The organism is Streptomyces sp. NPDC049627 (assembly GCF_044465645.1).
Taxonomy (GTDB): domain Bacteria; phylum Actinomycetota; class Actinomycetes; order Streptomycetales; family Streptomycetaceae; genus Streptomyces.
This window is the reverse complement of record NZ_JBITLW010000015.1, coordinates 115,343-170,430: the sequence shown is the minus strand read 5'-3', so window position 1 is coordinate 170,430 and position 55,088 is coordinate 115,343. Positions and strand designations below refer to the sequence as shown.

At 71.1% G+C, this 55,088-nt stretch carries 52 protein-coding genes and 1 pseudogene (2 of these 53 running past the window's edge); 25 read left to right on the top strand and 28 right to left on the bottom strand.

Annotated features, from left to right (window positions below):
- Window positions 1-471: the 5' portion of a DUF899 domain-containing protein gene (locus tag ACIBU0_RS35435; protein ID WP_398826931.1), read on the bottom strand. It extends 312 nt beyond the left edge of the window; only the first 471 of its 783 coding nucleotides appear in the window; it begins with the start codon at window positions 469-471; its stop codon lies beyond the left edge, outside the window.
- A gap of 225 nt (window positions 472-696) precedes the next feature.
- On the opposite strand from ACIBU0_RS35435, the gene pstS reads away from it, so the two are divergent.
- Window positions 697-1,839, top strand: a complete 1,143-nt coding sequence (gene pstS, locus ACIBU0_RS35430) for a phosphate ABC transporter substrate-binding protein PstS (protein ID WP_398826929.1) — start codon at window positions 697-699, stop codon at window positions 1,837-1,839.
- 451 nt (window positions 1,840-2,290) lie between these two features.
- The gene (locus ACIBU0_RS35425) at window positions 2,291-3,340 is read left to right on the top strand and encodes an LLM class flavin-dependent oxidoreductase (protein WP_398826927.1); all 1,050 of its coding nucleotides are present in this window, start codon (window positions 2,291-2,293) and stop codon (window positions 3,338-3,340) included.
- A gap of 37 nt (window positions 3,341-3,377) precedes the next feature.
- On the opposite strand, the gene ACIBU0_RS35420 is transcribed toward ACIBU0_RS35425, so the two are convergent.
- Together ACIBU0_RS35420 and ACIBU0_RS35415 are read right to left on the bottom strand one after the other, a co-directional pair.
- On the bottom strand, window positions 3,378-3,593 hold the full coding sequence (locus ACIBU0_RS35420) for a hypothetical protein (RefSeq protein ID WP_398826925.1): 216 nt from the start codon (window positions 3,591-3,593) through the stop codon (window positions 3,378-3,380).
- Between the two features lie 25 nt (window positions 3,594-3,618).
- On the bottom strand, window positions 3,619-4,203 hold the full coding sequence (locus tag ACIBU0_RS35415; RefSeq protein WP_398826923.1) for a TetR/AcrR family transcriptional regulator: 585 nt from the start codon (window positions 4,201-4,203) through the stop codon (window positions 3,619-3,621).
- A gap of 105 nt (window positions 4,204-4,308) precedes the next feature.
- Here ACIBU0_RS35415 and ACIBU0_RS35410 point away from each other — a divergent pair.
- The 7 genes and pseudogenes from ACIBU0_RS35410 (at window position 4,309) to ACIBU0_RS35380 (ending at window position 11,445) form a co-directional block, all read left to right on the top strand.
- A pseudogene (locus tag ACIBU0_RS35410) lies at window positions 4,309-5,467 on the top strand (FAD-dependent monooxygenase).
- Between the two features lie 133 nt (window positions 5,468-5,600).
- Complete coding sequence (locus tag ACIBU0_RS35405) at window positions 5,601-6,947, top strand: MFS transporter (protein WP_398826921.1); 1,347 nt, start codon at window positions 5,601-5,603, stop codon at window positions 6,945-6,947.
- Between the two features lie 17 nt (window positions 6,948-6,964).
- Window positions 6,965-7,624, top strand: coding sequence for a response regulator transcription factor (locus ACIBU0_RS35400; protein ID WP_398826919.1), 660 nt, complete (start codon window positions 6,965-6,967; stop codon window positions 7,622-7,624).
- Between the two features lie 7 nt (window positions 7,625-7,631).
- The gene (locus tag ACIBU0_RS35395) at window positions 7,632-9,050 is read left to right on the top strand and encodes an ATP-binding protein (protein ID WP_398826917.1); all 1,419 of its coding nucleotides are present in this window, start codon (window positions 7,632-7,634) and stop codon (window positions 9,048-9,050) included.
- Window positions 9,047-10,039, top strand: a complete 993-nt coding sequence (locus ACIBU0_RS35390) for a TAXI family TRAP transporter solute-binding subunit (protein ID WP_398826915.1) — start codon at window positions 9,047-9,049, stop codon at window positions 10,037-10,039. Before ACIBU0_RS35395 ends, ACIBU0_RS35390 begins: the two co-directional genes overlap by 4 nt.
- Before the next feature lie 112 nt (window positions 10,040-10,151).
- Window positions 10,152-11,141, top strand: a complete 990-nt coding sequence (locus ACIBU0_RS35385; protein WP_398826913.1) for an aldo/keto reductase — start codon at window positions 10,152-10,154, stop codon at window positions 11,139-11,141.
- On the top strand, window positions 11,128-11,445 hold the full coding sequence (locus tag ACIBU0_RS35380; protein WP_398826911.1) for a RacP protein: 318 nt from the start codon (window positions 11,128-11,130) through the stop codon (window positions 11,443-11,445). The genes ACIBU0_RS35385 and ACIBU0_RS35380 overlap by 14 nt, the downstream gene beginning before the upstream one ends.
- Before the next feature lie 111 nt (window positions 11,446-11,556).
- Here ACIBU0_RS35380 and ACIBU0_RS35375 read toward each other — a convergent pair whose 3' ends face one another.
- On the bottom strand, window positions 11,557-12,564 hold the full coding sequence (locus ACIBU0_RS35375) for a helix-turn-helix transcriptional regulator (RefSeq protein ID WP_398826910.1): 1,008 nt from the start codon (window positions 12,562-12,564) through the stop codon (window positions 11,557-11,559).
- A 92-nt stretch (window positions 12,565-12,656) separates the two neighbouring features.
- Here ACIBU0_RS35375 and ACIBU0_RS35370 point away from each other — a divergent pair, with 92 nt between their 5' ends.
- Window positions 12,657-13,055 carry a VOC family protein gene (locus tag ACIBU0_RS35370; RefSeq protein WP_398826908.1) on the top strand — a complete coding sequence of 133 codons (399 nt, stop codon included), beginning with the start codon at window positions 12,657-12,659 and terminating at the stop codon, window positions 13,053-13,055.
- 286 nt (window positions 13,056-13,341) lie between these two features.
- Here ACIBU0_RS35370 and ACIBU0_RS35365 read toward each other — a convergent pair whose 3' ends face one another.
- Window positions 13,342-13,950 carry a TetR/AcrR family transcriptional regulator gene (locus ACIBU0_RS35365; RefSeq protein ID WP_398826906.1) on the bottom strand — a complete coding sequence of 203 codons (609 nt, stop codon included), beginning with the start codon at window positions 13,948-13,950 and terminating at the stop codon, window positions 13,342-13,344.
- A 140-nt stretch (window positions 13,951-14,090) separates the two neighbouring features.
- Between ACIBU0_RS35365 and ACIBU0_RS35360 the strand changes: the two genes are divergently transcribed.
- Window positions 14,091-14,912, top strand: coding sequence for an SDR family NAD(P)-dependent oxidoreductase (locus ACIBU0_RS35360; protein ID WP_398826904.1), 822 nt, complete (start codon window positions 14,091-14,093; stop codon window positions 14,910-14,912).
- 229 nt (window positions 14,913-15,141) lie between these two features.
- On the opposite strand, the gene ACIBU0_RS35355 is transcribed toward ACIBU0_RS35360, so the two are convergent.
- The 3 genes from ACIBU0_RS35355 to ACIBU0_RS35345 form a co-directional block, all read right to left on the bottom strand.
- Complete coding sequence (locus ACIBU0_RS35355) at window positions 15,142-15,438, bottom strand: hypothetical protein (RefSeq protein WP_398826902.1); 297 nt, start codon at window positions 15,436-15,438, stop codon at window positions 15,142-15,144.
- 634 nt (window positions 15,439-16,072) lie between these two features.
- A complete protein-coding gene (locus ACIBU0_RS35350; RefSeq protein ID WP_398826900.1) occupies window positions 16,073-17,617 on the bottom strand; it encodes a GMC family oxidoreductase in 1,545 nt (514 codons plus the stop codon).
- A 177-nt stretch (window positions 17,618-17,794) separates the two neighbouring features.
- Window positions 17,795-18,739: an alpha/beta fold hydrolase gene (locus tag ACIBU0_RS35345; protein WP_398826898.1), complete on the bottom strand. Its 945-nt coding sequence runs from the start codon at window positions 18,737-18,739 to the stop codon at window positions 17,795-17,797.
- Between the two features lie 547 nt (window positions 18,740-19,286).
- On the opposite strand from ACIBU0_RS35345, the gene ACIBU0_RS35340 reads away from it, so the two are divergent.
- Complete coding sequence (locus ACIBU0_RS35340) at window positions 19,287-20,294, top strand: NADP-dependent oxidoreductase (protein WP_398826896.1); 1,008 nt, start codon at window positions 19,287-19,289, stop codon at window positions 20,292-20,294.
- A 26-nt stretch (window positions 20,295-20,320) separates the two neighbouring features.
- Window positions 20,321-21,373 (top strand): alcohol dehydrogenase catalytic domain-containing protein, encoded by a 1,053-nt coding sequence (locus tag ACIBU0_RS35335; RefSeq protein ID WP_398826894.1) that lies wholly within the window; start codon window positions 20,321-20,323, stop codon window positions 21,371-21,373.
- A 45-nt stretch (window positions 21,374-21,418) separates the two neighbouring features.
- On the opposite strand, the gene ACIBU0_RS35330 is transcribed toward ACIBU0_RS35335, so the two are convergent.
- The 13 genes from ACIBU0_RS35330 to ACIBU0_RS35270 all read right to left on the bottom strand — a co-directional run bounded on the left by ACIBU0_RS35330 (window position 21,419) and on the right by ACIBU0_RS35270 (window position 36,596).
- A complete protein-coding gene (locus tag ACIBU0_RS35330; protein ID WP_398826892.1) occupies window positions 21,419-22,684 on the bottom strand; it encodes a PucR family transcriptional regulator in 1,266 nt (421 codons plus the stop codon).
- Between the two features lie 8 nt (window positions 22,685-22,692).
- A complete protein-coding gene (locus tag ACIBU0_RS35325) occupies window positions 22,693-24,108 on the bottom strand; it encodes a phytoene desaturase family protein (protein WP_398826890.1) in 1,416 nt (471 codons plus the stop codon).
- Window positions 24,101-25,843: a DUF3556 domain-containing protein gene (locus tag ACIBU0_RS35320; protein WP_398826888.1), complete on the bottom strand. Its 1,743-nt coding sequence runs from the start codon at window positions 25,841-25,843 to the stop codon at window positions 24,101-24,103. Before ACIBU0_RS35320 ends, ACIBU0_RS35325 begins: the two co-directional genes overlap by 8 nt.
- Before the next feature lie 19 nt (window positions 25,844-25,862).
- On the bottom strand, window positions 25,863-27,344 hold the full coding sequence (locus tag ACIBU0_RS35315; RefSeq protein ID WP_398826886.1) for a class I adenylate-forming enzyme family protein: 1,482 nt from the start codon (window positions 27,342-27,344) through the stop codon (window positions 25,863-25,865).
- Between the two features lie 307 nt (window positions 27,345-27,651).
- Entirely contained in the window at window positions 27,652-28,887 is a 1,236-nt protein-coding gene (locus tag ACIBU0_RS35310) for an acyl-CoA dehydrogenase family protein (protein WP_398826884.1), read from the bottom strand.
- On the bottom strand, window positions 28,884-29,882 hold the full coding sequence (locus ACIBU0_RS35305) for a 3-hydroxyacyl-CoA dehydrogenase NAD-binding domain-containing protein (protein ID WP_398826882.1): 999 nt from the start codon (window positions 29,880-29,882) through the stop codon (window positions 28,884-28,886). Before ACIBU0_RS35305 ends, ACIBU0_RS35310 begins: the two co-directional genes overlap by 4 nt.
- Window positions 29,879-30,652, bottom strand: coding sequence for an acetoacetate decarboxylase (locus tag ACIBU0_RS35300; protein WP_398826880.1), 774 nt, complete (start codon window positions 30,650-30,652; stop codon window positions 29,879-29,881). The genes ACIBU0_RS35305 and ACIBU0_RS35300 overlap by 4 nt, the downstream gene beginning before the upstream one ends.
- A gap of 26 nt (window positions 30,653-30,678) precedes the next feature.
- A complete protein-coding gene (locus ACIBU0_RS35295) occupies window positions 30,679-31,449 on the bottom strand; it encodes a crotonase/enoyl-CoA hydratase family protein (protein ID WP_398826878.1) in 771 nt (256 codons plus the stop codon).
- Between the two features lie 24 nt (window positions 31,450-31,473).
- Window positions 31,474-32,643, bottom strand: a complete 1,170-nt coding sequence (locus tag ACIBU0_RS35290) for a CaiB/BaiF CoA transferase family protein (protein WP_398826876.1) — start codon at window positions 32,641-32,643, stop codon at window positions 31,474-31,476.
- Window positions 32,644-32,753: 110 nt separating this feature from the next.
- Window positions 32,754-33,659 carry a LysR family transcriptional regulator gene (locus tag ACIBU0_RS35285; RefSeq protein ID WP_398826874.1) on the bottom strand — a complete coding sequence of 302 codons (906 nt, stop codon included), beginning with the start codon at window positions 33,657-33,659 and terminating at the stop codon, window positions 32,754-32,756.
- Window positions 33,660-33,741: 82 nt separating this feature from the next.
- Window positions 33,742-34,854 (bottom strand): catalase family protein, encoded by a 1,113-nt coding sequence (locus ACIBU0_RS35280; protein ID WP_398826873.1) that lies wholly within the window; start codon window positions 34,852-34,854, stop codon window positions 33,742-33,744.
- Window positions 34,855-34,983: 129 nt separating this feature from the next.
- Entirely contained in the window at window positions 34,984-35,913 is a 930-nt protein-coding gene (locus tag ACIBU0_RS35275) for a carbohydrate kinase family protein (protein ID WP_398826871.1), read from the bottom strand.
- Window positions 35,910-36,596 (bottom strand): class II aldolase/adducin family protein, encoded by a 687-nt coding sequence (locus ACIBU0_RS35270; protein ID WP_398826869.1) that lies wholly within the window; start codon window positions 36,594-36,596, stop codon window positions 35,910-35,912. The genes ACIBU0_RS35275 and ACIBU0_RS35270 overlap by 4 nt, the downstream gene beginning before the upstream one ends.
- A gap of 58 nt (window positions 36,597-36,654) precedes the next feature.
- Between ACIBU0_RS35270 and ACIBU0_RS35265 the strand changes: the two genes are divergently transcribed.
- The 3 genes from ACIBU0_RS35265 to ACIBU0_RS35255 all read left to right on the top strand — a co-directional run bounded on the left by ACIBU0_RS35265 (window position 36,655) and on the right by ACIBU0_RS35255 (window position 38,855).
- Entirely contained in the window at window positions 36,655-37,323 is a 669-nt protein-coding gene (locus tag ACIBU0_RS35265) for a TetR/AcrR family transcriptional regulator (protein ID WP_398826867.1), read from the top strand.
- Between the two features lie 37 nt (window positions 37,324-37,360).
- Window positions 37,361-38,122, top strand: a complete 762-nt coding sequence (locus ACIBU0_RS35260) for a YqjF family protein (RefSeq protein ID WP_398826865.1) — start codon at window positions 37,361-37,363, stop codon at window positions 38,120-38,122.
- A 394-nt stretch (window positions 38,123-38,516) separates the two neighbouring features.
- Window positions 38,517-38,855, top strand: coding sequence for an SDR family oxidoreductase (locus ACIBU0_RS35255; protein WP_398826863.1), 339 nt, complete (start codon window positions 38,517-38,519; stop codon window positions 38,853-38,855).
- Window positions 38,856-39,018: 163 nt separating this feature from the next.
- Here the strand turns inward: ACIBU0_RS35255 and ACIBU0_RS35250 are convergent, their stop codons facing one another.
- From ACIBU0_RS35250 to ACIBU0_RS35240, 3 genes are all read right to left on the bottom strand, one after another.
- A complete protein-coding gene (locus tag ACIBU0_RS35250; RefSeq protein WP_398827113.1) occupies window positions 39,019-41,034 on the bottom strand; it encodes a DUF1996 domain-containing protein in 2,016 nt (671 codons plus the stop codon).
- A 185-nt stretch (window positions 41,035-41,219) separates the two neighbouring features.
- Window positions 41,220-41,672, bottom strand: a complete 453-nt coding sequence (locus tag ACIBU0_RS35245) for a flavodoxin family protein (RefSeq protein WP_398826861.1) — start codon at window positions 41,670-41,672, stop codon at window positions 41,220-41,222.
- Window positions 41,673-41,718: 46 nt separating this feature from the next.
- Window positions 41,719-42,417 (bottom strand): ANTAR domain-containing protein, encoded by a 699-nt coding sequence (locus ACIBU0_RS35240; protein ID WP_398826859.1) that lies wholly within the window; start codon window positions 42,415-42,417, stop codon window positions 41,719-41,721.
- 209 nt (window positions 42,418-42,626) lie between these two features.
- Here ACIBU0_RS35240 and ACIBU0_RS35235 point away from each other — a divergent pair, with 209 nt between their 5' ends.
- Window positions 42,627-42,992, top strand: coding sequence for a helix-turn-helix transcriptional regulator (locus ACIBU0_RS35235; protein WP_398826857.1), 366 nt, complete (start codon window positions 42,627-42,629; stop codon window positions 42,990-42,992).
- Window positions 42,993-43,038: 46 nt separating this feature from the next.
- Here ACIBU0_RS35235 and ACIBU0_RS35230 read toward each other — a convergent pair whose 3' ends face one another.
- A complete protein-coding gene (locus ACIBU0_RS35230) occupies window positions 43,039-43,920 on the bottom strand; it encodes a YegS/Rv2252/BmrU family lipid kinase (protein ID WP_398826855.1) in 882 nt (293 codons plus the stop codon).
- Window positions 43,921-44,021: 101 nt separating this feature from the next.
- A complete protein-coding gene (locus tag ACIBU0_RS35225; RefSeq protein WP_398826853.1) occupies window positions 44,022-45,620 on the bottom strand; it encodes an FAD-binding oxidoreductase in 1,599 nt (532 codons plus the stop codon).
- A 73-nt stretch (window positions 45,621-45,693) separates the two neighbouring features.
- On the opposite strand from ACIBU0_RS35225, the gene ACIBU0_RS35220 reads away from it, so the two are divergent.
- Together ACIBU0_RS35220 and ACIBU0_RS35215 are read left to right on the top strand one after the other, a co-directional pair.
- Entirely contained in the window at window positions 45,694-46,293 is a 600-nt protein-coding gene (locus ACIBU0_RS35220) for a TetR/AcrR family transcriptional regulator (RefSeq protein ID WP_398826851.1), read from the top strand.
- A complete protein-coding gene (locus ACIBU0_RS35215; protein ID WP_398826849.1) occupies window positions 46,290-47,873 on the top strand; it encodes a glycerol-3-phosphate dehydrogenase/oxidase in 1,584 nt (527 codons plus the stop codon). Before ACIBU0_RS35220 ends, ACIBU0_RS35215 begins: the two co-directional genes overlap by 4 nt.
- Window positions 47,874-47,879: 6 nt before the next feature.
- On the opposite strand, the gene ACIBU0_RS35210 is transcribed toward ACIBU0_RS35215, so the two are convergent.
- A complete protein-coding gene (locus ACIBU0_RS35210) occupies window positions 47,880-48,518 on the bottom strand; it encodes a class I SAM-dependent methyltransferase (RefSeq protein ID WP_398826847.1) in 639 nt (212 codons plus the stop codon).
- A gap of 473 nt (window positions 48,519-48,991) precedes the next feature.
- On the opposite strand from ACIBU0_RS35210, the gene ACIBU0_RS35205 reads away from it, so the two are divergent.
- From ACIBU0_RS35205 to ACIBU0_RS35190, 4 genes are all read left to right on the top strand, one after another.
- Window positions 48,992-49,822: an SDR family oxidoreductase gene (locus ACIBU0_RS35205; protein ID WP_398827111.1), complete on the top strand. Its 831-nt coding sequence runs from the start codon at window positions 48,992-48,994 to the stop codon at window positions 49,820-49,822.
- Between the two features lie 6 nt (window positions 49,823-49,828).
- Window positions 49,829-51,169 carry an NAD(P)/FAD-dependent oxidoreductase gene (locus ACIBU0_RS35200; protein WP_398826845.1) on the top strand — a complete coding sequence of 447 codons (1,341 nt, stop codon included), beginning with the start codon at window positions 49,829-49,831 and terminating at the stop codon, window positions 51,167-51,169.
- Window positions 51,170-51,252: 83 nt separating this feature from the next.
- Complete coding sequence (locus ACIBU0_RS35195) at window positions 51,253-52,737, top strand: cytochrome ubiquinol oxidase subunit I (RefSeq protein ID WP_398826843.1); 1,485 nt, start codon at window positions 51,253-51,255, stop codon at window positions 52,735-52,737.
- Window positions 52,737-53,777: a cytochrome d ubiquinol oxidase subunit II gene (locus tag ACIBU0_RS35190; protein WP_398826841.1), complete on the top strand. Its 1,041-nt coding sequence runs from the start codon at window positions 52,737-52,739 to the stop codon at window positions 53,775-53,777. The genes ACIBU0_RS35195 and ACIBU0_RS35190 overlap by 1 nt, the downstream gene beginning before the upstream one ends.
- Before the next feature lie 17 nt (window positions 53,778-53,794).
- On the opposite strand, the gene ACIBU0_RS35185 is transcribed toward ACIBU0_RS35190, so the two are convergent.
- Window positions 53,795-54,082 (bottom strand): SHOCT domain-containing protein, encoded by a 288-nt coding sequence (locus ACIBU0_RS35185; protein ID WP_398826839.1) that lies wholly within the window; start codon window positions 54,080-54,082, stop codon window positions 53,795-53,797.
- A gap of 235 nt (window positions 54,083-54,317) precedes the next feature.
- Here ACIBU0_RS35185 and ACIBU0_RS35180 point away from each other — a divergent pair, with 235 nt between their 5' ends.
- Both ACIBU0_RS35180 and ACIBU0_RS35175 read left to right on the top strand, forming a co-directional pair.
- A complete protein-coding gene (locus ACIBU0_RS35180) occupies window positions 54,318-54,743 on the top strand; it encodes a hypothetical protein (RefSeq protein WP_398826837.1) in 426 nt (141 codons plus the stop codon).
- 87 nt (window positions 54,744-54,830) lie between these two features.
- Window positions 54,831-55,088 carry the beginning of a gluconokinase gene (locus ACIBU0_RS35175; RefSeq protein ID WP_398826835.1) on the top strand. The gene runs 276 nt beyond the window's last position, so 258 of the gene's 534 nt are visible here — the first part of the coding sequence; it begins with the start codon at window positions 54,831-54,833; its stop codon lies off the right edge, out of view.

The window sequence follows — 55,088 nt, the reverse complement described above, 5'->3', positions numbered from 1 at the left end:
GCCGGCCGGCCCGTCCACGCCGCGCACCGAGTACCAGGGCTGGGTGTAGCCCATGAACGCGACGTAGGAGGCCACCTCGTCCCAGGGGCCCGTGGTCAGGACGGCGAACGAAACACCGCGGGCGTTGAGATAAGCGGCGTCCTTCAGGTGCCAGGCCGTGGTGGTGCAGCCCTCGCACTGCCCCTGGTGCGGCGCGCCGTCGTACCACATGTGCTTGTAGACCACGAGCTCGTCGCGGCCCTGGAACAGACCGAGGAACGGGACCGGGCCGTCGGGTCCGACGACCTCGACCGTCCCGTCGAACTCCACCATCGGCAGCCGGCGGCGGGCCGCGGCGATGGCGTCGCCCTCGCGGGTGTGCGCCTTCTCGCGGACCAGCAGTTCGTCACGGGCGGTCTGCCAGGTGGCCAGGTCCACGATCGGCGGGCGGCCGGGCAGCGCGGTGGCGGAGTCGTCCGGCGTGATCGTCATGGTGTCCTCCGTGGTGGCTCGTGCCGGGCTGCGTCGTAGACGTCCTACGACGGTTACCAGAGCAGACTCCTGACCCGGCCGGAACTCATCGCGGCGCAGGGCGGCGGCGCGTTCCCGGGCACCGACTCGAGACCGAAGGCATCATTACTCGGAGACATACATCCATTACCTACCGTAGTAACGGGTGGGTGGTCGTGTCCGCTGCCCCGGAAGGAGCACCGAAGAGTGAAGCGCCAGCGTACGAGCCGGCCGCGTGACCTGGCGATCGGCTCGGCGGTCGTCTCCTGCGCCCTGCTCCTGGCGGCGTGCGGCTCGAACGGCAGCGAAGAACCCTCCGGCGGATCGCCCACGTCCGCCTCGCCCGCAACCACAGGCGCCGCAGACGTGAAGTGCGGCAAGGCCGCCACGCTGTCGGCCTCGGGGTCGACTGCGCAGGAGTTCGCGATGAAGTTCTGGATCAAGAACTACATGCGGGCCTGCCCCGGTACCCGGATCACCTACGACGGCAACGGCTCCGGTGCCGGCCAGACCGATTTCCTCCAGGGCAGAACGGCATTCGCCGGTTCCGACTCCGCGCTGAGCGCCGCCCGGATCACCCAGTCCAAGACTGCCTGCTCCAACAGCGGCCGGGCCGTCCACCTGCCGATGCTCGGCGGCCCGATCGCCCTCGCCTACAACCTGCCGGGGGTGAGGAGGCTGGTCCTGGACGCCCCCACCCTGGCCAAGATCTTCGACGCGCGGATCACCAAGTGGAACGATCCGGCGATCGCGAAGCTCAACTCCGGCAGCAAGCTGCCGTCGACGCCGATCCAGGCGGCGCACCGCTCCGATTCCTCCGGAACGACGGACAACTTCACCGCCTATCTGAGCGCGGCCGCACCGAGCGCCTGGCCGTACGGGCACGACAAGGAGTGGAAGGCCAAGGGCGGCCGTTCCGCCAAGGGTTCCTCCGGTCTCGTCGAACAGGTGAAGAAGACGGAGGGTGCGATCGGCTACGTGGAGCTGTCGTATGCGCTCGCCCGCGCCATTCCCACGGCGTCCGTCGCCACCGGCGCCCCCGCTCCGGTCGACGCCAGCGTCCTCACGGCCTCGAAGGCCATCGCCGATGCCGAAATCGCCGGCGACGACGACCTCGTGCTGGAACTCGACTACGCGACCAAGGCCCCGGGCGCCTACCCGATCGACATGGTCACGTACGAGATCGTCTGCGACAAGGGCAACAAGCCGTCGACGTGGTCGGCGACCCAGGCGTTCCTGACGTACGTCGCCGGCACGAAGGGCCAGGAGGACTTGAGCTTTCAGGGCTACGCGACGCTTCCGGCCACCATCGTGAACAAGGTCCGGAGCAAGATCGACAGTCTGTCCTGACTCCAACTGGCGTCCGATGGCGGACCGTTGCTCCGGCACCCCGTCGTACGCACGCTGGATGCCGCGACCCGGACGAGTGGGACCTCATCGGCGGCCCCCGCAAGGTCAAGCGCAACTCGGCCGTCCGGCTGCATCCTGACGCGGGGCGGTCGATCCGGGCCGCCGCTGCATCGCCTTCGCCGGTCGCGGCACGCCCCGGCCGCCGGCGGCACGCAGGTGTTCATGGACCCGGGGCTGCTGGAGACGAATAGACCTGCGGCTGCCGAGGTCGGCGTACATGGCCCGGTGCCGCTTCGGCCACGCCGGCCGTGCTCCCAACTCCGGCCGCAGCAGGGGCCGTACGGCATTCCGACGCACCCTGGACAGATGTGGGGCCCTTGCCCACCCTCGGAGGGGGAGGAGCACGACCCGTCCGCAGAACGGCCCAGTCCCGCTACGAAAGGTGGCCCCGGTGAGGTTCAGCTACGCCATGCTCCCCGACTACCCGCTCCAGGAGTCCCTGGCCTCGATCAGGCTCGCCGACGAACTCGGCTTCCATGCCTGCTACGCGGCCGACGAGACCTGGCACAAGGATCTGTGGCTCCTCTTCGCGGCGGCAGCCGGTCAGACCCGGCAGATCCGCCTGGGCCCGAGCGTCTCCCCGGTCACGCTGCGCGAGCCCACCCTGATCGCCCAGGCTCTGGCCACCCTCGACGAACTGTCCGGCGGGCGGGCGGAGGGCGTGCTGTCCAGCGGGAACTTCGGGCTTCTGGCGCAGTACGGCATCGACTGGGCGCGCACGCGCCCGCTCTCGCGGGTCAAGGAGGCGCTTCACGTCGTGCGGACGCTGCTGGACGAGGGCGCGATCTCGTACCGCGGTGAGTTCTTCTCGTACGAGGGACTGTTCACCTTCGCCCGGCCGGTTCAGGATCGGCTTCCGCTGAAGCTGGGGGCGATGCGCGGGCCCAGGTCGTTCGAGGCCGCGGGTGAACTGTCGGACGGCTGTCACCACGCGCTGAGCTACACGCGTGAGGCGTACGACTATGCGGTGCAGCACATCAGGGCCGGTGCGGAACGCGCGGGCAAGGACTGGCGGTCACTCGACATCGGCGCCTGGGTCGTCTTCGCCACCGGCCCCGACTCCGCTGCCGCGAAGGACGCGGCCCGCAGCATGGTCGGCATCTACGCCTCCTCGATGCCCGAGGAACAGCTGCGCCGCAACGGAGTGGACCCCGGCGAGCTCAAGCCGGTCATCGACGCCATCGCCGCCGGCGACCTCGCCCGCGGCATCGAGCTGACCAGCCCGGAACTCGCCGAACGCCTCTCCGTCTCCGGTACTCCCCAGGAGTGCCTGGACAAGATCCAGCGGGAGATCGCCCCGAGCGGTGTCAACCACATGATCTGCGCCCTCACCGACCGCACCCTTGTCAAAGCCTTCACGGGCCGCGACCTGGCGAACGTGGCGGACGTGAACACACAGCTGCGCCTCATCCACGACAGGATCATGCCGGCCTTCGGCTGACCGCAGCGCCCTGGCGGCCCACTTCGCATGCGCCGGTTCAGCGCCCCCACACCTCCGGGCCGCCGCCGCGCCACTCGATCAACCCGGACTCACGCACGTACGCGGGATCCGCGTCCTCGATCCCCGCCCGGCGCAGGAACTCGGCAACGTCCAAGAGCCCGTACGCCATGCCCAGGAACTGATCGTCCGCACGCACGCGCCGCCCGCCGTCCTCGGCGGGTGGGTAGACGACGACGGGCTGCGTGGATGCCATGGCACCAGGGTGCGACGCGGGACGCTCACGCGCATGCGGGGCCCGTCGGCTGCTGGCGCAGCGCCGCCGCCACCAGCCCGCGGATCTCCTGCTCCGCCACGGCGCCGCCTCCCACCAGGCGGTCGAAGACGAGTCCGTCCACACAGGTCAGCAGCGTGACAGTGCGGTCCTCGGCGTCTGCGACGCCCTGCCCGGTCAGGAAGTCTCGTACGACGTGTCGTGCGGCGTTCTGGCGCGGGACGAGGATGTCGCGCAGTTCAGGGTGGTGCACGCTCTCGATGGCGCATGCGTAGCGGGCCAGGGAGCGTCGTCGTCCGTCGCCCGTGAGGCGTTGCTCGACGAAGGCGGCGATGCCGGCCACCAGTTCCTCGGCGTTCCGTGGCACCGGCGTCCGTTCCCCGATCGCCTCGAGTTCTGCCTGGTCGAGGGCGACCAGACGCCGGACCAGCGCGGTGAGCAGTGCCCGGCGGGTGCGGAAGTAGGCGGACGTGGTGCCGGGGGGCAGGTTCGCCGCCCGGTCCACCGCGCGATGGGTCAGTCCCCGGATTCCGGTCTCGGCGAGCACGTCGATGGCCGCGTCGGCGAGGACGGTACGTCGGTCTGTGGGCACCCCCCTTTTTCTACACCTGTAGAGCAGCCGGACAGTCTCCTTCTCCCTCCGGACCTTCTACATCTGTAGAAGGGTGAACGGGTGGGCGGACGAGGGAGGGCCGGCATGGGCGGCAGCGCAGTGGTGGTGGGCGCGGGAATCGGAGGGCCGGCGGCCGCGATCGGTCTGCGTCTGGTCGGGTGGGAGGTGACGGTGGTGGAACGCGCCCCCGTCCTCGCCGACGCGGGTGCGGGCATCTCCCCGCACGCCAACGGCATCCGCGCCCTGGACGTTCTCGGTGCCGGCGAGGCGGTGCGCGCGGCTGCGCGGCCGCAGTACACCGGGGGCACCCGGGTCCCCGGCGGCGGCCGGCTGGCCCGGATGGACGGGGCCGCTCTCGAGCGTGAGCTGGGTACGCCGTTCGTCGGTATCCCCCGGGCCGTACTGCACCGTCTGCTGCGCGCGGCGCTGCCGTCGGAGTGCCTGATGGTCGGTGTCGAGGCGAGGTCCGTCGAGTGTGCCGGGCCCGGCCTGGTGCGGATACCGCTCGGGGACGCCGTCCTGGAGGCGGATCTGGTCGTGGCCGCCGACGGAGTGGGCAGCCGGCTGCGTGCCAGTTGTTCTCTCAGCATCCCGGCCCGGCCTACAGCGGGTCGACCGTGTTGCGCGCGATCACCTCGCGCCCGGTCGAGTTGGCCACCGACTTCGAGCTGACCTGGGGCAAGGGCGCCGAGTTCGGCCACATCGCGTTCGCCGACGGCCGTGCCGAGTGGCACGCGGTGCTCAACGCGCCGCCCGGGGTGCGGCACACGGACCCCCTCGCCGTCCTGCGCCGCCGCTGCGGCGACTGGCACGATCCCATCCCCGCACTGCTGGACGCGACCGCGCCCGACGCCGTCCTGCACCACGACATCCACGAGCTGGCGACCCCCTTGCCCGCCTTCACCGCAGGCCGGATCGCCCTGCTCGGCGACGCCGCCCACGCCATGACCCCGAACCTCGGCCAGGGCGCCTGCCAGGCCCTCGAGGACGCCGCCGTGCTCACGGCCGCGCTCTCGCCACCGAGCCCACCGTCGAAGCGGCGCTGGCCCGGTACGACGCCGAGCGCCGCCCGCGCAGCCAGTCCGTCGCACGCGCCGCCCGCCAGGCCGGCCGCATAGGTCACCGGCTCACCCACCCGGTGGCCGTCGCCGTACGGAACACCGCTCTGCGGCTGGCACCCGCCCATGCGACCGTCCGCACCATCCTGCGGCACGCCGACTGGACACCTCCGGCTCTCGGCTGACGCCGTTCTCCCCTGTCAGACGCCGCAGCGCCTCATCCCTAAGGGACTGTTAGGACTTGGTTCGCGCTGTTGAACGGGCCCTGCCGTGCCGTCGACTCTGTGTGCTCCCGGGCCGCAGACAAGGGAGTTTTCGATGGCCACACAGACCACGGCAGCAGGCGCGCAGCGGACGCGCCGCAGTGAGCGCAGGGTTGTCAGCAACATCGTGCGCGGATCGATCGGCAATCTGATCGAGTGGTACGACTGGTACGCGTACACCGCGTTCAGCGTGTACTTCGCCGCCGCGTTCTTTCCGTCCGGCGACCAGACCGCCCAGCTGCTGAACACCGCCGCGGTGTTCGCCGTCGGGTTCCTGATGCGCCCGATCGGCGGGTGGGTGCTGGGGCGGTACGCCGACCGCCGTGGGCGGCGCGCGGCGCTGACGCTGTCGGTGACGCTCATGGCGGCGGGTTCGCTGATCGTGGCGCTGACGCCGTCGTACGGCGCGATCGGCGTCGCGGCGCCGGTGCTGCTGGTGACCGCACGGCTGCTGCAGGGCCTGTCCGTGGGCGGGGAGTACTCGACCTCGGCCACCTACATGTCGGAGGTGGCCTCGCCGGGGCGGCGCGGCTACTACTCGAGTTTCCAGTACGTCACGCTCATCGCCGGGCAGTTGACGGCGCTCGGCCTGCAGATCGTCCTGCAGCAGGTGCTCAGCGGCGCGCAGATGGAGGCGTGGGGCTGGCGGGTGGCGTTCGTCGTCGGTGCCGCCGGGGCGATCGTCGTGCTGTGGCTGCGGCGCGGCATGGACGAGTCGGAGAGCTTCGAGCGCGCGGCGGCCGAGGACGGCGGCGCGCGGGACGGCGACGGGCCGGCGCGCGGCAGTGTGCGGATGCTGCTGGCGTACCCGCGGCAGTGCCTGGTCGTGGTCGGGCTGACCATGGGCGGCACGCTGTTCTTCTACACGTACACCACGTATCTGCAGAAGTTCATGGTCAACACCAGCGGCATCGCCAAGCCGACGGCGGCGTGGATCAACTTCTTCGCGCTGCTGGTGTTCGTGGCGCTGCAGCCGGTCATGGGCCTGTTGTCGGACCGGGTGGGGCGGCGTCCGATGCTGATCGCGTTCGGGGTGCTGGGCGCCGTGGTGGTGGTGCCCTCGCTCACGCTGCTGTCCCACACCAGCGACCCCTTCTACGCCTTCCTGCTCATGGTCGGGCCGCTCGCGGTCAGCTCCCTGTACACCTCGATCAGCGCGGTCGTGAAGGCCGAGCTGTTCCCGACCTCGATCCGGGCGCTGGGTGTCGGGCTGCCGTATGCGCTGACCGTGGCCCTGTTCGGCGGGACCGCCGAATACGTCGCCCTGTGGTTCAAGAACGCCGGGCACGAGAGCTGGTACTTCTTCTACGTCACCGCCTGCGTCCTGATCTCGCTGCTCGTCTACATTCGGATGCGCGAGACGTCGGACGGATCGCCGCTGGAGAGCGAGGCTCGGGACTGACGGGAAGGGTGGCGACCGTGCGGGTGCTGCTGGCCGAGGACGACGACGGTGTGGCCGGTGCGCTGAGCGAGGCCCTGTACGAGCACGGTCATCTGCCCACCCGGGTGCGGCGCGGCGAGGACGTCCTCGCCCGCCACCGCCGGGCCGACCTGCTGCTGCTCGACCTCGGCCTGCCCGACCTCGACGGCCTGGAGGTGCTACGCAAGCTGCGCGCGGTGAGCGGCCTGCCGGTGGTGGTCCTCACCGCGCGGGGCGACGAACGGTCGGTGGTGCGCGGCCTGCGGCTGGGTGCCGACGACTATCTGGTCAAGCCGGTACGGCTGGCCGAGCTGCTGGCCCGTATCGAGGCCGTGACCCGCCGCGCAGCGACCTCCGCCGCCGCGGCGCCTCGTACGGTGCGCGCCGGTGACGTCGAAGTCGACCTCGACGCGCGCCGGGTGACGGTCGGAGGTGCCGAGGTGCGGCTGACCACCAAGGAGTTCGCGGTCCTGGCCGCGCTCGCGGCCAGGACCGGTACCGCGGTCAGCCGCCAGCAGCTGATGGACGAGGTGTGGGGCGACGCCTACCTGGCGGTGTCCCGCTCGCTCGACGTCCATCTCACCCAGCTGCGGGCCAAGCTCGCCCGCCCCGAGGTGCTGACCACCATCCGCGGCTTCGGCTACCGGTTCGGCGGCTGAACGGGCCATGCGTACCCGGGTACTGACCGTCGTCCTGGCCTTCGCGGTACTCGCGGTGGCAGGCTTCGCCGTCCCGTTGCTCGGCGTCACCGCCACGCAGCGCACCGAGCAGCTCGTCGCGGCCCGCACCGCCGACCTCGTCCGCTTCGCCGCGCTGGCCGACCAGGCCGCCGAGAGCGGCGACACCGGCGCGCTGACCGCCGAGGTCACCCGGTACAGCGGGCTGTACGGCGAGGCGGTCGTCGTCGTGGACGCCCGCCGCGCCCCGGTCGTACAGACCGGCGGCCTGCGCGCCGCCGACCCGGCCGTCGGCCGCCTCGTCGACGCGGCGCTGCGCAACCAGCCCGTCTCGCCCGGGGGCACTCTGCGCCCCTGGTCGCGCGGCGACAAACTGCTCGCCCGGCCGGTGGGCACCGGGACCCGGGTGTCCGGCGCCGTGGTGCTGCGTGCCTCGGTGCGGGCCGCCGCCGACGACATCGCCCTGCGCTGGGCGCTCGTCCTGCTCGGCGCAGGCCTGTTCGCCGTGGCGTGCGTGCTGCTCGCCCGCGCCGCCACGCGGTGGGTCGTACGCCCGCTGCACCGCCTGGACCGTGCGGTCGGCGCGCTGGCGGCCGGGCTGCCGGCCGAGCACGCCCGGGCCGGCGGCCCGCCCGAACTGCGCCAGCTGGCCACCGGCTTCAACCGGATGGCGGACGCGGTGACCACCGCGCTGGAACAGCAGCGCCGTCTGGTCGCGGACACCTCGCACCAGCTGCGCAACCCGCTCGCCGCGCTGCGCCTGCGCATCGACTCCCTCCAGCCGCGCCTGCCCGCCTCCGCCGCCCGTACGTACACGGGCGTGACCGCCGAACTCGAACGCATGGAACACCTCCTGGACGATCTGCTCGACCTCGCCGACGCCGAACACCGCGCCGGCGAACTGGCCGTGACGGACGCGCGCGAAGCGTGCTGCGACGCGACGGCGGTGGCCGCCGCCCAGGCACAGCTGTGGCAGCCGGTGGCCGAACAGGCCGGAGTCCGCCTGGAGTTCGTCCCCTGCCCCGCCGTCCCCATGGCCTGCACGGAGAGCGAGCTGGCCCAGGTGGCCGACATCCTGCTCGACAACGCGATCAAGTACGCCGGGGACGGCGCCCGCGTCGAGACCCGCTGCTTCACCGAGGGCCCGGACGCCGTGTTCGAGGTACGGGACGACGGTCCGGGCCTCGGCGCCGACGAGGTCACCCAGGCCGGCACCCGCTTCTGGCGTTCCGAGCGGCATCGCGACGTACGCGGCAGCGGCCTCGGCCTGGCGATCGCCGAGCAGTTGGCGGCCGGGCGGGGCGGACGCATCGAGGTCACCCCGGTCCAGCCGCACGGCCTGCGCGTCCGCGTCGCACTCCCCCGCGCCGAGCACACGCCACCCTGCCCGAAAGAGACCGCGGCATGACCGGCCCCGCCCGCCGCACCGCCCTGCGCGCCGCACTCGGCACGGCCTGCGCCGGGCTGCTGGCGGCCGCCGGCACAGCCGATTCCCGGCAGCCGGACCGGGGCCCGGAGGGCCGGCTGCGGATCGCGACCGGCGAAACCGACGGCTTCTACGCGGCCTTCGGCCGCCTCCTCGCCGCACAGGTGACGGCGGCCTACCCCCGGCTGTCCTGCGAGGTGATCGGCAGCGAGGGCAGTGTGGCCAACGTACGGCTGCTGCAGGCGCGTCGGGCCGAAGTGGCGCTGGCCCTGGCCGACATCGCGTGGGCCGCGTACGGCGGTACACCACCGTTCGGCACCCGCGTCCCGCTCCGGGCGATCGGCCGCGTCTACGAGAACTACATTCAGCTGGCCGTTCGCGCAGACGCGCCGATCCACACCGTCGCCGACCTGGCGGGGCGCACCGTCTCCCTGGGCGCACCCGCATCCGGCGGCGCCGTGCTCGGCGACCGCCTGCTGCGGGCCGCGGGCCTGAGCCCGGGCACCGACGTCCGCATCCGCCACCTGCTGATGCCGCGGGCGGCCCAGGCGATGCGAGACGGCGCCATCGACGCACTGCTGGTCGCGGGCGGCGTACCGTTGCCGGTGCTCTCCGGCCTCGACATCCGGCCCGGCATCCGTCTCCTGCCGCTGGCCGGTCTCCTCCCCCGCCTGCGTGCCGGTACCGGGCGCTCCGGGTCGGGTCTCGAGGCGGTGACGGTGCCGGCCGGGGCGTACCGCGGCACTCCCGAAGTGGCCACCATCGGCGTGGCCAACCTGCTCCTGTGCCGCCCCGACCTGCCCGCCCCCGTGGCCGCCGCCCTCACCCACGTCCTGGTCCGCCACGCCACCCGCCTCGTCCCCGCCACGGCCCTCGGCACCCAGTTCCTCGACGTCCGCAGCCTGATCTCCACCGGCGTCGTTCCGCTGCATCCCGGGGCGGTCGTCGCCTATCGCGAACTGCACGGTTAGGCACGCGGGGCGTGGTCCCGGCTGAGCCGCCTTCGCGGATATCCGCTTGGATCGCCGACACGTGTCCCGGCAGGATGACACCGCGTCAGCAGTCATACGAGGGGAACGGTGGATGAGGCGGAACCGGCTCGGGAAGAGCGATGTCCACGTGACGGAGCTGGGCTTCGGCGGTGGTCCGCTGGGCGGGCTCTTCGCGCCGCTGGACGACGAGACCGCCGCCGGTGCCCTGGAGGCGGCCTGGGACGGCGGGATCCGTTACTTCGACACCTCGCCGCATTACGGCATCGGGCACTCCGAGAGGCGCATCGGCGGGCTGTTGCGCGGCAAGCCGCGCGGGGAGTTCACGCTGTCGACGAAGGTCGGCCGACTGCTGGTCCCGCAGGATCCGGCGGGCCGGATGGACGAGAGCTTCGCCGTGCCGGCCACGCACAGGCGGGTGTGGGACTTCACGCGGGACGGTGTGCTGCGCAGCGTGGAGGACTCACTCGAGCGGATCGGCGTCGACCGGGTCGATCTGCTGCTCCTGCACGACGCGGAGGAGCACTTCGAGGACGCGCTGCGCGGCGGCTACCCGGCCCTCGCCGAACTGCGCGCGCAAGGGGTGGTGGGCGCGATCGGCGCCGGGATGTACCACCCCGGCAAGCTGACGAGGCTCGTCGAGGAGTCGGACGTCGATGTGGTGATGCTGTCCGGCCGCTACACGCTGCTGGACCACAGCGCCCTCGACGATCTCCTCCCCGCCTGCACCCGGCGTGGGGTCTCGATTCTCGCGGCGTCGGTCTTCAACTCCGGGCTGCTGGCCACGGCCCGGCCCGCCGAGGGCGCCACCTTCGACTACGCGCCCGCCGCACCGCACCTGCTGCGCCGCGCGCACCGCATGGCCGATGTCTGCGAGGCACACGGTGTGACGCTCCCCGAACTGGCCATGGCCTTCCCGCTGCGCCACCCGGCCGTCGCGGGGATCGTGGTCGGCATGCGCACCGCGGACGAAGTACGGCGCAACATCGCGGCCTTCGGCAAGGAGATCCCGGCGCAGGTCTGGAGCGACCTGCGCGGCGAGGGCCTGCTGGACGAGCGGGCGCCGGTTGATGGGGGCGTGTGAGCTGAGTCAGTACCAGACCCGCAGCGGCCTGACCGCCCTGCGCGACCTGGCCGCGGAAAGGGACTGGCCCCCGCTGATCTGGACCCGGGAGCAGGGGTACCACTTCTGCGCCAGCGAGGTCGAGCTGGAGGAGTGGGAGCGGGTCTGGGCCAGCGAGAAGCTGACCGCGTTCCGCTCGGTGATCACCGGCACGCTCGCTCCGCACCTGGCCCTCTTCCCCAGGAGCCGGTGGGCGAACTACCTGAACACGCAGATCGAAGCGGTCAAGGCCACCTTGGAGATGGCGGCCTCACAGACCGGCTGAACCCCTTCAGTCCCGGGATGCCGAGGCGGCCGTGAAAGAACCGGGGTCCTGGCCGGCTTCCCAGCACCAGCCCGGCCAGGACCCCACCCGCCTCCTGATGCGCCGATGCCGCTACCCGTCCGACATGACGGACGCTTGGCGGGCGTAGGACGCGAGGCGATCGGCGAGCGCGATGACGAGGTCGCGCAGTTCGTCGGGGCGCTCGATGACGAACGGCCGGTCGAGTGCGGCGAGTACCGGAGGCAGCCAGTCGAGCCGCTCCGCCCGCAGCTCGACGCGCAGCCAGCGCTCAGCCGCCGGGCCCTCCCCGGCCGCGGGCTCGCACTCCTCCAGGTTCGCGACGCTGACGGGAAGGCGGGCGCGGATCTGCTCAACCGTCCCATGGATCCGCAAGGTCACCTCATGCCGGTACTGGGCCGTGGCGAAGGCTGACAACAGGCGCTGTGCCGGATCGGGACCCACGGGCGCCTCGAATGAGCCGGGCAGGGCCCTCGCGTCCGCGATGCGATCGAGCCGGAAGGTTCGGTCCTCGCCGATCCGGGCGTCCTGGCCCGTGACGTACCACCGGCCCGCATGGGCGACGATCCCGTACGCGTGGAGCGTGCGTTCGGTGCGCCGTCCGTCGCGGTCGGCGTAGCGGATCGAGACGGGTCGGCGGTGGCGCACCGCGTCGGCGATGGTGAGCAGGACCCCCGCGTTCGCGGTCTCGAAATCATCGGGCTGGTGGGTGAAGGCGAGAGCCTCCAGGAGTGTGTCGAGCCGGCGGGCGATGTGCGGGGGCAGCACCCGCCGGATCTTTGCCGATGCCGTCTCGCTCGCCGTGCGCTCCGTCGGCATCAGCCCTGCTCGGCGGCCGGCGACCAGGCCGAGAAGCACGGCCAGCGCCTCGTCGTCGCTGAGCATGAGCGGAGGCAAGCGGTAGCCCGGGGCGAGGCGGTATCCGCCGTAGCGGCCGCGCACCGATTCCACGGGCACGTCCAGGTCGATCAGCTGGTCCACATACCGCCGCACGGTGCGCCCTTCGACGCCGAGCCGGTCGGCGAGTTCGGCCACCGTCCGGGTGCCGCCCGACTGCAGCAGTTCCAGGAGTGTCAGCACGCGGCCGGTGGGTCGAGGCATGTTCGCACTCTAACGCGAATACAGGACCGATTCTGTCCGCTATTTCTCCTAGCCTGCGACGTGCACGCCTCCCGTACAGCCAAGGAGACCCCATGGAATTCGTCTCGATCCGCATCATCACCAGCGACGTAGCGCGCCTCGTCGAGTTCTACGAGCGAGCCACCGGGGCGTCGGCCACGTGGGCCACCGAGGACTTCGCGGAACTCAAGACCGCGGGCGCAACCCTCGCGATCGCCGGCACCCGCACCGTCCCGCTGTTCGCCCCGGGCTCTGCCCGCCCGGCCGACAATCACAGCGTGATCACCGAGTTCCTCGTCGACGACGTGGACCGCGTGCACGAGAACCTGACCGGCTTCGTCACCGACTTCGTCAACGAGCCCACCACGATGCCCTGGGGCAACCGTTCGCTGCTGTTCCGCGACCCCGACGGCAACCTCGTCAACTTCTTCACCCCCGTCACCGCGGCGGCCAGGGAAAAGTTCGCACGCTGACGCCGCAGACATCCGCTCGCACGGGAGCCTTGAGTTCCCAGGACTCCCGGTGACGTCTGCACTTGTGCCTGAGACCCCTCACTTGCTGGAGGCGGCGTCGGCAGGCCAAGCAACGGCCCCCGCCCGACTTGCCTCCGGCATGCAGTCGACCGGCTCGACGGGCGGGTTCTCCTTGTCTGGCCCGCTTGGCCGAGTAGGACGCTCAGCCCTGGGGCCTGCCGATACGGCGAACGACCGTTAGGTGGGGGGCCTCGGCCGATGTGCCTGGTGTGCGGCGTCGGGACGTTCAGGGCGCGGCGCGGATGATGTCGAGTGCCTGGTCGTACAGGGTCGCAAGGTCTTCTCGGCCCTCGCTGGCGATCCAGGTGGCGGTGGCGGCGTCCGTGCAGGCGAAGGTGACGGCGATGATGGTGCGCGCCTCGTGGTCGGCGGCCGGGCCCTCGCGTCCGGCAGCGCGCAGCCGCTCCCGTATGACCGGCATCAGGTCGTACTGCCAGAGGTCGCGCTTTTGCTCATACCGGGCGCGCAGCGCGGGGGTGCGGAAGATGAGGGTGGAGATCTTCAGCGTCTGTTCCAGGGAGTGGCCGGCCGTTACGAGGGCGGTGAAGCCGGCCTTGAGGGCGTCCCAGGGCGACACGCCGGCCGGTTGCTTTTCAACGGTCTCCTTGAAGAGGGCACCCAGGGCGTCCTGATCGCCGCAGATCAGGTCTTCTTTCGTGCCGAAGTAGCGGTAGAGGGTGCGCTGGGAGACGCCGGCCTCCCGGGCGATCTGCTCTGTTGTCGTCTCTTCGTATCCCTGGGTGGTGAACAGCCGGATCGCCGTTTCGACGATCTCCTGACTGGCCAGCTGCCGCGACCGCTCCCACACCGAGGGCGCACCTCCGCCTTGCTTCATGACGCAACCTTACTGCTCTGCCATGAGGTCACACTTGGACAGGTTGGCAATCACTGACAGGTTGACTTACGCTGACTGCCCGGGTGCAAAGCTTCAAGGGGAAAGGTGCCGCCATGGCCGCAGTCGACTACCGAGGGCAGATGACCCTGATCACCGGCGCCAGCGCCGGGATCGGCGCGGAGTTCGCCCGCCGACTCGCCCGGCGAGGCTCCCACCTCGTCCTCGTCGCGCGCCGGGAAGAGCGGCTCCATGCCCTGGCTGCCGAACTCGAGGCCCAGCACGGCATCACCGCCACCGTGGCGGCCTGCGACCTGTCCCAGCCCGAAGCCGCCGGGCACCTGGCTGACGAACTGCGCGGCCGTGGCTTGCGCCTGACCGGGCTCGTCAACAATGCGGGGTTCGGTACCTTCGGCCGCTTCGAGGGCGAGGATCCCGAACGGATCCGCACCGAGATCGCCGTCGACGTGCTGGCCATGGTGGAGCTGACCCGAACGTTCATCGAGGAACTGCAGGCATCCGGCCGCGGCGTGCTGATCAACGTCGCGAGCATGGCCGCCTACACGCCGGTGCCGAACATGGCGGTCTACGGCGCCGCCAAGGCCTTCGTGCTCAGCTTCACCGAGGCACTGTGGCAGGAAAACCGGCGCAACGGCCTGCGCGTCCTGGCCCTGTCTCCCGGCGCCGCACAGACCGAGTTCTTCGACATCGCCGGCCAGGAGGCCGCCTCCGGCGCACAACGGCTGCAGACCCCGCAGGAGGTCGTCGCCACCGCACTGAACACCCTCGATCGCCGCAACCCGCCCCCGAGCATCGCCGTCGGCAGGATGAACCGGGCGATGCTGGCCCTGACGGGACTCGCCAGCCGAAGGCGCTCGGTGATGTTCATGGGCGCGATGACCGATCGCGCCGCCAAAACGGCCTGCGAACCACACGTGAGCGAGGCGCTGGCGCTCGGCTGCTGAAAAGGCTCCCAAGCCCCGCACGCCGTCCGCGAACAGATCCATTGCGCCGGTCAGCAGCATGTGGGGGGGCTCACCCCAGGCGCGGCCTGCTGCTCCTCGTAAGCGAGGCTCGAGAACTCCTCCAGCTGTGCCGTCGGCGGGGACAGCGGTTGCTCACCAGTTTGGACAGCGCCCGCCCGCGGCCGGCATCGAACACTTCGTGTCGTCGAGTGCGCTGCTGCCCGGCTGGTCACTGATCGAGGATGAAGGTGCCGCCTGCGGCGGTGGCCAGGTCGGGGCCGAATGCCGTTGCTGGGGTGTAGGCGCCGGCAGGTGCTTCGTGGCGGGCGAGGCGGGTGGCGGTCTCGGCGAGGACGTCGGCGGTGCAGTCCATGCCGTCGCCGGCGCGGAGCCGGCCTTCGCGGCGGGTGCCGTCGGTGCCCCGCTCGCGTCTTGCGCGGCGAGGAGTTCGCCCCCGGGGGCGCCGGCGGACTTCGCAGTGGTGGAGGAGCCGGTCGAGGATCGCGGTGGCCGAGGCGGCAGTCACCCCTGTACTGTCCCAGCGCGCCGCCCGCCGACACCCGCCCCTGCCGGGTCCAGTCCCCACAGTTCCGACTTATTTGCCCGCACTCGATGCGCCGGGTCACCCATTCCTCGAAGGTGCGCAACAGGCCTACTGCGAACGGGACTTCAGAAGCAGGTACTGAGCGTGACGCCATCCCTCAGACTCGGACCACCGATCGGTTGATCGGAAAGACACGGCGCGGGTCCTCACCATGGGCTGGGCCCCCAGGACCACTCCCGCGGGGTCCATCAGTGAGTCCGGCACCGTCTTCTTCCTCGTGGTGGACGGGATCACGCCGACCACGCACGCGACCGCCTCGTCCCGGTGACCGGCCTCCCCGGCCGAGGCCCGCACCCGCCCCACCAGATCCGCAGGCAGGTTGGCCGGCGAGCTCGCCCATGCGGTCAGCGCTCCAGGGCCCTGTGCGCGGCGGTCGGCTCCGAAGTCTCCCCATCGGCAGCCCGTGCTCGGCCGACTGGGCCAGGAAGCCGGGCCCGGTATGAAGATCTCATCGCTCCGGGATCGTGTACCGCTCGCCGATCATGGAGTGCGCCGGACTCGTCCGGTCGTCGTAGCCGTCACCGCCCCAGCGGTCGGCTGTTGTCGCTGTCGGAGATCACAGGCCGCGGATCATGTCTGCGGCCTTCTCCGCGATCATGATCGTGGGAGCGTTGGTGTTGCCGCGCACCACGGTGGGCATCACCGAGGCATCCACCACGCGCAGGCCACTCACGCCGTGCACCCGGAGCCGGGAGTCCAGGACGGGGCCGATCGAGCAGCTGCCCGCCGGGTGGTAGAGGGTCTGCAGCTCACGCCGGGCGAAGTCAAGCAGGCCGGCGTCGTCCGTACGGCGCGGCACGCGGAAGTCGGCACGGCGGTGCTTGGCCAGGCTGGGCTGGTCGGCGATGTCGAGCAGGATCCGCAGGGCCCGGATCATCGTGGCGCGATCTTCCTCGGTGGTCAGGTAGTGGTGCACGATGCGCGGTTTGGCGCTGGGGAGCGCCGAACGGAGGGTGACTCTGCCCCGGCTCGTGGGGGCGAGGAGAGCCGCGCCGAACATGAAGGCGTGATCGGTCACGGGGCTGATGCCCTCCTCGTGGAACATCACGGGGGTGGCGTGCACCTGGATGTCGGGGGCGTCCAGTCCCTCACGGGTGCGGTGGAATCCGCCGGCCTCGCCGACGTTCGAAGTGAGGGGACCGCGGCCCTCCTCCTGCAGCAGGCGGACGTTGTCCGGTGTCTCGGCGGTGAGGAGCGACTCGGTGTCGGTGAGGTAGCTCAGACCGACATGCGGATGGTCCTGCAGGTTCTCCCCCACAGGGAGGTCGACGCGGGGCGTGATGCCGCAGGCCGCGAGGTCACCCCCCGGGCCGATGCCGGAGAGCATCAGCAGGTGCGGAGAGTTGTAGGCACCGGCCGACAGTACGACCTCCTTGTCGGCGCGCAGGCACTGGAGTTCGCCGTTCCGGTCCACCTCGACGCCGGTCGCGCGGTCGCCGTCCAGCAGTACGCGGGTGCACTGGGCGCCGGTCAGCACCTCGAGGTTCGGACGGGACAAGGCCGGCCGCAGATAGGCGTCGGCCGTGCTGCAGCGCCGGCCGTCGCGCTGAGTGAGGTGGTAGTAGCCGACGCCGTCCTGCTCGGGGCCGTTGAAATCGCTCGTGCAGCGGTGGCCCGCCTCCTGCGCCGCCGTCACATAGGCGTCCATCACGGGGTGTCGGGACCGGCCCTCGCTCACCGTGAGCGGCCCGCCGGTGCCATGCCACGGCGACGCAGGCCCCGTGAAGTCTTCGGCGCGAAGGAAGTACGGCAGGACTTCCTGCCAGCTCCACCCGTCGGCGCCGCCCGCCGCCCAGGCGTCGTAGTCACGGCGATTGCCCCGGATGTAGATCATCGCGTTCATGGACGAGCAGCCGCCGAGCATCCGCCCGCGGGGCAGGTAGCGACGGCGGCCGTCCAGCCCCGGTTCGCACTCGCTGAGGTAACTCCAGTCGTACTTCGTCTGGAAGAGCTTGCTGAACGCGGCCGGGATGCGGATTTCCGCGGCATCGTCCACCGGTCCTGCCTCGATGAGCAGCACGCGCGTGTTCTCGTCCTCGGTGAGCCGGTGCGCCAGCACGCACCCCGCCGATCCGGCACCCACGATGATGTAGTCGTACATCTGTCCCCTTCGACCCGACACGGCTACGCGACTCCCTGTACCCAAGCCGCTTCGGAGGGCGGATCACACCGTGCCGTCGGCCAAAACCGAGCAGGCTCGCATCCGCCCGAAATCCGCCCCCGGCACTTGCGTCGCAGCGCGCACGGGCCACGCGCAGGCCACCGCGCCCACGGTGGGTCAGTGAGCGTCGTGCAGGGAGACGACGGCCTGCACCAGGGCGTGGGGGCTCTCCCAGTTCAGCATGTGTCCGGCGTCCGGCACGGTGATCAGCCGGGCCCCCGGTATGCCGGCGGCCAGGCGCCGGGCGTGGCTGAGGGGTGTGCTGCGATCGGCCGAACCGACCATGACGACGGTGGGGACCGTGATCTCGGCCAGCCGCGGATAACGGTCCTCGCCGGCGAAGGCCCGCACGATCGGCACGAGCAGAGAGTGGGCCTGCTGGAGGAAGACTTCGAGGAACACCGCGATCATCGCCGGTGAGGGGCGTTTGCCGCACTGAGCGGCTCCGAAGAGCAGTCCGCCCCTGTGGGTGCGGGCCAGCCGCTGGAGGATCCCCTTCTGCAGCAGCGGGATCTGCAGCCGGTTGCGCGGCGCCCCGTCGTAAATGCGTCCCGCCCAGGTCGCGAACAGCACCAGACCGCGCAGTCGCCGGGCGACGCCGGGGTGGTCGAGCAGGGCCCGAATGGCGATGAATCCGCCCATGGAATGGCCGACAAGCACTGCGTCACGTATGTCGAAATGCTCCAGGACCGCCAGGCAGTCCTCTGCCATGGGGCCCGAACCGATGCCGTCCGCACCCACCGTCGACCCTGCGTGCCCGCGCTGATCGAAGACGATGACACGGTGACCGCCCGCCACCAGGGCGGCCTGTACCAGATTCCACTCCAGCAGCGAGACACCATAACCGTGGGCCAGCACCACCGTCGGTCCTTCACCGGCGACGATGGCACGCAACACCGTCCCGTCGGGGCAGGAGATGAACACTTCCTCACCCTCGGGCTCGCGGCGCAGCCGTTCGTAGGGGACCGGATCCGGTTGCCGTTCGATCCAGTCGGCCGCCGCCCGAGCCCCGACAGCGGCGACGGCCGCCGCAGCGGCACCCCAGAGCAGTCCCACCTTCATCGAATTCCCCCGAATCCGCCCGTATGTTGCCTCAAGGCCGGGTCGAAGCATGCTGACGGCGGCCATTCTGTACGGCAACGGACCGCGTCACGCCGAGAAGTGATCCGATTGGCTCAGAAGCAGTGGCCGCTGAGGCCATCGTCACGGGCTGCGCCCCACAACAACGGTCAGATCAGCCCCAGTAGCACCGCCCACGAAGGGCCGAGCCAGGCGACCGGCGGAATCGGAAAGGAGCCGGCCGGCGCAAGAACTACAGCCGCCGCCGTAAACAGAGCCATCAGGCTCACCGCTGCAACCACGTCCGGAATTCTCCGCGGCCCGGCCCCCCGACCGTCGCCCGCCGCACCTCCAGCCCGGCAGCCCCGTCCAGCGAACAACTCCGGCATGCCGGACAGGCATCTCTTGCCTCCGTCGCGCCGGCACCGTACGCTCAAGGGCCGTACCGACCGGACGGTATGCCCTGCAGGTGTGTCGGTGGACAACGACGGGACGCCTGCCGACCGTGCCCGCCGCCGATCCAACGCGACCGTCTCAGGAGCCGCCGAAGATGAGCACGACCAACCACCAGGTGCGCCTGGCCGCCCGCCCCGTGGGAGAGCCTCGCGCCACCGACTGGGAGCACGTTCAGGAGCCGGTCGGGGAGCCGGGCGACGGGGAGTTCCTGGTGCAGGTGCTCTGTCTGTCGATCGACCCGGCGATGCGCGGCTGGATGAACGCGGGCAGGTCCTACATCCGCCCGGTGGAGATAGGTGAGGTCATGCGCGCCGGGGCGGTGGGACGGGTGGTCGCCTCACGGCACTCCGGTTTCGCGGTCGGCGACCATGTGTCGGGGCCCTTCGGCGTGCAGGAGTACTGCCTGTCGGACGGGCGCGAGGTGACCAAGGTCGATCCGGCGGCGGCCCCCTTGCCGACGTATCTCGGCACGCTCGGCATGTCGGGTCTGACGGCGTACTTCGGTCTGATCGACATCGGGCGTCCCGAGCCGGGCCAGACGGTCGTGGTCTCCGGTGCGGCGGGGGCGGTCGGCAGCGTCGTCGGTCAGATCGCCAAGATCCTGGGCTGCCGGGTCATCGGGATCGCCGGCGGGGAGGCGAAGTGCCGGCTGGTGGTCGACGAGTTCGGGTTCGACGCCGCGATCGACTACCAGAACGAGGACATTCGCAAGGCGCTGCGCGAGCACGCGCCCGACGGCGTGGACGTGTACTTCGACAACGTCGGTGGCGATGTCCTGGACGCCGTGCTGCTGCGGCTGGCGCGCGGTGCCCGCATCGTCGTCTGCGGCGCGATCTCCCAGTACAACAGCACCAAGCCGCAGGGCCCCGCCAACTACCTGTCGCTGCTGGTCAACCGGGCCACCATGACGGGCATGGTGGTCTTCGACTACGCCGACCGGTACGCGGAGGGCATCGCCCAGCTGGCCGCGTGGCGGGCGGAGGGACGGCTGAAGTCGCTGGAGGACGTCGTGTCCGGCGACGTCGCGGCATTCCCCGACACCCTCCTGCGGCTGTTCCGTGGTGAGAATCACGGCAAGCTCGTGCTGAAGATCGCGGACTGAGCGGGCAGAGGGGAGGGAGAGATCCGATGAAGGCACTGACTTATCACGGCCGTCACGACATCCGCTACGGCGATGTCCCCGACCCGGCCGTCACCAGCCCCACCGACGCGGTCGTCCAGGTGACCACCGCCGGCATCTGCGGCAGCGACCTGCACATCTACGGAGGCAACCCGTTCAGCCCGGAGCTGGGCTACACCCCGGGACACGAATGCGTCGGCGTGGTCGTCGAAATCGGCGACCAGGTCACCCGCTTCAAGCCCGGCGACCGGGTCCTGGTGCCCGCCTCGGTCGGCTGCGACCGGTGCCGGTCGTGCGCGGCCGGGTTCACCGCCCGGTGCGAGAACGCCAAGTCCAGCACCGAGCTCTGCTACGGCGTGAGCCCACAGGTCCCCGGCAGCCAGGCGCAGGCCCTGGCGGTGCCCTGTGCCGACGTCAATCTGGTGCGGCTGCCCGAGGGCATCTCCGACGAGGCCGCCGTCGTCCTGACGGACAATGCCCCCACGGCCTGGTACGGCTGCCGCCGCGCCCGTATCCAGCCCGGTGAGACCGTCCTGGTCATCGGCCTCGGCCCGGTCGGCCTGATGGCCGCCCAGTCCGCCTTCGCGATGGGCGCCGCGCGGGTGCTCGGCGCGGACCTGGTCGCGGAGCGCCGTGCCTTCGCCGCCACCCTGGGGGTCGAGCCGGTCGAGGGCGAGGACGCCAGGGCCGCCGTGCGGGAGATGACCGGCGGTCGCGGACCGGACGCGGTGGTGGAGGCCGTGGGTTCGGACGCCACCATCGAGCTGGCCCTCAAGGCCGTCCGGCAGGCCGGCCGGGTCAGCGTCATCGGGGTCAGCCAGAACAAGGCGTTCCCCTTCCACATGGGCTTGGCGCAGATCAAGGAACTCGAGTTCGCCATCGGGCTCTGCTCGATCCACTACGAACTCCCGCCCCTGATCGCCCTCGCCCAGGCCGGTCGGATCAAGCCGGAGGTCGTGGTGTCCCACCGCTTCCCGCTCTCCCAGGGCCCGGCGGCGTACGAGCTGTTCGCGGGCCGCTCCGACGGGGTCCGCAAGATCCTTCTCGATCCCACCGGCTGACCGCCGCCCTCGCCGGTCCGACATCATCCGGGCGGCCGCGCCTCGTCACCGTGGCTTGCGGCGCAGGACCTTCGCCCCGTGCCAGTGGCAGACGGTGAGGGCGAAGTGGAGGTCGAAGGCGTCGGCGTCCAGGTTGAGGTGGTAGTGGTCGACGGCCCGCTGGACGCGGTAGTGGACGGTGTTGCGGTGGACCATCAGCTGGTCCGCGGTGGCGGCGTAGCTGCGGTTGGTGGCGAGGAAGACGCGGAGCGTCTCGCGCAGGAGTTCGCAGCGGGGGTCGTCCACGGCGAGGTCGCCGAGGGTGTCGGAGACGAAGTCGGCCAGTTCGCGGGGCTCGTCGACCAGGAGGGCGACGGGGGCGACCCGGGCGAAGGAGACCACGCGAGGGGCGCCGGGCCCCGCGGACAGGGCGAGGGCCTTGGCGCGGGCGGCGGCGCGGGTGCTGCGGCGGAAGCCGTCGAGTCCCGGGCGGACGATGCCGAGGGCGGCCCGCACCGGGAGCGCGGCGTCGGCCAGTTCGGCGGCGATGGTGTCGGGGTCCACGTGGCAGTCGGGCCTGACGGCGAGCCAGATGCGGGCGTGGGCCTCGTCGGTGTGCACGAGCAGGGGGCGGCCCTGGGCGCGCAGCACGGTGTGCAGCAGTGAGGCCAGCCGGTCGAAGACGGCGGCGGTATCGGTGGCGGTGGCCGCCTCGCTGCCGTGGCGCCAGCACTCGATGGCCAGGTGGCTGCCGGAGAACGGGTGGTCGAGGGCGGTCTCGGCCTGCCGTGGATCGACCCGCGGGTTGTCGAGGACCTGGCCCACCCAGTACTGGCGCAGAACACCGCGGGTGTCCACCCAGCGTTCACGTTCCTCCTCGTAGGCGCGGCCGATCTGGTCGCAGACCCGGTCCAGGTAGGCGGAGGTGACCTGGACGAGCGCGATGACGGTGCCGGCCGGGTCCGGCAGCCCGAGTCGGACCGCCTCCCCGAGGACGAGGTCCAGGCTCTGCGCATGGCCCAGGCGGTAGGCGCGCAGCAGGGCCGAGAGCGGCACGTCGCGTTGGGCGAGCCGGCGGGCGTAGGAGATGGCCGAGGCGGGAGCGTCCACGGTCAGCGGGTCGATGCGGTTGATGATCACGTGCAGGGCCGTGACGATGTTCTCGGTGATGCTGGCTTCCAGGAGCCCGTGCAGCGGCTCGTCGTGTTCCAGCTGGGATATCTCCGCCTCGGTGGTGGCGACCAGCTTGGCGATGAACTCGTCCCGGTTGGTCTGCACGACCTGGGCCGCGAGGACGACCGGATCGGGTGCCCCCTCCGCAAGGTGTTCCACGGGGCCGTTCACCGGGCCAGGTACCGCAGCGCGGAACGGGCCGCATTCGCACCGCACATGCCGTGCACGCCGGCGCCGGGCGGGGTGGCCGCCGAGCACAGGTAGACGCCGGGGATGCCGGTGCTGTAGGGGTCGGCGGCCAGGCGGGGGCGCAGGGTGACCTGCCGTGCGGTGTTGGCGCCGGCGACGATGTCGCCCCCGATGAAGTTCGCGTTGTAGTGGGCCAGTTCGGTGGTCGAGCGCGCCGTCAGTCCCACGATCCGTTCCCGGACGCCCGGCGCGAAACGCTCGATCTGGCGCAGCACCGCCTCCGTGGCGTCGCCGGGGTGACCGTGCGGGACGTGCGCGTACGCCCAGACCGGGTGGACGTCGTCGCGGGAGCGGCCGGGGTCGGCCAGGTACTGCTGGCCGACCAGGACGAACGGCCGCTCGGGCATCCGCCCGTCGGCGGTCTGCGCCTCGGTGCGGACGACCTCCTCCAGGGTGCCGCCCAGGTGCACGGTGCCGGCGCGGCGGCATGCCTCATGGGTCCAGGGGATGCCGTCCTGGACGGCGAGGTCCACCTTGAACGCCGCCGGGCCGTGCCGCCAGCCCTGGTAGGCCCGGCGCACCCGGCCGGGCAGCCGGTCGCCGCAGATGCGGGCCGCGGCGCCGGGCGCGGTGTCGAGCATGACGATGCGGGCGGGGGCGAGCTCGGCCAGGGAGTCCACCCTTATGCCCGTTTCGATGGTGCCGCCGAGCTTGGCGAGGAGTGCGGCCAGCGCGTCGGTGATGGTCCGCGATCCGCCGCGGGCGACCGGCCAGCCGAAGCGGTGGGCGGCGCCGATCAGCATCAGCCCGACCGCGGAGCTGGCCGGCCCGGTCAGCGGATACATCAGATGCGCCGCCGCTCCCGCGAACAGCGCCCTGGCCTCCTCGGTTCGCCAGCGCCGGGCCACCGCCGTGGCCGGCTGCAGCGCCCTCAGCCCGAAGCGGGCCAGCGCCACGGGGTGGCTGGGCAGATGAGGCACCGGGCGCAGCACATCCTCGATCAGCGCGTCGAAGTCGGTGGCCAGAGGGGCGAACAGCCGCTGCCAGGCGGGGCCGTCCACACCGAGCCCGTGCGCGGTCGCCTCCAGGGAGCGGACCAGCACCCCGGCCCGCCCACCGTCCAGCGGATGAGCCAGATCCACCTCGGGCCACGCCCACTCGACGCCGTACCGCTCCAGCCCGAGGGTCCGCAGGAACGGCGAGCCGACGCCGAGCGGGTGGACCGCGGAGCAGTGGTCGTGCAGCAGTCCGGGCAGAGTCAGTTCGCTGCTCCGGGTGCCGCCGCCGATCTCGTCGGCGGCCTCCAGGACGGTCACCTTCAGGCCTCGCTGGGCCAGGGCGACGGCGGCGGCCAGCCCGTTCGGGCCGGCCCCCACCACGATCGCGTCACTCATGCGCGGCCGCCACCTCGGTCGCCGGTCGCGGTGCCCGGGCGGGTTCGACGGGAATCGTCGGCGTCTCGTCGTCGAGCCAGGGCTGCCGGGTCACCATCTCCCGTACGTTCACGTAGCCCTCCTCGATCAGGCCGGTCGCCGCGTCCACGATGCGGTAGTGCTGGCGCTGTCGGTGTGTCGGCTGGGACTCGAGCAGGACGACCCGCAGGTCGCCCGGCGCGAAGCCGCACCGCTGCTGTACGGCGGCCATCAGCTGCTCGTCGTGCAGATGGCCGTCGCCGAAGTTCCAGCCGAGGACCGCTCCCGCCACCATCTCGCCCTCCCGCACATCGTAGGCCTCCACGTCGTCCACGGCCCGTGGCAGCAGGCCGAGAAGCGCCCGGCCGTGGCTGTGCATCGCCCGCCAGGCCAGCCCCTGGTGCAGGACGAGCTCGGCGGCCTCGGTGCCGTACAGGCGGGTGAGCTGGTCGACGGGCAGAGCGGACGCTTTGACGATGTGCTCGTTGAGCCGGTGCTCGGTGCCCTTGCGGAAGCACCACAGGCTGGTGGCCCAATTGCCGGCGTAGTAGCGCATCGAGGGCAGGAAGGACACCAGGTCGGGGCGGACGTGGCCGAGCACCGGGACCACCACCAGGCTCAGTACCAGTACGGCGGCCAGGAGCGGGGAGTGCACGGTGAATGCGCCCACGGCGGCGTCGTGGCCGAAGAGGACGAGCGCGGAGTAGATGAAGAAGACGTTCCACTCCAGCGGCACGCCCATCGGGAAGGTCGACATGATGTGCAGATGGAAGACGACCATCACGGTCAGGGCGATCGTGGTGACGGTCCCGCCGTGGGACAGCACCAGGATCAGGGGCACCACGTACTCGATGACCGTGCCGCCGTGTGCGGCCGCGGCAGCGAGAGCCGACGGCCTGAGATCGTCGGGGTACTTGCGGTACAGGCGGCGCTTGAACCAGGCCGGGCGCAGCGGGCTGTTGCTGATCATCACGGCCACCACGAACGGGAAGTGGCGGTTGAGCTTGGAGGACGCGGCGCCCCACCACAGGGCGAGCATGACCAGTTTCAAAGCGGCGGTCTGGTCGGTCACCGGGAAGAGGAAGACCAGCAGCGTCAGCCCGTAGTGCTCGGCGCGGGCGGCGAGGAACACGGTCTTGTCGCGCAGCCCGAGCAGCGCGAGCAGCGCCGCGAGCACGGCCACGCGCCACGGAGCCGGCACGCCGCCCGCGCCTGCGTCGCCGGGGGACAACAGCAGCCACACCGCCGCTCCCAACAGCGCGGCGTACAGCGTCACATCCGCGGCCGTACGCCGCGTCCCGGAGGTGAACGGGATCCTGCCCGGCCACGCAGGCAGCCGTACGGTGCCCGGGCGCAGCCAGTGCAGGAAGGCGCCGACCGGCGGCATGAAGTGTGAGCTGAGCGGGCCCGAGCCGCAGCCGAGGCCCAGGATCTCGTACAGCAGCGTCCAGACGACGAGTTTCTGATAGACGATCGGCTCCGCCCACCAGGAACCGAAGTCCGTGATGCCGCCGACGCCGGGGGTCGCGGAGACGACCGCGATGCCGCCGATTGCGTACGCCGTGATCTTCACCAGGTACATCAGGTGCACGATGCCGGGGGTGCCGAAGCCGTGCAGGGCCCAGTGCCGGGCCAGCGGCCTGATGCGTTGGTGGTAGGGGCGGGTGCGCCACTGCTGTATGTCGATGGCCGCCGTGTTCGGTGCGAGGAATCCCATGGCCTTTTCCCGTTCCCGTTCAGACGGCCGTGGTGACGGCGGTGGTGGCAGCGGTGGTGGTGGCGGCGGTCCTGGCCCGCAGGGCCGGCTTGTCCGTCTTGCCGACGGGATTCCTCGGCAGCCGGTCGACGAGAGTGATCTCGGTGGGCACCTTGAACCTGGCCAGCCGGGTCCGGCAGTGTGCGAGCAGGTCGCCGGTGTCTGCCGTCGCGCCCGTGCGCAGGGCCACGTAGGCCACCGGTACTTCGCCGAGCCGCTCGTCGGCGGCGCCCACCACGGCGGCTTCGAGGACATCGGGGTGGTCGCCGAGGACGGTCTCGATCTCCTTGGGGTAGATGTTCTCCCCGCCTCGGATGATCATGTCCTTGATGCGGTCGACCAGGATCAGATAGCCGTCCTCGTCGAAGCGGCCGACATCGCCCGTGTGCAGCCAGCCGTCGACCACGGTCCGGGCGGTCTCCACCGGGCGGCCCAGATAGCCACGCATCACATTGGGCCCGCGCACCACCACCTCACCGGTAGCGCCGGCCGGCATGATGCGGCCCTGCGGGTCCATCACGGCGACCTGCTGACCGGGCAGCGGCAGTCCCACCGTGCCCGGCTTGCGCGGGCCGTCCAGCGGGTTGGTGGTGGAGGCGCAGGTGCCCTCCGACAGGCCGTATCCCTCCAGGATCGGGATGCGGTAGCGGCGTTCGAACCGCTCGATGAGGGCGGCGGGCATGGGGGCCGCGCCGCAGGCGGCGAACCGCACCGAGGACGTGTCGCGCGGCGTCTGCTCCGGGAGTTCGGCAAGCATCGAGTAGATCGCCGGGACCGCGGAGAAGCAGGTCGGGCGGACCGCGGCGACCAGGTCGAAGAAGGTCTCGGCCCGGAAGCGCCCGGCCACCGTGACCTGCCCGCCGGCCAGCAGCGGGGACAGCACGCCGACCACGATGCCGTTGACGTGGAACAGCGGCAGGATCAGCAGGCTGTGGTCGCTCTCGGACAGCCGGGCGGCGCCGATCATCATCCCCGCCATCGCGGCGAGGTTGGCGTGGTCGAGCATCACGCCCTTGGGGCGCCCGGTGCTGCCGCTGGTGTAGATCAGCAGGGCGAGCGTGTCCGCGTCCGTCTCCGGTGCGGCCGTGTCTTCGGGCCCGGCGGCCAGCTCGGCCACCGTGACCGACGCGGCGAGCGGTGACGTCTCGGCGGTGACGACCACGGTGGCCTCCGCGTCGCCGAGTTGGTAGCGCACCTCGGACTCGGTCAGTGCCGGGTTGACCGGGGTGACTGCCGCGCCGAGCCGCCAGGCGGCGAACAGTGCGACGACGAACTCCGCCGTGTTGGGCAGCAGCAGCGCGACCACGTCGCCGCGTCGGACACCGCGCGTCCGCAGGACCGCCGTGGCTCGCCGGACCCGGCGAAGGAACGACATGTTGTCGAGAGTTGACGCGTCGTCAGCGATGCAGGGACCGTCCGTGCCCTGCCGGGCCCGCAGGTCTGGCAGTTCCGCGATGTGCATGTCGGCTCCTCGAAGTGCGTCGACGGACGTCGGCCGGACGGGGTGGGCGTCCCGGGGGAAGGCGGGACGGATGTCCGGTGCGTGAGGAGAGACGGTACGAATCGGCGGTGCTCCGGGCCCATGGGCGCGGGCGACGATGCTGGGGGCGGCACTTGTGCGCTGCGCACAGGGCGGGTATCGGGCGGCGCCGGTGCGCGCCCTGTGTCGAGGCGTGTTTCCGGGGGCGCGGCAGTGCGTCCACACTGGTCCGCGCCGACCCCGAGGACCACTGCACTCGGAGCCGGCGCGGGGTTGGGGGGAGCCGCCGTCAGACGAAGGCGCTCTCGCCGGTGACCGCCTTGCCGACGATGAGGGTGTTCATCTCGCGGGTGCCCTCGAAGGAGTAGATCGCCTCGGCGTCGGCGAAGAACCGGGCGATGTCGTAGTCGAGGACGATGCCGTTGCCGCCGAAGATCTCCCGGCACCACCCCACCACCTCGCGCATCCGCGAGGTGACGAACGCCTTCGCCAGCGAGGAGTGCTCGTCGCGGAAGACGCCCGCGTCCTGCAGCCGCGCGAGCTGGACCAGCATGCCCCAGCAGGCGGTGATGTTGCCGAGGCTCTTGACCAGCAGGTCCTGCACCATCTGGAACCGGGCGATCGGGCGGCCGAACTGGCGGCGCTGTTTGGCGTAGTCCAGCGCCAGCTCGTAGGCGCCGATCATCACGCCGAGGGCCTGCCAGGCGACCCCGCTGCGGGTGGCGCGGAGGATCTCCGCCACATCGCGGAAGGAGTCGATGCGTTGCAGCCGGTTGGCCTCGGGCACCTTGACGTCGGTCAGGGTGATCTCGGCGTTCTCCACGATCCTGAATGCGATCTTGTTCTCGATCTTGACCGGGGAGAAGCCCGGGGTGCCCTTCTCCACCACGAAGCCCTTGACCTTGTCGTCCGCCTCGTCACGGGCCCAGACCACGACCAGGTCGGCGAACGTCGCGTTGCCGATCCACCGCTTTGCCCCGTTGAGCACCCAGTTCTCGCCGTCCCAGCGGGCGGTGGTGCGCATGCCTCCGGCCACGTCGGAGCCGCCGAGCGGTTCGGTCATCGCGAAGGCGCCGATGGTGTCCAGCGCGGCCATCGCCGGCAGCCAGCGGTCCCGCTGCTCCTGGTCGCCGCCCCGGTAGATGCTGTACATCGCCAGACCGCTGTGCACGCCGAAGAAGGTGGCGCTGGAGGCGTCGGTGCGGGTGTACTCCATCGACAGCATGCCGACCAGCAGGTTGCTCCCGGCCGGTGCGGGATCGCCGTAGCCCTCGTAGGGGACGCCGGCGAGTCCGAGTTCGCCGAACTTGCCGATGAGTTCGCGGGGGAACTCCCCCTTGGCCCAGTACTCGTTGACCAGTGGCTTGACCTCGGTGCGCATGAACGCCCGGGCGCGCAGCAGCAGTTCCCGCTCGTGCGGCGGCAGCAGCGACTCGACGTCGTAGAAGTCCGCGGCCAACCGGTCGTCGGCGGAAACGGTGTCGGAAGCCTTCCTGGAACCCTTTTCGGGCAGTACGGCGGTCATGAACGGGTCTCCTTCTTCGTGGGGGTGGCGCTGTCGCGGGCGGACAGCACGGCGATCTGCTGGGCGTCGCGTTCTCGGCTGAGGTCTGCGTAGGAGCGGGAGCCGTAGGCGTCCTCGACGGCCGCGACGAGTCGTTCGGTCTGGTCGGGGCTCTGCTCGGGGCGGCCGAGCGAGTCCCACATCTTCTGCATCGACACGCCGATGTGCTCGGCCATGTGCCGGTAGCCGCCGGGGCCGCCGCCGAGGTGCGCGCCGAGGAACGGTCCCACCGTCGCCCAGCGCAGCCCGAGCGAGTTCACCATCACGGTGTCCAGCTCCGCCGGGCTGACGACGCCCTGCTCGACGAGGTAGATCGCCTCCCGGCTGAGGGCGTTCTGCAGGCGGTTGCCGACGAAGCCGGGGATCTCCTTGCGTTCGACGACAGGGACCCGGCCGACGAAGCGGTAGAACTCCACGGCCCGCGTCACGCTCTCCTCGGAGGTGCGCTCTCCGGGCACCACCTCCACCAGCGGGATCAGGTGCGGTGGGTTGAAGGGGTGGCCGATCAGGATGCGGCCGGCGTCCTCGACGGTGTCGGTGAACGCCGTGGAGGGGATCGCCGAGGAGGAGCTGAGCAGCAGCGCGTGTGCGGGGGCGGTGGCTACCAGGTCGCTGAACAGCTTCCGTTTGAAGGTGACGTTCTCCGGGCCGTTCTCCTGCACGACGTCGGCGTCGCGCACCGCGTCGGCGAGGTCGTCGGCGATGTGCACCCGCTCGGCGAGGCCGCTCACGTCCAGGCCCTGGGCGGACAGATGGCCGGCGGCCTGGTCGAGTGCCTCGGCGACCGCGTCGGCCAGGTCCGGCCGCGGGTCGGTGATGCGTACCCGCATGCCGTGGCCGGCGAAGAGCGCGGCCCAGGACAGGCCGATCGTGCCGGCGCCGACGACCGCGGCGGTCATGAAGGGCTTGGTCATCACATGTCTTCTCTCTGCGTCCGTGGCCCTGGTCGTGCTCACCGCGCGAGGCGGGTCGGGTCGGCCGCGTGGGCCGGGTGGGCCAGGTAGTCGTGGACGGGCTTGACCGGCGCCAGGGTCAGATCGGTCAGGATGTGGCTCGCGGAGACGACCTCGCGGACCGGCAGATCGGCCAGCGGCGCCAGCGCGTGGGCGAACAGCTCCAGCCGGGCGGGGCCGGTCCAGGCACCCTTCACCGTGATGTCGGTGATCTCGGTGCGCACCAACTGCGCGACCTGCGGCGCCCCGTCGAATCCGGGGACCAGCTTGAGCATGTAGGTCGGCACACCGACCTGCGCCACGGCCTCCTCGACGGACAACTCGTAGTGCTTGTAGCCCATCGTCGCGGTCGCCACCTGGAGGGTGCCGACGTCGAGGACCCCGACCAGCGCACCGTGGTCGACGTACAGGGCGGGCGACCCGGCCGTCTTCGGATAGGCACTGGCCTCACGGCCGGACGTGATGGCCGGGAGGTTGTCCAGGTACATCGCGTGCAGATACTCGCCCCGCTCGCCCTCGTGGCGGACCGGGATGGCCTGGCCGGACTCGGTGTACGGCCCGTATCCGCTGACGTCGCCCATGCGCATGACCTCGAAGCGCACCAACGGCTCGTCGATCTCCAGTGGTTCGGGTACGACGGCGCGCAGTGCCTCGTAGTCGGTGCGGTAGACGATGTTCAGGTACTCGCGGTTGGTGAAGCGCGGCACGACCGGCGGATAGGCCGGGTTGGCCAGCGGCGTCGCGATGTGCCGGGGCACGTCCTGCTGATTCATGGTGTGTTCTCCCTCGGTTCCTGGTCCTATCGGCCCTGCCAGACCGGGGAGCGGCGCTCGGTGAAGGCGGTCATGCCCTCGCGTACGTCGGCGGAGGCCGCGAGAGCGGCCATCACCTGCGTCTGCGCGGCGAACGCCGTGTCCTCCGGGGCGCCGTCGGCGGTGCGGACGAGTTCCTTGACGGCGGCCAGCGCCAGGGGGGCGTTCTGTGCGATGCGCTCGGCCAGGCGCAGTGCGGTGGCGACGGTCTCTCCGGCCGGGACCACATGGTTGGCGATGCCGAGGTGTCCGGCGCGTTCGCCGGAGATCGGCTCGCCGGTCAGCAGCAGTTCCATCGCCAGGTGGTACGGGATGCGCTTGGGCAGCCGGATCACTCCGCCGCCCGCCGCGATCAGCCCGCGGCTGACTTCCGGGAGCCCGAAGCGGGCGTCGGCGGCGGCCACGATCAGGTCGCAGCCGAGGGCCAGTTCGAAGCCGCCTCCCATGGCCCAGCCCTCGACGGCGGCGATCAGCGGCTTGGTCGTGCGGGCCTGGGTGAGACCGCCGAAGCCGCGCCCCGGGATCTCGGGCGATTCGCCGGCCAGGGCGGCCTTCAGGTCCATCCCGGCGCTGAACGTGCCCTCGGCGCCGGTGAGCACGCCGACTCGCAGGGCGGGGTCCGCTTCCAGGTGGTCCAGGGCGGCGGACAGTCCGGCGGCGACGGCCGCGTCGACCGCGTTGCGTGCCTTGGGCCGGTCGATGGTGATGAGCAGGGTGGAACCGATGGTCTCGGTCCGCACCTCGGTGGTGCTGTGCATGGTGTGTCCTTGGGTGACGGTGGGTCAGCGGCCGGCGGCGAGTTCCCGGAAGACCTCTTCGGTGTGCTGGCCGGGCAGCGGAGCGGGCCTGCGCACGGAGCCCGGGGTGGCGGAGAACCGCACCGGGATGCCGATCGAGCGGATGGCGCCTTCGCTGGGGTGGTCGACCACGTCGAGCAGCCGGCCGCCCCGCACATAGGGGTCCTCGGCGGCGCGGTCGAGTTCGAGCACGGGCGCCATCGGGATGCTGTGCTTGGCGCAGACCGCCGCCCACTCCTCGGTGGTCAGGCTCGGCGAGCACTCCCCCACCAGTTCCATCAGCGTGTCGACGTCGTCATCGGCGATGGACTCGCCGTTGACACGCGGGTCGGCGGCGAGGTCGGCGCGGCCGGCTGCGAGGAAGAAGTCCCGGAAGTTCTGCGGGTTGTACGGGATGACGCAGGCGAGGCCGTCCTTGGTGGGTACCGCGCGGTGGCCCCGCTTCATCGACAACGGGAACCCGGTGGGGCCCTCGGGCGGTTCGAAGACATGGCCCGCCAGGTGCTCGACGAGGTTGAAGGCGATGAGCGTGTCGGTCATCGGGATCTCGATGAACTGGCCCGCGCCGGTGCGGGCGCGGTGGACGAGCGCGGCGAGCACCGTGTGGACGATGGTCAGCGCGCACACCTTGTCGCCGATGATCGTCGGAAGGTAGGCCGGGGTGCCCAGCGCCCGGTTCGCCACGTCCACCAGGCCGGAAGCGGCCTGGACCGTCTCGTCGTAGGCCGCGTTGCCGGCCCGGTCGGAGTCGCTGCGGAAGCCCTGGGCGTGGGCGTAGACCAGGCCGGGGTTGCGGGCGGCGAGGTCGGCGTGGCCGAGGCCGAGGCGGGCGAGGGCGCCCGGGCGCATGTTGGTGACCAGTACGTCGGCGCTGTCGATCAGTTCCAGGGCCCGCGCCCGGTCGGCGTCGTCCTTCAGGTTCAACGCCACGCTGCGCTTGTTGCGGTTGACGTTGAGGTTGAGCGGGGTCATGCCGGGTGTGGTGCGGTAGGGGCCCACCCGTACCGTGTCGGACGGCGACTCGATCTTGATGACATCGGCACCGAGATCGCCCAGGATCTGCGTCGCGTAGGGCCCCATCACCACCGTGGACAGATCGATCACCCGTACGCCGTCCAACGGTCCGGTGGGGCCGGCGGCCGTGATGTCCATCATCACTCCTGTTCACGCAGTAATTTCATGGCGAATGTTTCCACCGCCGACGTTATGCGTGAACGAGTTCAGAGGGAATGATCAAGTGGCGAACACGGGTATGACCGCAGCGGTCAGACGGACATGACCTCGCTGAAGATCTGCCGCGCCAGGGCGGCGATGCCACTCAGGTCGCCGCCGTCGTCCGCCCGGTCCTTGCGGAACAACAGCCCTGTGATCAGGTCGGGTTGGAAGCCGTCGACGGGCAGTACGGCCACGTTGTCCAGCCGGTACAGGTGCATCGGGCTCTCCGGTGAGAGCATGGTCATCGAGAAAGCGATACCCGAGGAAATCAATTCCGAGGTGCCCGCGTAATCCGCCATGTTGATGCGGATTCTTTTCTTCACGCCCATCGAATTCAGCCGGGCGTCGATTTCCTCGAAATAGGCCGGGGTGGCGTCGTACGGCACCGCCACATAGGACAGATCGGCCAGCTCTTCGAGGGTGACCGACTCCCGCCCCGCGAACCGGTCGGCCGGCACCGCGGCCCCCAGCCGCTCGTGCATCACTTCGATGATCTCCAACGCCGGGTCGGAGACCGGCAGCCGGGCCAGGGCCATCGCCAGCCGTCCGTCGTGCACCGCGTCCGCCAGGTCCGCCGAGGTGCCGGGCCAGCGCTTGAGTTCGCACACCTCCCGGCAGGCGTCCTCCAGCATCAGCACTCGCTCCCGCAGCAGCGGGTGCACCCCGGCGGGCATCCCGATGAACAGCCGGTCCAGCCGCGGGCGTACCGCCTCGCCCAGCCGCCACGGGATGGCGTTGACCCGCTCGAGGATGTCGCGCGCCATCGGCAGCAGGGCGGCGCCCGCCGGTGTCAGATCGACCCGGTGGGTGGTGCGCTCGAACAGCTCGTGGCCGAGCTCGCGTTCCAGATCCTTGATCCGCTGGCTCAGTGGAGAGGCTGCCATGTGCAGTCTGCGTGCCGCCTGCGAGAAGTTGAGTTCTTCGGCCACGGCGACGAAGTAACGCAGGTGCAGCATGTCCACGACTGTCACCCTACCGAGGTCAACTGCCCCTGGCGGCAAGGGCGCCGAAGACGGCGGCCCTTGCCACTCCGGGAGCTCAGCCGAGCAGTTCCGCGCTGCCGGCCGGTTCGCGCCGCTCTTGTCCGTTGATGCGGTGCCGTTCGATCGAGGAGCGTCGGTAGACCTCCTGACGCACCCGCTGGATCTCACCGAGGGGCCGGTGCTCCTCGCGTGAGCGCCACGGTGTGATCGACGTGGAGTCGGCGGCCACGAGGTTGTCGTCCCCGCCGATGTCCTGGCGCGGGAGGTCCACCCGGGCGACCGTCACCCACGGGGAGAGCTCCTCGGGCCACTTCACGGAGGTGTTGTCCACCGGCATGCGGGCCGGATCGGTGTTGAGCTGCACCTGGAGCTCGAAGGAGTGCTCCCGCTCCGCCGCCTCGGCCACCAGGGTGCGGCGGAAGGCCTCGTTGTCCGCGTGCACGTCCACGATCTGGTGCGTGAGGGAGGCCAGCGAGTCGGCCGTCGGCACGGTACGGATCTTGGCGATGTTCTCGCCGTACCGGAAGGCGCCCATGCTGTTGTAGGTGTACGACAGCAGGTTCCGGCGCGGGACGGTGGTGAACGACAGCATGGCGAACAGCTCGTCCCACAGCCAGGTGTCGGGGTCGGTGAGCGTGCCCCTGCGGGTGAGGAACTCCGCCATCCAGGTCTTGCGACGGGCCGGGTTCACCAAGGCCTCGGGCAGCTCCGCGAACAGCTCCTCGATGACCATGTAGTCGTAGGCGGTGTTCGCGAAGAAGACCTCGTTGTTGATGAGGTTGAGGTCGAAGGTGCCGCTGTCTCGTTCGTCGTCCAGCAGTGAGGCGCCGGGAACCCCGAACAGCTTGATGCCCATCCCGCACGCCGCGCCCAGCTGATGGTCGGGGCGCTGGTGGCCCAGGCCGTTGGAGTAGCGGACGACGGCGTCGTACACGGCGGGCCGGGCGAAGATGCCCTGGCCATGGAAGCCCGGGTTGTCACCGACCGTGACGGTGGCCTTGAGGAGGCCGTACGTCTTTCCATGGGCGGTGCGGACGGCGCGGCCGACGGCCTCGCGTTCGACCGAGGCGCGGGTGCGCTGCGCGACCTGCGCGACGACTTCGTCCAACTCCTGCTGATACGTGGGACGTTCGGCGGGGCGGTAGTCCTCGTAGCGGACGGGATTCATGGTGCTGCCTCCCTATGGGTGGTGTCCAACCCAGACGGTAGCCAGCAATTCAATTGTGCACAACGTAACTGGCTGTGATGAATCACACGGGACGTCATCGCAACCACTCCGTACCCCGGGCCACTTACCTCACGAGCGCGGCTTGTGTGTCTCGGCGAAGGCGTCGGCGGCTGCCAGGTCGAAGTCTCCGTGGTCGCTGCCGAGGCCCTGGGCCACCAGCGCCGCCGCCGCGCAGCCGAGGACGGCGGAGTCGTACGGCGTGCGGCCGAGGCTCATGCCGCGCAGGAAGCCGGCGGAGAACGCGTCGCCGCAGCCGGTCGTGTCCACCACGTCGATCGCGAAGGCGGGGACCGTCTCGGTGCCGTCCGCCGTCACGAGCAGCGCGCCGTCGCCGCCACGGGTGGCCGCGACCAGGCCGGCTCCGGCAGCAAGGAGCTTGTGTGCCCCCGCGATCAGGTCCTCCTCGCCGGTGAAGCCGAGGACCTGGTCCTCGTTGGGCAGCATGTAGTCGACGTACGGCAACAAGGCCGCGATCTGCTCGAAGCTGCCCAGCGCGCCGGGGGCGAGGAGGTCCACCGAGGTGGTCACACCGTGGTCCTTGGCGTACGACAGGATGCGCGCGGCGGTGTCGACGCCGATCAGTTCGGGGCCGCCGAGGTGGAGGTGGGTCGCGTCGGCGATCGCGTCCCAGGGCGCGTCGTCGGGGCCGTAGGTGATGTTGGCGCCGAGGAGGTGCAGCGAGGGGCGCTCGCCGCCCGGGCGGATGGGCAGGACGCTAGCGGAGGTGGGGGTGTTCGTGCGGCGGACGAGGAAACGGGTGTCGATGCCGGCCGCCTTGAGGAGCTGGACCAGCATGTCCCCCGTGGGGTCCGAGCCGATCGCACCGGCGCTGCGTACGGAGGCACCGAGTTTGGCGAGGGTGAGCGCGGTGCCGCCGGCCGTCCCGGCGGCGGTCATCCTGATGTCCTCCACCAGCGTCGCGCCCTGGCCCTCGGGTATCTCCTCCACCGGCCGTACCAGCACGTCCAGCACGTGTACGCCCATCGTGACGACCTTCATCGGTTTCCCTCCTGCACGGGTGGTACGGGGCGGGTGGTGCCGTAGTTCCGGGCGAGCGCGGCCTCGATGACCGCGACTTGCTGCTGCTCGTCGAGGACGCGGGGCGTTCCGAGGGCAGCCGCGTGCTGGTAGACGCCGCACGCCCACTCCAGCAGCAGCGCGTGGTCGACGGCCTTGTCCAGCGTCGGAGCGTGCGTGAGGGCGCCGTGGCCGGCCATCAGCGCGGCGCTGCGCCCCTCCAGCGCCGTGAGGACGGACTCGGCCAGATCGGGCGTGCCGAAGGTGGCGTACGGCGCCACGCGCACCGAGCCGCCCAGTGTGAGCAACTGGTAGTGGATGCAGGGCAGTTCGTCGAGGACGCAGGACAGGGCGGTCGCCATGGGCGCGTGGGTGTGGACGACCGCGCCCGTGCCGTAGCGACGGTAGACGCCGAGGTGCAGGTCGAGTTCGGAGGTGGGCTGCAGCGTCCCCGCCACGATGTTCCCGTCGAGGTCGACGACGGTCACCTGGTCGGCCGTCAGGCCGGCGAGCACGGCACCGGTGGCTGTGATCGCGACCTGGTCGTCCACCCGCACGCTGACGTTTCCGGCCGTACCGATGAGCAGCCCCTCGGCCCCCAGTCGGCGGCACGCCTCGGCCACGGCGGCACGCTCCTGAACCAGCGCCGAGCTTGAGTCCGTCATGTACGCGACGGTAACGTAAACCTGAATCAAAGTCACGTTCAGGTTCGGAGGCTGTTGCATGGGCGATCCGGCCCCGGAGCACGGCGTCACATGGCCCGTTCCGCTGCGCCGCACTCCCCAGCAGGCGCGCAGCAAGGCCCGGCTGGCCCGGGTTCTTCAGGCCGCGGAGCGCGTGCTGGTCGGCGAAGGGGTCCAGGCGCTGACCACGACCCGTGTCGCGGCGGAGGCGAACGTCTCGGTGGGTTCGCTGTACCAGTACCTGCCCGACCGCGACGCCATCATCGACGCCCTCGCGGCCGGCTACCTCGCCCGCCTCGAGGCCGCCATGGACGACCTCGTCCGTGCCGCCGCGGCCGAGCAGTGGGAGGACCCGGTCGGCGTGCTCATCGACACCTATGCCGCGATCTACCGGAGCGAACACGGCTTCCGGGCGCTGTGGTTCGGCAGCAGTCTGACCGAGCAGACCCGCGCCGCGGACCGTGAGCACAAACGCCGGATGGCGGACGGCATCCGCCGCATCCTGCTCGTCCTCGGTGTCGCGCGGGACGACGAGGGACTCGGCCTCGCCTGTCACGCCGCGGTCCTGGCCGCCGACGCGCTGGCGCAGGAGGCCTTCCGTCGTGACCCTCAGGGTGATCCCGGCCTGCTCGATGAGAGCAAGCTCATGCTGCGCGGGTATCTCACCGCTCTTACCGCACGCTACGAGGGACAGAACACACCGAGGTGACCGTCGTGGCTTCGTGGGGCTCTGCCATCCTGGCGTCGTGCCGAAGCCCTCTCCTGTCACCCCGGATGCCCCCGCCCACATAGCCGCCCCACTGCTCACCCAGCAGTGGCTCGACCTCGCCTTCATCCACTGGGCCGTCGAACCGGACGCCGTGGCGGGGCTGTTGCCGAGGGGGACCGTTCCGGACACGCACGACGGGGTCACGTACGTCGGGCTGGTCGCCTTCCGGATGCATCGGGTCGGCTGGCTGCGGCTGCCCGGGGTGCCGTATCTCGGGACCTTTCCCGAGACCAACGTGCGCCTGTACTCCGTGGACGCGCACGGGCGGCGCGGCGTGGTGTTCCGCTCGATGGACGCCGCGCGGCTCATCCCGGTCGTGATGGGGCGCGTCGGCTTCCGGCTGCCGTACCTGTGGTCCCGGATGACCGTCCGCACGGCCGGTGACACCGTCACCTACACGAGTTCCCGCCGCTGGCCCGGTCCGCGCGGCGCGTTCAGCCGGATCACCGTGCGCAGGGGTGAGCGCATCGAGGAACCGACCGAGTTGGAACACTTCCTCACCGCTCGCTGGGGCATGCACAACGCCTTCTTCGGCGGGGCCGAACCGCTGGCATACCTGCCCAACCACCACCCGCGATGGCCGCTGTACCGCGCCGAGCTGATCACCTGCGAGGAGAACCTCGTCGCCGCGGCCGGGCTGCCCGCTCCGAGCGCCGCGCCGGTCAGCGTCCTGTACTCCCCCGGCGTCCCGGTCCGCCTCGGGCGCCCGGCCCGCCCGGCGGGCATCCCGACTCCGTGACCGTGCGGCCGGAAGCCGCGGACGGCCCGGACGTGTCGAGATCCGAAGTCCGGCACCGCCGTACCGGATGAACGGCTACGGCCGCGTGCTGCGGCCGGACAGCCGGCAGCCGGTCGGAACGGAGATCGATCATGTTGCTGAAGGACAAGGTCGCTGTGGTGTACGGCGTGGGCGGTTCCATCGGCGGGGCGGCGGCGCGTGCCTTCGCCCGCGAGGGGGCCGGGTCTTCCTCGCCGGGCGTACCGCGGCACCGCTCGAGAAGCTCGCCGAGGAGATTCGCGCCGACGGCGGTACGAGTGAGGCCGCGCATCGACGTCTCGTTCAACGCCGTCGGATACGGCGATGTCCAGGAGCCGCTGCGGACATCTCGGTCGCGGACTTCCTGCGGCCCGTCGTGACCGCGCTGCGCTCACAGTTCCTGACGACCCGGGCGGCCGCCCGGCACATGACCGCACACGGCTCGGGCGTGATCGTCGCCTTCGGCGGCGGCGGGCCGCAGACGCTGCCCGGCTTCGGCGGCTTCAAGGTCGCGCTGGACGCGCTGAAGGGGCTGCGTCGGCAGTGGGCGATCGAGCCGGGCCCGCACGGGATCCGCGTGGTGACGCTCAAGTCGGGCGGTCCAGTCTGGTCGAGGCGACACAGCTCGGGCGTCGCGCGCCCCTCGCGGACCTCGGCGATGTGGCCGCCTTCATCGCCTCCGACCGGGCCCGCACGCTCACCGCGACGGACGTGACCATCTCCTGCGGGGCCATCGTGGACCAGGACGACGCCGCGACTCGCCGGCCGCGGCGCCTTCCGGAGCGGCCTTCGAACGCGAGAGGCCCGGACCGGGAGTACCGGTCCGGGCCCCAGCGGAGCGTCACCGCGTCACCTGCGCGTCCGGTGCGTCGCCTCCGTCATCCGGCGCGGCGCCTCGTGCGCACCAGCAGCACGAAGCCCGCCATGAGGAGAACGGCTCCGGCCGCGGCGGGCCACAGCGTGGTGCCCGTCTCGGCGAGGTCGCCTCCGACTGCCTGCGGTTGCGTCCCGGTTCCGGCGTCGGAGTCGTCCTCGCCGGCCGCGGCGGGCTGCGACTGCGCCGGAGTGCTGCCCGCCCCGGCTTCGTCGTTCGCCGAGCCGCCCTGTGCCGGGGTGGTGGCGTTCTCGTCGGCCGACGGGGTGCCGTAGGACTTGGGCGCGACCGTGCTGGACACGGTGGGCTTGTCGTCCTTCGCCGGCTCGGTCGCGGGCGCCTTCGTCCCGGGCGCCTTTGTCCCGGGCTCGTCGGTCGCGGGCTCGTCAGTCGCGGGCTCGTCAGTCGCGGGTGCCTCCGTGGCCGGTTCGTCGGTCGCGGGCTGCTCGGTCGCCGGCGGCTCCGTCTGCTGGCCCCCTCCGTCGCCGGGCTCCGGCTTGTCGTCCCCGGCGGGCGGGGTGCCGGGCGTCTGCGTCGGCGGGTCGGTCGGCTTCTCCTCGCCCGGGTTGCCGCCTTCGTCGACACCGGCGCCGCACTTGCGGCCCTCGTTGATGCAGTCGACCAACTGACCCATCAGGTCCTCGTCGAAGACGTTGATGAAGTCGCCGTGGTCGGTGACCGGCTTGTGCAGCTGCTCGGGGAAGGAGTCCACCGCGAACAGCGGGGTCGTACGGCCGCCGTCCTGCAGGCTCGGCGCGTCGACGTCGTACACGATCCGCTGGACCAGCTGCGGGATGGCCTTGAAACCGTTCGCGCAGCTGCCGTCGGCCGCCGCGAACGCCACGTGGGTGCGGTGGTTGGCGCTGTCGATGTTCTGTCCGTCCCAGCAGCTCTGGAACCGGAAGGAGCGCACCACGTCGCTGCCCTGCGGGCACAGCGGGTACTTGTCCTTCAGCTGCCGGTCCTCGAAGCCGGTGCAGCTCCAGGAGGCGTTGGCGTTGGCGGTGCCGTTGACGAACGCCTTGGCGTCGCCGGTGATGATGCGCAGCAGCCGCGGCATCTCGGTGACCTTGCTGCGCGGGTTGCCCACGAAGGTCAGCGTCACGTCCTTGGGCGTGACGATCTCACCGGCGTTGCCCTCGATGCCACCGCCCGGCTTGGCGGCGTCCTGTTCCTGTGTGCCGTTCTGCAGGCGCAGCACGGGCCAGTAGTACGTGGACTTGTCGCCCTGGTCGACACAGCTGGTCTCGGCGTTCGCCAGGTCCTCGTCGCTCGCGAAGGCGGTGTTGGACTGGTTGCCGATGTAGTCGTGGAAGTGGTGGGCGCCGTTGGAGACGCCGGGGGCCACGATGACGTTGTCGGAGTTGAACAGGCCGTTCTTGTTGACGCCGCAGCTCGTGACGAAGGTGCCGCGGGAGGCGTCCGACTGCGGGGCCGGGTTCTGCACGTTCGGCTGTACGGCCTTGATGTCCACGTAGTCCGCGGCGACGGGCCCGTTGCCGGCCTGGCCGCCGTTGCCGTTCTGGCCGCCGTTCGCGGGCTGTTGGCCGCCCTGGCCGGCGTCGTTCTGGTTGTCGCCGCCGTTGTCCTGTGCGCCGTCGTCGCCCGCGTCACCGGTGCCGCTGTCGGCTGCGCGCAGGGTGCAGGGGGCGAGGGACTCCAGGCCTTCCGGCCGGTCTCCCGTGCGGTCGATGGCGATGGCGATGCGTTCGATCGTCGCCGTGCGCTTGTCCTTCAGCGGGTTCATGATCGCACTGTCGGCGAAGCCCGCGTCCTTCTGGATCGCCTGCGCGGACTCCTGCAGCCGTTGGTAGGCCTCGGCGATCTGCTCGTCGAGGAGCGCGAGTTCCTTCGCGACGTCCTCCTTCGCCGCGTCCGGTACGGCGGTGAGTTTGCTGCCGACGTCCGGGCAGTCGATGGTGCCGGCCGGGGAGGACAGGGTGCGAGCGGCTTCCGCTCCGCCGTCTTCGGTGGCCGAGGCATAGACGTTGGCCGCAACCAGGCCGCCGCCGCCCAACATCAGCGCGACCGCTGCAAAGGTCGCGCGCCGTGCGCCCGTGGGGCGTCTTCGCGTGCTGCGTGCCAAGGAAGTACTCCTACGCCTCGTGGTCGGTCAGGGCATGAAAATCCCCCGGTCCCATACGGAGAGGCGCCGCGTTGTGTTCAAACGTCTCGTGGATTCACAGAAATTTCTTGTCGCGAAGGTCAGTTCATGAGTCCGGCGGCGAGTGTCGCGCCCAGTTCCCAGCAGGCCTCGACGTCGGTCTTGGCGGGTTCGCCCGTCACCGTCACGGGCTGTGCGGAGCGCCGCCAGGCCAGGCCCGTCGTGATGGAGTCGATGGCCCGCACGGCCCCGGTCACATCGCTGCCGCCGTGCACGTAGTAGCCGAACGGCCGGCCCCGGGTCGCGTCCAGGCACGGGTAGTAGATCTGGTCGAAGAAATGCTTGAGGGCCCCCGAGATGTAGCCGAGGTTCGCCGGGGTGCCCAGCAGGTAGCCGTCGGCCTCCAGTACGTCGGAGGCCGTGGCCGCCAGCGCCGGCCGCCGGACGACCTCGACGTTCTCGATCTCCGGTGCCGTGGCACCGGAGACGACGGCTTCGAGCATGGCCTGGCAGTTGGGTGAGGGGGTGTGATGCACGATCAGCAAGGTAGGCACACCCGAACCCTGCCGCCCTGCCGCCGATGGACGCAACCGCGGCGGTTCAGTTGGCGGCTTGGGTCGGCTCCTGCTCCTCCGGCCCGCCTTGCGGGGCCGCCGAGGAGGAGTTGACCCTGGCGACCGCCGAGGACAGCTGCTCCTGCACCGCTTCCGGCAGCGCGTCGCCCTTGACCGCGGTGACCAGGTCTCCGGCCAGCGCGTGCAGTTTGGTGTTGGTGTTCTGGGAGGCCGCGACGAGTACGGTCCAGGCTTCGTCGGAGCTCAGGCTGAAGGAGGCCATCAGGATGCCCCGGGCCAGATCGATGGTCGGCCGGGTCTGCATGGCCCGCCGCAACTGGTTGACTTCGATCCGCAGGTCCTCATCGGTGACGTCGGAAACGTCCGGGTGGCGGGTGCGCCGGGCCGGCGTGCCCTGCCCGTCCGGACCCGAGCCGTCGAACAGCGACCGCGTGCAGGTGAGGTCGAGGAGGCGATCGACTGCCGTACTGGTGGCATGGATGGTCACGGTCTTGTCCTGCTCCAAAGCTCGGTGCCGCAGGGCCAGGAGGACGTTGAGGGCCGAGCAGTCACAGAAGGAGACGCCGTCGAGGTCCAGGTCGATGCCGCGGACCGAGCGGCTCAGGGCCTCGCGCAGGACACCCCGGAGCGTCTCGCTGGTGTCGATGTCGAGTTCTCCGCAGACGTTCACCGTGATCCGGTCGCCGTCGGGGTGGACGTGTGTGACCAGCAGGCACGACGACACGGCCGCCGGTGCGCCTTCGGTGTCGGCATGATCGGCAGCGCCCCCTCCAGGGGGGTGCTCAGAGAACGCGGGCTCTGGCATGACCGCCTCTCCCTCGGTGCTCCCCGTCTCCCCATCAGACTGAACCGGAACCGCGGGACACGTCAATAGATACATGAAATCTAGTGCGTGTATTTGTATACGTGAACGATCAGTCGTAGTCTTGACGCATGGACGGAGTCCCTGAGCCGCACACCGGATGGACATTCCTCACGAACCACGCCCGCGTCCTGGCGGCCATCGCCGACAACCCGAACGTCCGCATTCGACATATCGCGGCGCACTGCCGACTCACCGAGCGGGCCGTCCAGAAGATCATTTCCGACTTGGAGCGGGACGGCTATCTCTCGCACGTCCGCGAGGGACGCACCAATATCTACCGGGTGGAACCCGACAAGGTGCTGCGTCACCCCGCCGAAGCCGGCCTGCCGGTGGGCGCACTGCTCTCGCTGCTCGTCCAGGACGAGGTGGAGCGCAAGACGGCCTCCGAGCAGCTGGGAACGGCGCGCCCGCGGATGCCGGTGGACGGCCGCTGAGCGCTCGCGGCACCAGGTCGCGGACGCGACACCCGTGGGCCGGGGCTCAGCACAGGACGCGCAGCGCTCCGGGCAGGACTCTGACCGTGACCGGGAGGGCCGCCTCGACCTCGCCGTCCGCGCCGTAGGGCACCTCGCGGTCGGCCTCGATGCGGATTTCCCTGCCCCGCAGGATCCGGACCTGGGGGCGGTGGACGTGGGCGCCCGTCTTGAGGTCGTTCATCAGCGCGAAGAACAGCCGACGGGGCGCCTCGCGGATCATCACCACGTCCAGCAGGCCGTCGTCGACGCGGGCGTCGGGGGCGATGAGGCGACCGGAGCCGTAGTAGCCGGAGTTGGCGGCCACCACCGTGTAGCCCGTGTGCGGGTGTTCCTCGCCGTCGACGGTGACCCGGTAGCGCGCCGGGCGCCAGCTGGTGACGGCGCGCAGCCCTCCGGCGTAGTAGGAGGCGGCGCCGCGCAGCAGTGTCGCGTTGTTGGCGTGGCGGTTGGCCAGGGCGTCGACGCCGGCGTACACGCTGCCGAGGACCACCGTGCGGTGGTGGACGGCGGACTCGACCTCGATGGTGTCGACCCTGCGGGGTTCGTGGTGGAGCAGCACCTGGGCGAGTGCCGTCGGGTCGGAGGGCAGGCCGAGCGCCCGGGCGAAGTCGTTGCCGCGGCCGGCCGGGACCAGGCCGAGCAGGGCGTCGGTGCCGCTGAGGGCGCCGCCGATGCCGCCGGCGATTCCGTCGCCGCCGACGGCCAGCACCACCCGGCCCCGCCGCCCGGCGTCCCGGGCGAGGTCCCGGGCGTGGTCGAGGCTGCGGCTGTACTCGGTGTCCAGGTCGGCCCCGGCCTCCCGCAGCTGCCGGGCCACCTGCAGCAGCGCGGCCGCTGAGGCGGATCCGCCCGCCGTGGGGTTGACGATGGCGGTGAACTGTCGCATCGGTGTGCCTTTCGGGCCGACGGGAGGGTGCTGCCGGAGGCGGGGCGGGGTGGGGGTGAGCGGGTGCAGGGGTCGAGCGGCTGTGGAGCGCGTGGGCGGGGTCAGTCGCCGGGCAGGAGGACGCCGGGGTTGAGCAGGCCCGCCGGGTCCAGTCGGTGTTTCACGGCGCGCAGCGCCTCGACGCCCAGCAGACCCGCCTCGCGGACGTACCAGTCCCGGTGGTCGGTGCCCACGCCGTGGTGGTGGGTGATCGTGCCGCCCGCGGCGAGGATCGCCTCGTTGGCGGCGTGCTTGGCGTGCTCCCAGTGCACCACCGGGTCGTCGCCCTGTGCGGAGACGACGGTGAAGTACAGCGAGGCGCCGTTCTCGTAGACGTGGGAGATGTGGCACATGATCAGGGGTGGGGTGCCGGCCTGGGTGAGGGTGGTGGTGAGGGCGTCGCGGACGGACGCGTACAGCTCGGGGACACGTGACCAGAAGGTCGCCGTCTCCAGTGTCTCCGCGAACGCCCCGGCGTCCAGCAGGGAGTCCCGCAGGTAGGGGGCCGAGTAGCGGCCGTGCGCCCAGCGCTGCCCCGGCTCCTCCCCCAGCGGGGTGCCGCCGGACTCGCGCAGGACGGCAGCGGCCCGCTCGCGGCGGTACGCGGTGTCCTCGTCCGTGCCCTCGTAGCCGGTGATCGCCATGCATCCCGCGGGCTGCAGCCCGGCGCCGTCGGCACCGATGGCGTCGGGCTGGGCGAGGCCGATCAGGGTCTCGGTCTCGTCGGACAGGCGCAGGACCGTCGGGCGCGGTCCGTCCTGGGCGAGGCGGCGCAGTGCGGTGGCGCCTTCCGCGAAGGAGGCGAAGCGCCAGCCCTCGTACACGCGGGTCTCGGGAACCGGGCGGACCCGCACCGTGACGGACGTGATGACGCCGAACGCCCCTTCCGAGCCGAGCAGGAGCTGGCGCAGGTCGGGTCCGGCCGCCGAGCGCGGCGCGCGGCCCGTGTCGATGGTGCCCTCGGGGGTGGCGAGGGTCAGGCCCAGGACCATCTCGTCGAAGCGGCCGTAACCGGCGGATGCCTGGCCGCTGGAGCGGGTGGCTGCGAATCCGCCGATGGTGGCCCACTCGTAGGACTGGGGGAAGTGGCCGAGGGTGAAGCCGTGTTCGGCCAGCAGCGCCTCGGCCTGCGGGGCGCGCAGTCCCGGTTGCAGCGTGGCGGTGCGGGAGACCGGGTCGAGGGCGAGCAGCTGGTCCATGCGGCGCAGGTCCAGGGCGACGAAGGGGCCGGGACGGGTGGGGGCGAGGCCGCCGACGACGGAGGTGCCGCCGCCGAACGGGACCACGGACAGGCCGTGCCCGGCGCAGGCACGCAGTACGGCGAGCACCTCTTCGTGGGCGGCCGGGAGGACGACGGCCGCGGGGATGTCGTCGACTTCGCCCTCGCGGATCCGCAGCAGGTCGGGGGTGGACTTGCCGCGGGTGTGCCGGATGCGGGTCTCCGCGTCGAGGCGGACGTGCTCCTCGCCGCCCACGGCCGTGAACAGGGCCTCGCACACGGCGGGTTCGAGCCGCGGCTCGGGTACGGCGATGTCCTCAAGGGTGACCGGCCCGGCGGTGCGCGGCTTGACGCCGAGCAGATCGCGCAGCAGCCCGGTCACGGTCTCGGGCAGCGGCGCCGCCTTGGCCGGGTCGCCCCAGCCGCTCCACAGCATGTCCATGACTGTCTACCTCACCGGTCGATTCGAGCGATGCCGTGTCCCGGACGGCCCCGCAGGCGTTACACTGTGACACATGACGCCTATTCGTCACAACCACTCGGACAGCGATGCGGTGCTCGACGCGGTGCGCGACTGTGTCCTGGCCGTCGGTGTCCGCCGTACGACGCTGACCGACGTGGCCCGCCGTGCGGGTGTCTCCCGGATGACGCTGTACCGGCGATGGCCCGATGTGCGCTCCCTCGTGGGGGACTTGATGACCCGGGAGTGGGTCGCGGTGGCCACCGGGGCCATGCCCGAGCGGCGGCCCGGGGCGGACGCACGCGGCCTGATCGTCGACGGGCTCGTGGCCGGGGTGGAGGCCTTCCGCGCCCACCCGCTCTTCCAGAAGATCGTCGACGTCGATCCGGAACTGCTCCTGCCCTACGTCCTCGACCGCCGCGGCGCGAGCCAGGAGGCCCTCCTCGCCCTGCTGGCCGACGCCCTGCGCGAGGGCCACGCCGACGGGTCGGTGCGCGCCGGCCATGTCGAGCGGCAGGCGCGGGCCCTGCTGCTGACCGTGCAGTCCTTCACGCTGTCCCTGCGGACGATGACCGACGAGGACGACCCCGACCTGAGCAGCGAGGCCTTCCTGGCGGAACTGCGCAGCATCCTGGAGAGGACCCTCACCCCATGAGCACTGCCACTCCCCCGTTTCCCGGCTCCTCGCTGTCCGCCGCCCGCCGCTCGCGCGAGCTGACCGGGACCGTCGGCGGTCCGGCCGTGGACGTCCTGGTCGTCGGGCTGGGCGCGACCGGCGCCGGGGCCGCCCTGGACGCCGCGGCCCGAGGCCTGACGGTGGCCGCCGTCGACGCCCATGACCTGGCCTTCGGCACGTCCCGCTTCAGCAGCAAGCTCATCCACGGCGGGCTGCGCTATCTCGCCTCGGCCCAACTCGACGTGGCCCACGAGAGCGCGGTCGAGCGCGGGGTACTGATGGAGCGCACGGCACCGCATCTGGTGCGCGCCCAGCCCTTCGTGCTGCCCCTCACTCCCCTGGTCTCCCGCGGTCAGTCCACGCTGGCCTGGGCCGGCTTCCGGGCCGGCGACGCCCTGCGGGTGGCGGCCCGCACGGCCCGCGCCACCCTGCCCGCGCCGCGCCGGCTCTCCACGGTGGAGACCCGGCACCTCGCCCCCGCGCTGCGCACCCAGGGCCTGCGCGGCGGCCTGCTGTCCTGGGACGGCCGGCTCACCGACGACGCCCGCCTGGTCACCGCGATCGCCCGCACCGCCGCCGCCCACGGGGCACGGATCCTCACCCGGGTCAGGGCACTGGAGCTCACCGCGTCCGGCGCCCGCGTCCGTGACGAACTCACCGGCGAGGAGGGCGAGATCAGGGCCCGCGCCGTGATCAACGCGTCCGGCGTCTGGGCGGGCGGCCTGGTGGACGGCATCCGCATCCGCCCCTCACGCGGCACCCACCTCGTCCTGCGCTCCGACCACCTCGGCCCTCTGCCCGCGGGGCTGCACGTCCCGGTCCCCGGCGAGACCAACCGCTTCGTCCTCGTCCTGCCCCAGGGTGACGGCCGGGTCTATGTCGGGCTCACCGACGAACCCGTCGAGGGCGACATCCCCGACGTTCCGGAGGTCCCCGAGACGGACATCGGCTTCCTCCTCGACGTCCTCGGCTCCGTCCTCGACGTCCCGGTCCAACGCGACGACGTCGTCGGCGCGTTCGCCGGGCTGCGCCCCCTGCTCGACACGACACCGGCCGCGCACTCCGGGGCGGCGCCCAGGACCGCCGACATCTCGCGCCGGCACGCGGTCCTCACCTCGCCGGACGGCGTGATCACCGTGGTCGGCGGCAAGCTCACGACCTACCGGCGCATGGCCGAGGACGCCGTCGACGCCGCCGTCGCCACCCACCGGCTCACCGCCGGCCCCTCCCCGACCGCCTCCCTCCCCCTCGTCGGCGCCGCCGCACCCGACGTGCTCGGCTCCGTCCGGGCACCGCGCCGCCTCGTCCAGCGCTACGGCACCGAGGCACCGGCCGTCCAGGCGCTCACCGCGCACGATCCCCGGCTCGGCGAACCCGTACTGCCGGGCCACCCCGTCACCGCCGCCGAACTGCTGTGGGCCGTGCGCCACGAGGGCGCGCTGGACGAGTCCGATCTGCTGGACCGGCGTACCCGTATCGGGCTGGTACCGGCCGACCGCGCGGCGGCGCTGGACGCAGTACACGAGGTGCTGGGAGAGGCACTGGCCCAGCAGGGCTGACTGCCGTCAGGCGTCGCTGCGCCGGATCCGCCACACATGGTCGTCCCGGAAGCCCTCCACGCCTTCCGGCGACACGTTCACCCTGCGGACCGTCTCCAGCGTCTCCACGGTCCAGTCGGCCTGCGGCAGGGCGAGCTCGTCGAGAACACCCCGCAGGGTCGGGAACTCCGCCTCGAAGGGCGGCTCGCTCTGCCACGACGGCCAGCCCGCGTGCATGACGATCAGGAGGGTTCCGCCCGCGGCGACGGCCGCCGCGGCCCGCCGCAGGATTCGCTGCTGGTCCAGTGCGACCGGCGACTGCAGGTACTGCGCGTTCACCAGGTCGAAGGAGCCTGCCGGGAACGTCTCTCCCAGCACGTGGCGCTCCCAGACCGTCCGGTCGCTCACGCCCGCCTCGACGGCGTGCCGGGCGGCACGTTCCAGAGCCGTGGGCGAGATGTCGACGCCGGTGGTCCGCCAGCCGCGCGAGGCGAGCCACACCGCGTCGGCCCCTTCGCCGCAGCCCAGGTCGAGCGCGCTGCCCGGCACGAGGTCGCCGGCCTCGCGCACGAGCAGTGCGTTGGGGCGGCCGCTCCACACACGGCCGCCGTCCCGGTAGCGGGCCTCCCAGAACTCGTCGGCCCTCAGGGCGGGGGTCTCGGTCATGGCGCCTCCTGGATGCGCAGCGGTCGGGAAGGGAACCGGACGTGCGCGGGGTCGCCCGGTCCACGGTGCCCAAGCCTGCGCGGCGCCTCGGAGAGAGCCAAAGGATGTTGCCGGTTCGGCAACACCGGGGCCGAGGGTTCGGGCCGTTCCAACGGCGCAGCGTTCGGGCGCGGCGGCATGCGGCGGGCGACCTGTGATGACCTCGAATGAAGACGAGGGGCGGGGCAACCTGTAGACCGGCTGGGTGGCAAGCCGGGCCGAAATGCGCGCGCGTGGCGCGCCGGGCGTCCCGTCGCCAGGGCCGGGTGCTTTCGTCGGGCCAGGCATGCCACTGCTTCCGTGCCCGCCCCGCTGGGCCGGTCGACGCTCGCCAGTTCCTCATACGCGTCGCCCGTTCCCGGCGGCATGTCCGTCGGTAGGCCGGACAGTGGGCGCGCGATCGAATCATCGAAGGAGAGATCGTCGTGGCAGGAATGGTCGACGAGGACCGCGGGCCGGTGTACGCGCAGCTTCTCAGGGGCCAGAAGGCCCTCGTGACCGGTGCCAACTCGGGTATCGGCAAGGCGACTGCGATTGCCCTGGGCCGGGCCGGAGCGGACGTCGTGGTGAACTACGTCGTCGGGGCGGACGAGGCCGAGAAGGTCGTGGCCCAGATCGAGGACTTCGGAGTCCGCGCCTATGCCCACGAGGCCGATGTGTCCGACGAGGACCAAGTGGTCGCCATGGTCGCGCGGATGGTGAAGGAGTTCGGCACCATCGACATCATGGTGGCCAACGCCGGCCTTCAACGGGACTCGGCTGTCACGGAGATGACGCTCGCACAGTGGCAGAAGGTCATCGACGTCAACCTGACCGGACAGTTCCTTTGTGCGCGGGAGGCCGCCAAAGAGTTCGTGCGGCGTGGTGTCGTTCCGGAGGTTTCCCGGGCGGCCGGGAAGATCATCTGCATGAGCTCGGTCCACCAGATCGTCCCTTGGTCCGGTCACGTCAACTACGCCTCGTCCAAGGGCGGCGTGGGCATGCTGATGCAGACCCTCGCCCAAGAGCTGGCCCCCCAGGGGATCAGGGTCAACGCGGTGGCGCCCGGCGCCATCCGCACGCCGATCAACCGCGACGCCTGGTCGACCCCCGAGGCCGAGTCCGAGCTCCTCAAGCTGATCCCGTACCGCCGCGTGGGCGACCCGGACGATATCGCCAACGCCGTCGTCGCCGTGGCATCCGACCTGCTCGACTACGTCGTGGGCAGCACCCTCTTCGTCGACGGCGGGATGACGCTCTTTCCCGGCTTCGCCACTGGAGGCTGAGAGCCGGTGGAGGACCATGTCACACCCCGTCGGGTGGTGATCCTCGGTGGGGGGTTCGCCGGGCTGTTCGCCGCCCGTGCCCTGCGGCGTTCACCGGTGGCGGTGACCTTGGTCGACCGTCGCTCCCACCACCTCTTCCAGCCGCTGCTCTACCAGTGCGCTGCCGGAATCCTGTCGGAGGGACAGATCGCGCAACCGCTGCGCGCGGTCCTGGGACGGCACCACCGCGTGAGCTGCCTGCTCGCCGAGGCCACCGACGTGGATGTCGACGCCCGCCTGGTGCACGCCAGGCGACCCGACGGAGAAGCCCTCACACTGCCCTACGACGATCTGATCGTCGCGGTCGGCATGCGCCAGTCCTACTTCGGGCACGACGAGTTCGCCGCGCACGCACCCGGCATGAAGACCCTGAACGATGCCCTGGACATCCGTCGCCGGGTCTACCAGGCGTTCGAGATGGCCGAAACGGCCGCAAGCGCCGAGGAACAGCAGCAGTGGCTCACTTTCGCCTTGGTGGGCGGCGGGCCGACCGGTGTCGAACTCGCCGGACAGATCCGGGAGATCGCCGGCCACACCCTCGACCGGGAGTTCCACACGATCGACCCCGCGCGGGCCCGGGTGCTGCTCTTCGAAGGGTCCGACCAAGTGCTGGGCGCCTTCGGTGGCCCCTTGGCCGACCGTGCGGCCCGAACGCTGCGCAGCCTCGGGGTCGAGCTCCACCTGGGCACGAAGGTCACCGATGTCGATGCGCACGGCCTGGCAGTGCAAGACCGGGACGGCACCACTACCCGGTTCGAGGCACGCACCGTGCTGTGGACGGCGGGCGTCGAGGCGCCGCCCATCGCCGCCGCGCTGGCCCGGGCCACCGGTGCCACCCAGGACCGGGCCGGACGCATCGCCGTCGAACCCGACCTGACCATCCCCGGCCATCCGGAGATCCGGGTGACGGGCGACGTCATGAGCCTGAACCGGCTCCCGGGGCTGGCCGAGGTCGCGATGCAGACGGGCGCATACGCGGGCCGCGCCGTGCGCCACGCCCTGGAGGGCAGGACGAAGCAGCCGAAACCCTTCAAGTACTGGGATCTCGGGAGCGCCGCCTACCTCTGCCGCGGCCGGGCCGTCGTCAAGGCCGGTCCACTGCATCTGTCGGGCTTCACCGGCTGGCTGGCCTGGCTCTTCATCCATCTGGCGTTCCTCACCGGATTCCGCAGCAGGCTGGGGGCGGTGCTCAGCTGGTCCGTCGTCTTCGCCTCCGGCTCACGACGCGAGCGCGCCTTCACCATGTCCGATGCCGACGCGGCCGTCGGCCGCGACCGCGGATCCAAGGCACCCTCGCCTCCTTCCTGACGACACCGGGCCGTCCCTCCGGCCCTCGCCACCTGTCCCTCCTCAGCCCCACCCCGCATGCGGGTCAGACCATCGAGGCGCACATGCTCAGCACAGCGGTCCACCTGGCGAACACTCCGCCACAACTCCTGCCGGCTCGCGAGCTGATGGCCTTCACTCTGGCCTCGCACATCCTGCTGGTCCCCTTCGGCGTGGCGCTTCCCTTCATCACCTTGCTGATGCACTACCGGGCCCTGCGCCGCGACGACGCCGTCGCCCACCTGCTCGCCCGACGCTGGTCGGCGGTGATGGCGGTCCAGTTCGCCATCGGCATCGTCACCGGCACAGTGCTGTCCTTCGAGTTCGGCCTGCTGTGGCCCGGCATGATGGGCCACTGGGGTGATGTCTTCGGCCTCGGGTTCGGCGTCGAGGCATGGGCGTTCTTCCTGGAAGCCGTCCTGATCGCGATCTATCTCTACGGCTGGCGCCGGCTCAAGCCCTGGACGCACTTCTGGCTGGGCGTACCTTTGCCGCTGACCGCCCTGATGGGGGCGTTCGGCATCATCGCGGCCAATGCGTGGATGAACACACCGCAGGGGTTCCGCCTGGACGCCCAGGGCAATCCTGTCGACGTCGACGTGCAACAGGCGGTCTTCACACCGATGTTCGGCCCGGAGTACTGGCACTTCGTGGTCGCGATGTTCATGACCGCCGGCTATGTGGTCGCCGGCGTGTACGCGGTCGGCTGGCTGCGCGGGCGCCGCGACCGCTACCACCGGCTCGGCTTCACGCTGCCGTTCACCGTTGCGGCCATCCTCACACCGATCCAGTTCATGATCGGTGACTCTGCCGCTCGCGCCGTCTTCCACAAGCAGCCGGTCAAGTTCGCCGCTATGGAGATCGTCTGGAAGACCGACACCCACGTACCCGAGTACATGTTCGGACGACTGAACAGCGACGGGACGATCTCCGGCGGACTCAAGATCCCCCAGCTGGACTCGATCCTCGCCGGCTTCAAGCCCAGCACCCAGGTGACCGGGCTGACCTCGGTGCCGGCCGCCGACCGGCCCACGGCCGTCCAGGCCACCATCGCCCACTGGGCCTTCGACATCATGGTCACCATCGGCAGCGTGCTGATCCTGCTCGCGCTCTGGTACGCCTGGTCCTGGTGGCGGCATCGGGACAACCCCGGCAGCCGCTGGTTCTTCCGCTGCGCCGCACTCGCGGGAGTCGCGTGCCTGGTCACCGTGGAGTGCGGCTGGATCACCACGGAGGTCGGCCGCCAGCCCTGGATCGTCTACAACCAGATGAGGGTTTCGGAGGCGGTGACCACGACCCGCGCCGGATCGCTGTGGGCGATGCTCGGCATCGTCATGGTCGTGTACGTGGCCGTCTTCGGCGCGTTTCTCGCGGTCGTCCTGAAGATGCGCACCCGCTGGCGCATCGCCGACGAGGGCTTGGCCGCCGAGCGGGCCGAACTGCCCCCGGAGACCGACACCCCCTATGGGCCAAGAAGCGAGCCCGAGCCCGCAGTCGGCGCCGCCGCGCTCACGGGCGGATCCGACCGCACCCCTGGCGGTGCGTCGTGATGGCCGATCTCATCGCCTGGGTGATGGTGCTCGCGATCGCCGCGTACGCCTGCGCCGGAGGCACCGACTACGGTGCGGGCTTCTGGGACCTCCTGGCCGGAGGTGCGGAGCGCGGTAAGCGGCCCCGCTGGCTGATCGACCACGCCATGGCGCCGGTCTGGGAGGTCAACAACGTCTGGTTGATCTTCCTTCTGGTCATCATGTGGACCGGCTTCCCCACCATGTTCCAGGCAGTCTTCGCCGCGCTGTGGCTGCCGCTCGCCCTCGCTGCCGTCGGCCTGGTGCTCCGCGGTGCCGGATTCGCGCTGCGCAAGCAGTCCCGCCGACTGGCCCAACGGCGGGTCTACGGCGCCGTGTTCGCCGTCTCCTCGCTGCTCACCCCGTTCTTCCTCGGGGCGGTGCTCGGCGGGATCGCCTCCGGTCGGATCGCGCTCGGCACCACCGCCTCGGCGGAAGCCTGGGCCAACTCGACGTCCGTCCTCGCGGGTCTGCTGGCCATCGCCGCCACCGCGTTCCTCGGGGCGGTCTTCCTCTGCTCCGACGCCCGGCGGTTCGGTGCGGACGACCTTGTCGACTACTTCCGCCTGCGGGCGCTGGTCGCCTTCGCCGCCGTCGTCGTCCTCGCACTCATCGGCCTGCCCGTCACCCACGACGACGCCCGCTACGTCTGGGAGGGCCTCACCGGGGGCCTGGGGCTGCTCCTGATCATCTTGGCCGGAGTCTGCGGTCTGGCCACGGTGTTGCTTCTGCTGCGCCGGTCCTACGGCTGGTCCCGCTACACCTCGGTGGCGAGCGTCGCCCTGACCGTCGGTGCCTGGGGCTTCGCACAACGGCCCTACCTGCTGCCCACGTCTCTGACGGTGAGTGAGGCCGCAGGCGCCGCTCACACCCTGCGTTGGCTGGCCATCGTCACGGTCATCGCGATCGTGCTGGTGGGTCCGGCGCTGGTCCTGCTCTACCGGCTCGACACGCAGGGAGAACTGCAGCCGCTCACCGACGCCGACACCAAGGCCGCCAAAGCACGCGGGGACAACCTGTAGAGAGCGCCCTCCCCCAGTCAGCCGAGGAGCCTGCGCTTCTGCTCCTCGAACTCGGTTTCGCTGATGACGCCTTGCGACTTGAGTTCGCCGAGCTGTTTGAGTTGATCGAGCGTTCTGGCCATGTCATCGGCCGGCGCTGCGGATCGCTGTGGCTGCGCAGAGTAGACGGGCTGCGGTTGAGATTCCTGGTACCCCTGCTGGGCGGCCCATCCGCCCTGCTGACGGCGCGTCACGCCGTTGGAGACGGCGGTCGCCGTCCCCGCGACGACAGCTGTGCGGGCGATTCCGCGAAGAAGACCGGGCATGGCGATCCTTTCCCACTCGGAATCGATGAACGACTCACCGAACCGGAAACCCCGCTGCCGGCACGGTTCGCACCCCCATCGCACCATTGCTCGGGTTCTGCCGCATCTCGGCAGGATCGCAGCCCGACGTGCGTTCCCGCCGATCTGCCGGACACTCCGACTCGTGGCAGCCTGGAAGTGTGTCGGTCTCCGGCCGTTTCGTCCGGCGACCCGACCCGGCCAAGAGGAGCTCGAAATGGCTACGCACAACGCGGGAATGCAGCGAACCGCCACCGGCAGGGGAATGGCTGTATCCGGCTGGACGACATTCGCCGCGATCATGCTGATCTTCGGTGGCATCATGGCGATATTCGAAGGAATAGCCGCCATAGCTGACGACGACCTGTTGGTCACGACCCGTAATTACACCTTCCAGTGGAGCCTCACCGGCTGGGGCTGGATGCACCTCGTCCTCGGCATCGTGGTGACGTTGGCTGGTTTCGCGCTGTTCAGTGGGACGCTGTGGGCCCGCATCGTCGGCGTCACCGTGGCAGGGCTGTCGATGCTCGCCAACTTCGCGTGGCTCCCTTGGTACCCGTTCTGGGCCATCACGCTGATGGTCGTGGACGGCTTCGTCATCTGGGCCCTGTGCGCCCGTACGGGCACCGACGCCGCAGCCTAGACGCATGGGGCTGGTCCCGTGACCGGGTCAAGTGACGACGGCATGCGACCGGCCGTTCACCGAGGCGGACATGGGCCGCGCGGCACCGTGCCCGGACGCCCCCGCTCGATCGTCGTGGTGCTCGGCGTGTCGGGCTCCGGGAAGTCCACGGTCGGCGCTGCGATCGCCGACGGACTCGGCCTGCCGTTCCTGGAGGGCGACGCGGTCCATCCCGCCCGCAACGTAGCGAAGATGCGCGCCGGGCATGCCCTGGACGACGTGGATCGCGAACCGTGGCTGCGCATCCTGGCCGACCACATCCGTGAGTGCGCCGAGTCCGGCCGGGGGCTGGTCGTGGCCTGCTCG

What these genes read in the sequence shown, in the direction of transcription:
- ACIBU0_RS35420 (WP_398826925.1), bottom strand. Translation starts at nt 3,593, where the DNA reads ATGGCATCCACGCAGCCCGTCGTCGTCTACCCACCCGCCGAGGACGGC.
- ACIBU0_RS35405 (WP_398826921.1), top strand. Translation starts at nt 5,601, where the DNA reads ATGGCCACACAGACCACGGCAGCAGGCGCGCAGCGGACGCGCCGCAGT.
- ACIBU0_RS35395 (WP_398826917.1), top strand. Translation starts at nt 7,632, where the DNA reads ATGCGTACCCGGGTACTGACCGTCGTCCTGGCCTTCGCGGTACTCGCG.
- ACIBU0_RS35390 (WP_398826915.1), top strand. Translation starts at nt 9,047, where the DNA reads ATGACCGGCCCCGCCCGCCGCACCGCCCTGCGCGCCGCACTCGGCACG.
- ACIBU0_RS35385 (WP_398826913.1), top strand. Translation starts at nt 10,152, where the DNA reads ATGAGGCGGAACCGGCTCGGGAAGAGCGATGTCCACGTGACGGAGCTG.
- ACIBU0_RS35380 (WP_398826911.1), top strand. Translation starts at nt 11,128, where the DNA reads ATGGGGGCGTGTGAGCTGAGTCAGTACCAGACCCGCAGCGGCCTGACC.
- ACIBU0_RS35375 (WP_398826910.1), bottom strand. Translation starts at nt 12,564, where the DNA reads ATGCCTCGACCCACCGGCCGCGTGCTGACACTCCTGGAACTGCTGCAG.
- ACIBU0_RS35370 (WP_398826908.1), top strand. Translation starts at nt 12,657, where the DNA reads ATGGAATTCGTCTCGATCCGCATCATCACCAGCGACGTAGCGCGCCTC.
- ACIBU0_RS35365 (WP_398826906.1), bottom strand. Translation starts at nt 13,950, where the DNA reads ATGAAGCAAGGCGGAGGTGCGCCCTCGGTGTGGGAGCGGTCGCGGCAG.
- ACIBU0_RS35360 (WP_398826904.1), top strand. Translation starts at nt 14,091, where the DNA reads ATGACCCTGATCACCGGCGCCAGCGCCGGGATCGGCGCGGAGTTCGCC.
- ACIBU0_RS35350 (WP_398826900.1), bottom strand. Translation starts at nt 17,617, where the DNA reads ATGTACGACTACATCATCGTGGGTGCCGGATCGGCGGGGTGCGTGCTG.
- ACIBU0_RS35345 (WP_398826898.1), bottom strand. Translation starts at nt 18,739, where the DNA reads ATGAAGGTGGGACTGCTCTGGGGTGCCGCTGCGGCGGCCGTCGCCGCT.
- ACIBU0_RS35340 (WP_398826896.1), top strand. Translation starts at nt 19,287, where the DNA reads ATGAGCACGACCAACCACCAGGTGCGCCTGGCCGCCCGCCCCGTGGGA.
- ACIBU0_RS35335 (WP_398826894.1), top strand. Translation starts at nt 20,321, where the DNA reads ATGAAGGCACTGACTTATCACGGCCGTCACGACATCCGCTACGGCGAT.
- ACIBU0_RS35325 (WP_398826890.1), bottom strand. Translation starts at nt 24,108, where the DNA reads ATGAGTGACGCGATCGTGGTGGGGGCCGGCCCGAACGGGCTGGCCGCC.
- ACIBU0_RS35320 (WP_398826888.1), bottom strand. Translation starts at nt 25,843, where the DNA reads ATGGGATTCCTCGCACCGAACACGGCGGCCATCGACATACAGCAGTGG.
- ACIBU0_RS35315 (WP_398826886.1), bottom strand. Translation starts at nt 27,344, where the DNA reads ATGCACATCGCGGAACTGCCAGACCTGCGGGCCCGGCAGGGCACGGAC.
- ACIBU0_RS35310 (WP_398826884.1), bottom strand. Translation starts at nt 28,887, where the DNA reads ATGACCGCCGTACTGCCCGAAAAGGGTTCCAGGAAGGCTTCCGACACC.
- ACIBU0_RS35300 (WP_398826880.1), bottom strand. Translation starts at nt 30,652, where the DNA reads ATGAATCAGCAGGACGTGCCCCGGCACATCGCGACGCCGCTGGCCAAC.
- ACIBU0_RS35295 (WP_398826878.1), bottom strand. Translation starts at nt 31,449, where the DNA reads ATGCACAGCACCACCGAGGTGCGGACCGAGACCATCGGTTCCACCCTG.
- ACIBU0_RS35290 (WP_398826876.1), bottom strand. Translation starts at nt 32,643, where the DNA reads ATGATGGACATCACGGCCGCCGGCCCCACCGGACCGTTGGACGGCGTA.
- ACIBU0_RS35285 (WP_398826874.1), bottom strand. Translation starts at nt 33,659, where the DNA reads ATGCTGCACCTGCGTTACTTCGTCGCCGTGGCCGAAGAACTCAACTTC.
- ACIBU0_RS35280 (WP_398826873.1), bottom strand. Translation starts at nt 34,854, where the DNA reads ATGAATCCCGTCCGCTACGAGGACTACCGCCCCGCCGAACGTCCCACG.
- ACIBU0_RS35275 (WP_398826871.1), bottom strand. Translation starts at nt 35,913, where the DNA reads ATGAAGGTCGTCACGATGGGCGTACACGTGCTGGACGTGCTGGTACGG.
- ACIBU0_RS35270 (WP_398826869.1), bottom strand. Translation starts at nt 36,596, where the DNA reads ATGACGGACTCAAGCTCGGCGCTGGTTCAGGAGCGTGCCGCCGTGGCC.
- ACIBU0_RS35265 (WP_398826867.1), top strand. Translation starts at nt 36,655, where the DNA reads ATGGGCGATCCGGCCCCGGAGCACGGCGTCACATGGCCCGTTCCGCTG.
- ACIBU0_RS35250 (WP_398827113.1), bottom strand. Translation starts at nt 41,034, where the DNA reads ATGTTGGGCGGCGGCGGCCTGGTTGCGGCCAACGTCTATGCCTCGGCC.
- ACIBU0_RS35235 (WP_398826857.1), top strand. Translation starts at nt 42,627, where the DNA reads ATGGACGGAGTCCCTGAGCCGCACACCGGATGGACATTCCTCACGAAC.
- ACIBU0_RS35230 (WP_398826855.1), bottom strand. Translation starts at nt 43,920, where the DNA reads ATGCGACAGTTCACCGCCATCGTCAACCCCACGGCGGGCGGATCCGCC.
- ACIBU0_RS35225 (WP_398826853.1), bottom strand. Translation starts at nt 45,620, where the DNA reads ATGGACATGCTGTGGAGCGGCTGGGGCGACCCGGCCAAGGCGGCGCCG.
- ACIBU0_RS35220 (WP_398826851.1), top strand. Translation starts at nt 45,694, where the DNA reads ATGACGCCTATTCGTCACAACCACTCGGACAGCGATGCGGTGCTCGAC.
- ACIBU0_RS35215 (WP_398826849.1), top strand. Translation starts at nt 46,290, where the DNA reads ATGAGCACTGCCACTCCCCCGTTTCCCGGCTCCTCGCTGTCCGCCGCC.
- ACIBU0_RS35210 (WP_398826847.1), bottom strand. Translation starts at nt 48,518, where the DNA reads ATGACCGAGACCCCCGCCCTGAGGGCCGACGAGTTCTGGGAGGCCCGC.
- ACIBU0_RS35205 (WP_398827111.1), top strand. Translation starts at nt 48,992, where the DNA reads ATGGTCGACGAGGACCGCGGGCCGGTGTACGCGCAGCTTCTCAGGGGC.
- ACIBU0_RS35195 (WP_398826843.1), top strand. Translation starts at nt 51,253, where the DNA reads ATGCTCAGCACAGCGGTCCACCTGGCGAACACTCCGCCACAACTCCTG.
- ACIBU0_RS35190 (WP_398826841.1), top strand. Translation starts at nt 52,737, where the DNA reads ATGGCCGATCTCATCGCCTGGGTGATGGTGCTCGCGATCGCCGCGTAC.
- ACIBU0_RS35185 (WP_398826839.1), bottom strand. Translation starts at nt 54,082, where the DNA reads ATGCCCGGTCTTCTTCGCGGAATCGCCCGCACAGCTGTCGTCGCGGGG.
- ACIBU0_RS35180 (WP_398826837.1), top strand. Translation starts at nt 54,318, where the DNA reads ATGGCTACGCACAACGCGGGAATGCAGCGAACCGCCACCGGCAGGGGA.